This is a genomic window from Herbaspirillum sp. NPDC101396 (genome assembly GCF_044767365.1).
Lineage (GTDB): Bacteria > Pseudomonadota > Gammaproteobacteria > Burkholderiales > Burkholderiaceae_D > Herbaspirillum.
The window spans coordinates 451,887-509,557 of sequence record NZ_JBIWNT010000004.1; the positions used below are offsets into that span (position 1 = coordinate 451,887).

Here is a 57,671-nt window from a genome sequence, read left to right on the forward strand (position 1 = left end):
CAGGCGCAGCAGCCAGGGACCGTATTCGTAGCGCATCATCGCGTTGAACAGCGAGTAGCCGCCTTGCACCGAAGTATTAGCCTCGTCGTTCTGGCGCGGGCCGACGTAGTTCACGCCGCCGCCGAAACCGAAACCGCCGCCGGCGTCATAGTCCAGCCACAGCGAAGCGGTACGGTCGGCCATGGTGGCCGGGACTTTGCCGACTTCGGTGGCGTCTGCGCTTTCCAGCACCTTCATGTTGAGCTTGGTGTACGACGCGATCAGGTTGAGCCGGCGGCCGATCTCGGTCTTGGCTTCCAATTCAAGGCCCCGGGTGCGCTGCTTGCCGATTTGCCGCGCGTCGCCGGTCAGGTTGTCGTAGGTCACGACATTGGTCTTGGTCAGGTCGAAGATGGCGGCAGCGAACATGGTGCGCGAATTCTCCGGCAGGAACTTGACGCCGAGTTCACTCTGTTTGCCGCGGCTGGGTTTGAACGGATTGTTGTTGATGTCGACGCCGCTCGACGGCAGGAAGGATTCACTGTAACTGGCATACGGCGCCCAGCCGTTGCCGAGCAGGTAGCTGAGGCCGACGCGACCGCTGAACACGCTGTCGTTCTGCACTTTGTGCGTGGAGTTGAGCGCGTCGTCGGTCACGCTGCGGACCTGGTCCTGGCGACCTCCCAGCGTCAGCACCCAGCGGTCCAGCAGCTTGATCTGGTCTTGCGCATAGACGCCGAGCTGGCTGACGGTCTGCGCATAATTGGCCAGCGGCGTCTGCGGTGTGGGGATGCTCAAGCCGTACACCGGATTGAGCAGGTCGAGGTCGGGCGCGGCGCCGCGGAAGCGGTTGGCATCGCCGCGATTTTCATTCCAGTCGACGCCGAACAACAGCGTCTGCGTGACGATGTCGCCTTGCAATTTTCCATGCAGTTGCGTATCCAGCGAGGTCTGGCGCAAGCGGTCATCCCACGTCCGGGCGATGCGCGAATAGGTGTGTCGGTCCGGCTGTAGTTCGTCGACCCACACCACGTTGCGCTTGAGCGTGGTGTCGCTGTAGCGGAAGTTCTGGCGCAACTTCCATTGATCGTTGAAGGCATGTTCGAGCTGGTAGCCCAGCGCGGTCTGTTCGTGGCGGAACTTGCTGAAAGAGTAGTCGCCCATCTTGACGTTGGTGAGTTTGCCGTCGCCGCCGATGGCGTAGTAGGGATCTTCGCCGGAATCGTTCTTGAGGAATTCCGTCAGCACGGTCAGCGACGTCGCCGCGCTCGGCTGCCAACGCAGCGATGGCGACAGCGCGTAGCGCGTGCGGTTGATGCGCCTGCCGTCGGAATAGCGGTCCTGGTCATTGCTGTCGAGGGCGACGCCGACCAGGCGGTAACTCAGGTCGCTGTTCTCGCCGAACCGGTCGCGCAGATCGACGCCCAACTGCTTGCGGTCGAAGCTGCCGTACTGGACTTCCACTTCGCGGATGCGCTCGCCGGTCGGCGTCTTGCTGATGCGATTGACCACGCCGCCGACGTCGCCCTGGCCGAACATCACGGAGGCCGGACCGCGCAGCACTTCCACGCGCTCCAGGCCGTAGGTTTCGGTCATCGCATAGACCGGAATGAAGGGCGTCTGCGGCAAGCCGTCGCGGAAGTTGCCGGAGTAGGCATTGAAGCCGCGCAGGTTGATGTATTCCCAGCCGCGGTTGTCCGCACCGTACACATTGACGCTGACGCCGGGCGTCTGCGCGACGACATCCATCATGTCCTGCACGCCGCGTGCTTCCATTTCCGTGCGGCCGATGACGGAGATCGATTGCGGGATTTCGGAGAGCGGCGTATCGGTCTTGGTGGCCGTCGCGCTGCGGCGCGCGACATAACCGGGGACGGGGCCGTCGGCGCTTTCCAGCCCGGCGTTGACGGTCAGCGTCGGCAGCACGCTGCTGGTTTTCCCGGCCACGCCGATGGCGATGGCGGAGCCGCCGGCAGTGGTGCTGGCCGCAAGACCGCTGCCGGCCAGCGCCTTGTCCAGCGCTTCACCCAGGGTCATGGCGCCTTGCACCGCAGGCGCGGTCTTGCCTGCGACCAGCGAGGCGTCGACCGAAATGGCTACGCCGGCCTGGCGCGCCAGCGCGTTGATGCTTTGTCCCAGCGGCTGCGCCGGCACCGAGAATTGCTTCTCGACCGACAAGGCGGCCGATGAACTCAGGCTTTGCGCCTGCGCCGGCTGCATGCCGCCCATGACGGCGAGGGCGCCGGCGCAGGCCAGTATGATGGCGCTGATGCGGATGGAATGGATTCCCTTGGAATTCGTCTTGCGCATTTCTGTGTCCCTTTTGTGAAGTTGTCACAGTGAAGACGAACGGCGGCGCAAAGACCGGACAATTATTTTTTGACGTGCAATCGGCGAAGGAATCAGCGTGGCACGATCATCGCCGCGCCGTCGGTATTGCGGCTGATGCGCACCGGGAGAATCCGCGGCAGCACGCTCAGGAAGGCGTTTGGATCGCGCAGCTGGAAGCTGCCGGTGAGCCGCAGCTCGCGCAGGCGCGCATCGTCGGCCAGCGTCAGCGGCTGGTAGAGGTAGTCGTTCCAGCGGCTGACGGCATCGCTCAGGCTGGCGCCGTCGAACACCAGCCAGCCGTCTTTCCAAGCGCCGACGCTGGCGACCGGGATGCTGCGGCGTGCGCCGATGCCGTTCCGGTCGGCGAGCACGGCGTCGCCGGCGCGCAATTCCATGTCCGGCGGTCGGCGTTCGGATTCCGGCGCGAGCGTGTTGCCGCGGCTGGCCCAGACGGCGACGTGGCCTTCCGCCACTTCGACCGACATGCCGTTGTCGCGCACCGCCACGGTGAACACGGTGCCGCGTACCTGTACCTGACCCCAGCTGGTGCTGACCGTGAAGGGACGCGAGGCGTCGGGGCTGACCTGCAGGCGAATTTCGCCTTGCGTCAGACTGACTTCGCGACGGTTGCGGAAGTACGTCACCTGCGCCCTTGTGCGTGCGCCGAGATCGAGCTGGCTGCCGTCGCCCATGCGACGGGCCAGCGTTTGCGCGCGGTCGGTGCTCAGGGCCGCCTGTTCGGTCGGTTGCAGCCACCACCAGCGTCCGCCGGCGCCGGTCAGTGCGGCGACGCCGACCGCGCCCAGCGCCGACAGCAGCGCACGCCGCCCGGCGTTCGGACGTCCGGCCTGCGGTTGCGGCACGCGGTCTTTCAGGCCGTGCAGATCGGAGGCGGCCCAGGCGTCCAGCGCCAACTGATAAGTGGCTTCATGTTCCTCGCTTTGTTCGCGCCACAGCGCCAATTCTTCCCGCGCCGATTGCGCGGTGGCCGCACTGCCGCCGTATTGACGGGCGATCAGCAGCAGGGCGTGTTCGAAGGATTTGCGTGGCGACATGGCGGCGAAGGGAATGATGAGGGATCAGGTGGAAGCTTCGGCGTGCATCCGGGCCAGATCCATGCAGTCGATCACGCCGCGCACGATGTGCTTTTCGACGGCGGCTTCGGAGCAAGCCAATTGCGTGGCCGCCTCGGCATGCGTGAAACCATACAACCGCACCAGCACGAAGGCGTCGCGCCGTTTGCGCGGCATCACGTCCAGACGCGCCAGCAGGCGGTCGAGCTGGCGGCGCGAGCTGAGATGACGTTCCGGCGACGGCGCTTCATCGGGGACGATCAGCGCCAGTGTTTCCAGCATCTGCGTTTCGGCGATCTTGCGGCGGGCGGCGTCGGTGACGATGTTCTTGCCGACGCGGTAGAGCAGGGCGCGCGGTTCGTGGATGGTGGATGCCGCTTCCATGGCCAGCACGCGCGCATAGCATTCATGGACGATGTCGGCCGCCGCGTCGCGATCACGCAGCGAGCGGGAGAAAAAACCGACCAGTTCATTGTAGTAGCGCAAGACCACCATAGCCGATATACGACTCCGACAAAGTGCATCACCGGTATCACCCGGACGAAAAGCATGAATTAGTAATGAAAACCATTCTCATTAAATTATACGCGATATCTTTACCCGGAAGCCATCCTGGAATCGTGAGGAATGTCGTGCGACGAGCAGAGCGCGGGGCGTTGCGGAGGAAGCGATACGGCCGGACGGGCGTCCGGCCGTGGAGAGAAATTACCAGCCGTATTTCACGGTCAGATAAACACTGCGGCCGTCGCCGTAGTAGCAGCCGGTGGCCGAGAGGCAAGCCGCGACATAGGTCTTGTTGAGGAGGTTGGCGGCATTGATCGATGCACGCAAGCCCTTGAGTTGCGGGTTGTTCTTGCCGAAGTCGAAGCGGATCGCCGCATCGAACAGCGTCACGCCGGGCATGTGGTACACGTTGGCGTTATCGCCGTAGTTCTCGCCGATGTGGCGCGCGCCGACACCCATGCCGAGACCGGCCAGTGCTTCGCTTTGCACCGAGTAGTCGAGCCAGGCGCTGGCCTGGTTGCGCGGCACGAACGCCAGGCGATTGCCGGTGGTGTTGACGGTGCCGCTGGCGTTGGCCTTGGTGATCTTGCTGTCGGTGTAGCCGTAGGAGGCGATCAGATCGAGACCCTTCTGCAGCTTGACCTTGCCTTCCAGTTCGATGCCGCGCATGCGCACTTCGCCGGTCTGGACGCTGAAGTTGGTGTTGACCGGATCGGGCGTGCTGACGTTTTGCTGGGTCAGTTGATAGGCCGACAGCGTGATCATGGTGTTGGAACCGTCAGGCTGGTATTTGACGCCGGCTTCGTACTGCTTGCCCTTGGTCGGCTGGAACGGTTGCAGCGTGCGGCTGGTGCCGACCGCCGGCTGGAACGATGTCGAGTAGCTGGCATAAGGCGTGATGCCGTTGTCGAAGCTGTACAGCAAACCGAGGCGGCCGGTGAAGGCGCCGTCGCTTTGCTTGACGCGCGTGTTGGCCGCACTCGTTACCGTACGCGTGGTGGTGTCGGCCCAGTCGTAGCGGCCGCCGGTCACCAGCGTCCAGCGATCGAGCTTGATCTGGTCTTGCAGATAGGCGCCGAGTTGATCGCGATTTTGTTCGATGTGCGTCGCCACCGGCGGAATCGCGCCGCTATACGGGACGTACACCGGCGCATAGAGGTTGAGTGCTGTCGGCAACGGGCTCAGCGAGGATTCGTCGTAGACCGAACGCTCGGAAGAATAGTCCACGCCGGCCAGCACGGTCTGCTTGACCGCGCCAGTAGTGAAGATGCCCTGGACCTGGTTGTCGACGGTGAACAGTTTCGATTTTTCCGGGAAGGCCCATGCATAGCGGCCCATGCTGGCCGGGTTGCACGCGGTCGTCAGGCAGAACAGCTGCACGCGCTTGGTGTCGGACATGGTTTCGCCGTAGCGCAGGTTCTGTCGCACGGTCCAGGTGTCGTTCAGGCGATGCTCGAACTCATAGCCGAGAAAATATTGCTCGTTGCTGTAGTGGTCGAAGTTCGGGTCGCCGGCAAACGTCTCCAGCGGCAGCGCCTTGAAGACGCTGGTGTAGAGCGTGCCGTTGGCCGGCAGCACCGGCGCGCCGCCGCCGCCTTGGGAACTGATCTTCTGGTACTGCGCCATCAGCGTCAGGTGCGTGTCGCTATTCGGACGCCAGGTCAGGGACGGCGCAATGTAGGTCTTCTCTTCGTTGACGTAGTTGTAGGCGGTGTCGCTACGGCGCGTCAGGCCGACCAGCCGATAGCTGAGTTCGCCGGTTTCATCGAGCTTGCCGCCTAGGTCCAGCGCCAGTTGCTTGCGGTTGTGGCTGCCGTATTGCAGTTCGATTTCATGCACGGCGTCGGTGGTCGGACGCTTGCTCACCATGTTGACCAGTCCACCCGGCGTGCCCTGGCCGTACAGCAGCGAGCTCGGCCCCTTGAGGACTTCAATGCGTTCCAGGCCGAACGGTTCGATGCGCGGTTGCGAATAGCCGCGCGAGCCGAAGGGCAGGCGCAGGCCGTCGAGGTAACGTCCCGGCACGAAGCCGCGCACGGTCAGCCAGTCGTAGCGCAGGTCGGTGTTGCCGTACTGCGTGACCACGCCGGGCGTATAGCGCAGGCTTTCGGCGATGCTCTCGACGCCTTGCGCATCGAGTTGCTCGCGCGTGATGACGGAAATGGTTTGCGGGGTTTCCTTCAGCGAGGTGTCGGTCTTGGTGCCGGTGCGGCTGCGCGTGGCAACGTAGCCGGCGACGGGACCCAGCGGATTCTCGCGTTCCGCGGCGGCGTTGACGCTGACGGCAGGCAAGCTCTGCGGCGCGGCGTTGGCGCCCGGCGTTGCGGTGGCTCCCGGTTGCAACACGTAAGTGTTGGCGGAGCTTTCGACGGCGCGTAGACCGGCGTTGCCGAGTAGTGCGGCAAAGCCTTCCGCCACGGTGTAGTTGCCGTTGAGTGCATTGCTGCGGCGGCCTTCGACCAGGCGCGCATCCATTTGCATGGTGACGCCGGCGCTGCTGGCAAAACGGCTCAGGGCGTCGCCCAGCGGGCCGGCGGAGATGTCGAAATGACGACGTGTGGTGTTGGCGCTGGCGGCCGTGGCGTTGGTCTCGGCGGCAATCGCGTGCTGCAACGGCGCGGCCAGCGCCAGGCTCAGCACGGCGCCGCGCACGGCGTAATGCATCGCCTTGGGCGCACTGCGCAGAATGGAAGCAGCCGCGGGTGCGGCCGAAGAAGGTTGCTGACGTGCTTGCTGCATGGTGAATGTCCCTGGTCGGATGATCGGATGGCGCTTCTTATCTCGATGACACGCGGAGGACGTAAAAGGGGACAAAGAAAATGAAAATATTTTTGAAAACTTCGGCGCTACGGTGAACGCCGCCTCAGGATGCCGTCGGCGAGGGAATCACCGTGACCCAATAACGTGAGCGATACAACACTGCGACCGGCAACGTGTCGGGCAGCGCGTTGAGGATGCCGTCGATGTTGTCCAGCTGGAAGGCGCCCGAAATGCGCAGGTCGGCAGTCTGCGGATCACAGCGCAGCAGGCCGCGGCGATAGCGGCCGAGTTGCGCGACGAAATCGTCCAGCCGCATGGCGTTGACGATCAGTTTGCCATCGACCCAGGCTGCAGCGTAGCGGTCGGCAGGTTGGGGTGCGCCGATCTCGCTGCCGTTGAAGCTGACCTGCTGGCCGGCTTCGACCACGCGCGTACGGCCTGCGTCGATGGCGGGACGGATTTCGACGGCATGTTCGAGCACCGTGACGCGTGTAGCCGGCGCCATGGTCGGATGGGTGTCGGCGGCCGACACGATAAAGCGCGTGCCGAGGGCGCGGATGTTGCCTTGCGCAGTGCGGACTACGAAGGGCCGGCTGCTTCCCTGTGCCGTGGCAGGATCTCGCGCGGTGCGGATCATGATTTCGCCGGCATGCAGCACCAGCAGCCGCTGCTGAGCATCGAAGCGCACGTCGACCGCGGTGGCGGTATTGAGAATCAGCTCACTGCCATCGGCCAGCGCCACAGTGCGGCGTTCGCCCGCGCCGGTGCGCAGGTCGGCGCTCCATTGCTCCCACGGCAGGGTGCGGTAAGTGGCGTAGCCGACCGGGGCCGACATCAGCAGCAACAGCGTCTTGAGCACCGCGCGGCGCTCCACACGGCTGCCGCGGTTGAGGCTTTGCAGCGCGATGCCGCCGGGCAGTCCGCCGAGCTTGCTGCTGACTTGTTCGGCGCGCTGCCAGGCGCGTTCGTGTTCGGGATGGGCGGCGCGCCAGCGTGCGCAGGCGTCGAGGTCGGCGGCGCTGACGGGGGTGTCATGCAGCTTGACCAGCCATTGTGCGGCTTGCCTGGCGATGGCACGTTCGAAGGATGGAGTCTCCGGCGACGACGTGCGTCCGGTCATGCGTTTGGCCAACGTCAGTTCCCCAGCATGATGCATTCTTCGAAGGCCAGCGCCATGTAGCGTTTGACGGTACGTACGCTGACGTCGAGCTGATCGGCGATCTCCTGGTAGGACAAGCCTTCCAGCTGGGACAGGAGGAAGGCGCTGCGGGCCTTGGCGGGCAACGCGTCCAACATGGCATCGACTTCGTTGAGGGTTTCCAGCAGCAGCAGGCGTTCTTCGGGCGACGGCGCCAGTGCTTGCGGCATTTGTTCCAGCGCCTGCAGATAGGCTTGCTCCAGAGACAGCCGGCGGTAGTGATTGAACAGCACGCGCGTGGCGACCGTCACCAGATAGGCGCGCGGTTCGCGCAACCTCAGTTCCGGCGTTTGCTCGCGCTGATGGGAGACCAGGATGCGCACGAAGGTATCCTGCGCCAGATCGGCCGCTTCCGCGTTGCCGGACACGTGGCCCAGCTTGCGTCGCAGCCAGCCCAGCAGCCAGCCGTGATGGCTGTACAGCGTCTGCACCTGCAGCAGTGACGAGTCGGTAGCCGCCATCTGTTTTCCCCTTGCCCTGTGTTGCTTTAATTAAATAAGAATTATTCTCATTATATATTAGACGCAGACACGAGGGCAATGCGGGTAGGAGGGAGTGGAGTTTGGGCTACAATGCCCGAGTCCCGCAGCCCGTTCAGGCCGCGACTCTTCCCCCGATGACATGTCCGCTTTGCGCCGTACTTTCTCCGCACTCCTTATTTCCGTTTTGTCCGCCTGCAGCCTGATGCCGACCAGGCCCGCCGAAGCGCCGTCTCCGGTGGCGGTGGTTGCCCCGGTCGCCAAGCCGCCGCAAAAACCGAAGATCGCTCTCGCCCTGGGCGGTGGCGCCGCGCGCGGTTTTGCGCACGTGGGTGTGATCAAGGCGCTGGAGTCGCAAGGCATCGTGCCCGACATCGTGGTCGGCACCAGCGCCGGCAGCCTGGTCGGCGCGCTTTACGCTGCCGGCAACAACGGTTTTGCCTTGCAGAAGCTGGCGCTGGACATGGACGAGGCGACCATTTCAGACTGGTCGGTGCCATTCTTCGCCAAGGTCAGCGGCGTGCTCAAGGGCGAGGGCGTGCAGTCCTACGTCAACCGCTCGGTAAACAACCTGCCGATCGAAAAATTCAAGATTCCGTTCGGCGCCGTGGCGACCGATCTCAAGACCGGGCAGGCGATCCTGTTCCGGCGCGGCAATGCCGGCATCGCGGTGCGCGCCTCGTCGGCGGTGCCGGGGGTGTTCCAGTCGGTTAAGATCGGCGACCACTACTACGTGGACGGCGGCCTGGTGGCGCCGGTGCCGGTCCATTTCGCGCGCGAGATGGGGGCAGACTTTGTCATTGCGGTGAATATCTCGGCCCAGCCTGAAGCGCAGGCCTCGGCCAGCTCGGTCGACGTCATGCTGCAAACGTTCGCGATCATGGGGCAGAGCATCAACAACTACGAGCTCAAGGATGCCGACGTCGTGATTCAGCCGGGGTTGGGCGCGATGAAGGGCAGCGACTTCGCCGGACGCAATCTGGCGATCCTGGCCGGTGAGCAGGCGACCATGAAGGCGATGGCGGATCTGAAGGCGAAGCTGAAACTCAAGGGCGGGAACTGATCTGGGTTGCCAGGCGAAAAATCGCGAGGGGGCCGGAAGCGATCCGTGCGCCGGCTCATTAATATAAGAAGGTGATGAAGGGATTGCGGGACTGATGTTCCGCAGGAAACTTATTGCGTGTCTTCAGCAGTCGCCGAAATGCGGCGCGCACCATTAAAGCGCTTTTTCCAGTAAGCCACATCCATGTCTTCGATGCGCACCTGGCCGCCGGCGGAAGGCGAGTGGATGAATTTGCCGTCGCCAAGGTAGATGCCGACATGCGAGAAGCCGCGACGCAGCGTATTGTAGAACACCAGGTCGCCCGGACGCAGGTCGACGACTTTTTCACCGACGCGGCTGATCTCCGCCGACGTACGCGGCAAATCGGTGCCGAGCGCTTCCTTGAATACGTAACGCACCAGGCCGCTGCAATCCAGGCCGGTCTCCGGCGATGTGCCGCCGTAACGATAGTTGATGCCGAGCATGCTCAATGCCTGGACAGCGAGTTCGGAAGCGCGGTTGGTGATGTCGTGCAGTTTGGCGAGAGCGATGTTTGCTTTGCCGGGAGGAAGAGAGTCTTGCTGAAGAGGTGTTTCGATACTCCACGCGGTGCTGCAGAACCAGAATCCGGCCGCCAGCACGCATGATTTTGCGAGGTGTCGTCGGAGTCGGCTGGTTTTTGCGGCGTTGCGTGTTGTCATCAGGACATTTCCCTATCGGTATGACTGCTGGAATGTAAACAATTTAGCCAGTAATGTCAAAAGCTTATTTCACGTTTTCCTACAAAAATTGCAATAAAGTCAATGCCTTACGCTGTAGGAGGATGTCCCTCAATGAGGAGGACATCGCTGGGCTTTTGCATATTTTGTGCCAGCGCGCCAATCTCGAATTACAATCAGCATTCTTTTTTACTTGAGCCATTTGGGAGCATCATGCAAACGAAACCGTATCTGACCCTCGACGATCTGAAGAAAATTGCCGCCGGCGCCGAAGCCGAAGCAAAAGCCAATAACTGGGCGGTCGTCATTGCCATCGTCGACGATGGCGGTCACTTGCTGTGGTTGCAACGCCTGGACGGCGCGGCGCCTGCTTCGTCGCACATCGCTCCGGCCAAGGCCAAGACCGCCGCGCTGGGTCGCCGCGAAACCAAGATTTACGAAGACATGATCAACAATGGCCGTTTCTCCTTCCTGTGTGCGCCTGAACTGGACGGCCTGCTGGAAGGCGGCGTGCCTATCGTGGTCGACGGTCAATGTGTCGGCGCGGTCGGCGTGTCGGGCGTGAAGTCATCGGAAGACGTGCAGATCGGCAAGGCAGGCATCGCTGCACTGGGTCTGTAATCTTCCTGATTGGCGTGTGATCGATTCGCTAATTAGTTGATTTTTAGCCGGTTTTTGACTCCCGGCAAGCTCTTGAAATGCGCTTTCCGGCAATCTTAGGATTTGCTGGGGGGCGCATTTTGCGCTATAATCGAGCGGTTTAGCTAATTTAAATTCCGCCGTAGCGCATACCGAATCCTCCATCTCGTCCCAGCACGCCAACCAAGCTCCTCCTTGCATCAAAACGGGGAATTTGCGCCGGTCGTCGGTTGGGTAACTGAGTGCAGAATCTCTGCAGCACGATCTGGTCAGGCCAGCGGCGGTAACAATCTCAGGAGTTACCCTTGCTGCCTCTTCTTTCTGGCCCTACCGTTCCGGCCATCCTCGCGCTAGCAGACGGGTCCGTTTTTCTTGGTGTTTCCATCGGCGCTGCCGGCAACACGACAGGTGAGGTGGTTTTCAACACTGCCATGACCGGCTACCAGGAAATTCTGACCGATCCCAGCTACAGCCAACAGATCGTCACACTGACTTACCCGCATATCGGCAATACCGGCGTTAATCCCGAAGACATTGAAGCCTCCCAGATTCACGCTGCCGGCCTGATCATCAAGGATCTGCCGCGCCTGACTTCCAATTTTCGCACCAAGCAGACACTGACCGAATACCTGCAAGCCAGCAACATTGTGGCCATTGCCGATATCGACACGCGCAAGCTGACCCGCATCCTGCGTGAAAAGGGCGCGCAAGGCGGCGCCATCGTCGCCGGCGACACGAACATTGAAGCGGCAACCGCCAAGGCGCTGGAACTGGCGCGCGGTTTCCCGGGACTGGCCGGCATGGACCTGGCCAAGGTCGTGTCGACCAAACAAGCCTACAACTGGACCGAGACCGAGTGGAAACTGGGGCGCGGCTACGGTCAGCAGATCACGCCGAAATTCCACGTGGTCGCGTTCGACTACGGCGTCAAGTACAACATCCTGCGCATGCTCGCCGAGCGCGGCTGCAAGGTGACCGTGCTGCCGGCGCAGGCGTCCGCCGCCGAAGCGCTGGCCCTGAATCCGGACGGCATCTTCCTGTCCAACGGCCCCGGCGATCCGGAGCCATGCGACTACGCGATTGCTGCGTCCAAGGAACTGATCGAGCGCGGCATCCCGACCTTCGGCATCTGCCTCGGCCACCAGATCATGGCGCTGGCTTCCGGCGCCAAGACGCTGAAGATGAAGTTCGGCCACCACGGCGCCAACCATCCGGTCCAGGACCTGGACACCAAGCAAGTGCTGATCACTTCGCAAAACCACGGTTTTGCCGTGGATGCCGCGACCTTGCCGGCCAACTGCCGCGTCACGCACGTGTCGCTGTTCGACGGCTCGCTGCAAGGTTTTGCCCGTACCGATAAGCCTGCGTTCTGCTTCCAGGGCCACCCCGAAGCATCGCCCGGGCCGCATGACATCGCCCCCCTGTTCGATAAATTTGTGGCGATGATGGAGAAAAAGAAACATGCCTAAGCGTAACGACATTAAAAGCATCCTGATCATCGGCGCTGGTCCGATCATCATCGGTCAGGCCTGCGAATTCGACTATTCCGGTGCGCAAGCCTGTAAGGCGCTGCGTGAAGAGGGCTACAAAGTCATCCTGGTCAACAGCAATCCTGCGACCATCATGACCGACCCTGAAATGGCCGACGTCACCTACATCGAGCCGATTACCTGGCAAGTGGTGGAGCGCATCATCGCCAAGGAAAAGCCGGACGCGATCCTGCCAACCATGGGCGGCCAGACTGCGCTGAACTGCGCACTCGACCTGCACCGCAACGGTGTGCTCGAAAAATACGGTTGCGAACTGATCGGCGCTTCTCCGGAAGCCATCGACAAGGCCGAAGACCGCTCCAAGTTCAAGGACGCCATGACCAAGATCGGTCTGGGTTCCGCGCGTTCGGGCGTCTCGCACACCCTGGAAGAGTCCTGGGCGGTGCAGAAGGAACTGGGCTTCCCGGTCATCATCCGTCCCTCGTTCACCATGGGCGGCACCGGCGGCGGCATCGCCTACAACGCCGAAGAATTCGAAACCATCTGCAAGCGCGGCCTGGAAGCCTCGCCGACCACCGAGCTGCTGATTGAAGAATCGCTGATCGGCTGGAAAGAGTACGAGATGGAAGTCGTGCGCGACAAGGCCGACAACTGCATCATCGTCTGCTCGATCGAAAACCTGGATCCGATGGGCGTGCATACCGGCGACTCCATCACCGTCGCGCCGGCGCAAACGCTGACCGACAAGGAATACCAGATCATGCGTAACGCCTCGCTGGCGGTGCTGCGTGAAATCGGCGTCGACACCGGCGGCTCCAACGTGCAGTTCTCGGTCAATCCGGCCGACGGCCGCATGATCGTCATCGAAATGAATCCGCGCGTTTCGCGTTCCTCGGCGCTGGCTTCGAAAGCGACCGGTTTCCCGATCGCCAAGATCGCCGCCAAGCTGGCGGTCGGTTTCACGCTGGACGAGCTGCGCAACGAAATCACCGGTGGTGCGACCCCGGCGTCGTTCGAACCGTCGATCGACTACGTCGTCACCAAGATCCCGCGTTTTGCATTCGAGAAATTCCCGCAAGCCGACAACCACCTGACCACGCAAATGAAGTCGGTCGGTGAAGTCATGGCGATCGGCCGCACCTTCCAGGAATCGTTCCAGAAAGCCCTGCGCGGCCTGGAAGTCGGCGTCGACGGCATGAACGAAAAGACCACCGACCACGAAACCATCAAGGAAGAACTGGGCGAGCCCGGTCCCGACCGTATCTGGTACGTGGGCGATGCGTTCGCACAAGGTTTCACGCTGGAAGAAGTGCATGGCCTGACGCACATCGATCCGTGGTTCCTGTCGCAAATCAAGGAAATCGTCGACATCGAGCTGTGGCTGGAAAACGGCCAGACGCTGGAAGGTCTGGACAAGGCCACGCTGTACAAGCTCAAGCAAAAGGGCTTCGCCGACCGTCGCCTGGCCAAGTTGCTGAAGGTTACCGACACCGCCGTGCGCGAGAAGCGTCATGCGCTGAACATCCGTCCGGTCTACAAGCGTGTCGATACCTGCGCAGGCGAATTCTCGACCAATACGGCGTACATGTACTCGACCTATGAAGAAGAGTGCGAATCGAAGCCGACCGACAAGAAGAAGATCATGGTACTGGGCGGCGGTCCGAACCGCATCGGCCAAGGTATCGAATTCGACTATTGCTGCGTGCACGCTGCGCTGGCAATGCGCGAAGACGGTTACGAAACCATCATGGTCAACTGCAATCCGGAAACCGTCTCGACCGACTATGACACGTCCGATCGTTTGTACTTCGAATCGCTGACCCTGGAAGACGTGCTGGAAATCGTCGCGCTGGAAAAACCATACGGCGTGATCGTCCAGTACGGGGGCCAGACGCCGCTGAAGCTGGCGCTGGATCTGGAAGCCAATGGCGTGCCTATCGTCGGTACTTCGCCGGATATGATCGATGCTGCAGAAGATCGCGAACGTTTCCAAAAACTGCTGCAAGACCTCGGCCTGCGTCAACCGCCGAACCGCACTGCACGTACTGAAGCCGACGCACTGCGCCTGGCGCAGGAAATCGGTTATCCGCTGGTGGTGCGTCCGTCGTACGTGCTGGGCGGCCGCGCAATGGAAATCGTCCACGAGCAACGCGACCTCGAGCGCTACATGCGTGAAGCGGTCAAGGTCTCGCACGATTCGCCGGTATTGCTGGACCGCTTCCTGAACGACGCGATCGAAGTCGACGTCGACTGCCTGTCGGATGGCGAGCGCACCTTCATCGGCGGCGTGATGGAACACATTGAACAAGCCGGCGTGCACTCGGGCGACTCGGCGTGCTCGCTGCCGCCTTACTCGCTGGCGAAAGACACCATCGAAGAACTGAAGCGCCAGACCGCATTGATGGCCAAGGGTCTGAACGTGGTCGGCCTGATGAACGTGCAGTTCGCGATCCAGCAAACCGAAGTCGACGGCAAACTGCAAGACGTCGTCTTCGTGCTGGAAGTGAACCCGCGCGCGTCGCGTACCGTGCCGTTCGTGTCCAAGGCGACCGGCTTGCAACTGGCAAAGATTGCAGCACGCTGCATGGTCGGCCAGTCGCTGGACAGCCAGGGCATCAAGAACGAAGTGATCCCGCCTTACTTCAGCGTCAAGGAAGCCGTGTTCCCGTTCGTGAAGTTCCCGGGCGTCGACACCATTCTCGGACCTGAGATGAAGTCGACCGGCGAAGTCATGGGCGTGGGCAAGACCTTCGGCGAAGCCTTCGTGAAGTCGCAACTGGGCGCAGGCGTCAAGTTGCCGACATCGGGCAAGGTGTTCCTGAGCGTCAAAGGCAGCGACAAGCCGCGTGCGGTGCAAGTGGCGAAGGATCTGGTCGGTCTCGGCTTCTCCATCGTTGCAACCAAGGGTACGGCTGCGGCCGTCAGCGCTGCGGGTATTCCTGTCGCGACCGTGAACAAGGTGGTGGAAGGTCGTCCGCATATCGTCGACATGATCAAGAACAACGAGATCACACTCGTGGTCAACACGGTCGAAGAGAAGCGCACGGCGATTGCCGACTCCGGTGCGATCCGTACTTCGGCACTGGCAGCGCGCGTGACGACGTTCACGACCATCGCCGGTGCAGAGGCTGCGGTCGAGGGCATGCGTCATCTGAATGCGCTGGATGTGTATGATTTACAAGGGCTGCATAAAGCTATACACTAAACCCACATACACGTTTTATTGCTAGCCACAGAGGGCATCTGAGTATTCGATGCCCTCTGTGTCTTTTTTAACGGCAAACTCTGTATTTGCCCGCAAGGGCTGTTGGGACATTGCGCTGGGCGGGCCGCCGTTTCCAGGGCAATGTCCCAACAGCCTTATGGGGCAAGTCATACAAAAGTGCCTCATTTTTTTGTTGAGAGTTTTATGAGTACAGTTCCCATCACCAAGTATGGTGCAGAGCTTCTGAAGGAAGAGTTGCAGCGTCTGAAAACCAAAGAACGTCCAGCAGTCATCAACGCGATTGCCGAAGCGCGCGCGCAAGGCGATCTGTCGGAAAACGCCGAATACGATGCCGCCAAGGAACGCCAGGCCTTCATCGAAGGCCGCATTGCCGACCTCGAAGGCAAGCTGGGTTCGTCGCTGGTCGTCGATCCTGCGACCTTGAGCTCGGGCGCCGATGGACGCGTGGTGTTTGCCGCGACGGTCGATCTGGAAAACCTGGACAGCGGTGAAAAGGTCACCTATCAGATCGTCGGCATCGACGAAGCCGATATCAAGGTCTCGAAGGTGTCGGTGACGTCGCCGATCGCGCGTGCATTGATCGGCAAGAGCGCCGGCGATGTGGTTGCCGTCGAAGCGCCGTCGGGCGTGCGCGAGTATGAAATCCTGGAAGTGCGCTACGTTTAAGTCGTAGCACAAAGGCCGACGCAGGTGCTGTGGATAAGCTGAAAATAATTTACGGCACTGCGATGGTTAAAAAAATGCCCGCTGAAGCGGGCATTTTTTCTTGCTAAATCCGATGGTGGGATGATCAGCCCATGGATTTCTTGGCGCTTTTCTGACGCGGTTTGGCGCGCTTGATCGAGCCGCCCGCAGTGACGCGTTCGTTGCCCTTGATCATGACCTTGGTCACCGATGGGCGCTTGGTGCCGCTGGCGCTGGGTTTGACGATGGTGACTTCGCGCATGCCCTTGCCGCGTGTCTCGCTGCGTTCCTTGACGGCGTCCTTCTTGGGACGGAAGATCACCAGCAGTTTGCCGATGTGTTGCACCGGCGCTGCCTTGAGTTGTTCGCAGATGGTGTCGTAGATGGCGACGCGCGCCTCGCGGTCATCGCCGAATACGCGGACCTTGATGAGACCGTGGGCGTTCAGACTGGCATCGATTTCCTTGGTGACGCCGGCGGTCAGGCCGCCTTCGCCGATGATCACGACAGGGCTCAGGCCATGCGCTTCGGCGCGCAATTCACTGCGCTCTGCAGGAGTAAGTTTCAACATAGTTTGTTTCCGGTGGGAGAGCGGCTTGTCGCCTGGGGCCGGCAAGAACCGGACCGAACTCTGTCCCTCAATATTTAAAACCAGTATTCTACGCGAATGGCAAAGAAGAAATTAAACAAAAACTGGCTGCACGATCACATTAACGACCCGTATGTGAAGCTTGCGCAAAAGGAAGGCTACCGCGCGCGCGCGGCTTACAAGCTCAAGGAAATCGACGAGGAAGAAAAGCTGATCAAGCCCGGCCAGGTGATCGTCGACCTTGGTTCGACGCCCGGCAGCTGGTCGCAATATGCCCGCAACAAGCTGGCCGGCCTCGAAGGCGGCGGCATCCGCGGCACCATCATCGGACTGGACATGCTGCCGATGGATCCGATCGCCGACGTCCACTTCATCCAGGGCGACTTCCGCGAGGAGGATTCCCTGCGCCAGCTGGAAGCGATCCTGGACGGCCGCCAGGTCGACCTGGTGCTGTCCGACATGGCGCCGAACCTGTCCGGCGTGGCAATTTCCGATGCGGCGCGGGTCGAACATCTTATCGATCTGGCAATTGAATTCGCCCAGGCGCACATGAAGCCGACCGGCTCGGTACTCGTGAAATGCTTCAACGGCACCGGTTACAACGAACTGGTGCACAAATTTCGCGCCGAATTCAAGACGGTAATGTCGAAGAAGCCGAAGGCCAGCCGCGACAAGTCATCTGAAATTTTTCTCCTGGGCAAGATTCTAAAGAATCCGCGATAAGCTGCCTCCGGCGTTTTACGGTAAAACTTCCGTAATAAAGCCGCATTTGGCCCATTTTCCTTCTTGATTTCACGCTATCCGGCCACACATCAACTGCAGGAAGCCTTCCTTTGCATGTCCGAAAGGCATCGGTTGCGCCGGTTTTGGAGTTGTTTCCGACGTGACGCTGCCGTCTTCCCCGCATTCAAGTTTGCCCGCCTGTTTGCCGTAGTTCAGAGCAGGACTGCCGGTATGGACGGTTTCCTAGTAAGCGCAGATGAATCCGAGTAAAATCGGATATATATAGGTAATGAGGCGCGCTCGCGTCGGAGGAGTTCTAGTGAACAACATGTTTTCCAAAGCCGCCATCTGGGTGGTCATCGCGCTGGTGCTGTTTATGGTCTTTAAACAGTTCGACAGCCGCAGCCTGGCGTCGGGCGCTACACCGATCGCTTACTCCGACTTCATCAGCGAAGTAAAAGCCGGTCACATCAAAGACGCCACCATCGAAGACCGCAGTATCGTCGCGACCACGCAAGACGGTAAAAAAGTCAAAACCGCCGCGACCTATCTGGACCGCGGCCTGGTCGGCGATCTGTTGAACAACGGCGTGAAGTTCGACGTCAAGCAGCCTGAAGAGCAATCCTTCCTGTCGCAAGTCTTCATCTCCTGGTTCCCGATGCTGTTGCTGATCGGCGTCTGGGTGTTCTTCATGCGCCAGATGCAGGGCGGCGGCAAGGGCGGCGCGTTCTCCTTCGGCAAATCGAAGGCGCGCATGCTCGATGAAAACAGCAATTCGGTCACCTTCGCCGACGTTGCAGGTTGCGATGAAGCCAAGGAAGAAGTGCAGGAGTTGGTCGAATTCCTGCGCGATCCAACCAAATTCCAGAAACTCGGTGGCCGCATTCCTCACGGCGTGCTGATGGTCGGTCCTCCGGGTACCGGTAAGACATTGCTGGCGCGCGCAATTGCCGGCGAAGCCAAGGTGCCGTTCTTCACCATCTCCGGCTCCGACTTCGTTGAAATGTTCGTCGGCGTGGGCGCATCGCGCGTCCGCGACATGTTCGAAAACGCCAAGAAGCATGCACCGTGCATCATCTTCATCGATGAAATCGACGCGGTCGGTCGCCATCGTGGCGCCGGCATGGGCGGCGGCAACGACGAACGTGAACAGACACTGAACCAGATGCTGGTCGAGATGGACGGCTTTGAAGCCAACTCGGGCGTCATCGTGATCGCCGCAACCAACCGCGCCGACGTGCTCGACAAGGCGCTGCTGCGTCCGGGCCGTTTCGACCGCCAGGTGATGGTCGGTCTGCCGGACATCCGCGGCCGCGAACAAATCCTCTACGTCCACATGCGCAAGGTGCCTATTGCTCCTGACGTCAAGGCAGATATCCTGGCCCGCGGCACACCTGGTTTCTCGGGTGCCGATCTGGCCAACCTGGTCAACGAAGCGGCATTGTTCGCTGCGCGCCGCAGTAAGCGCCTGGTGGAGATGCAGGACTTCGAAGACGCCAAGGACAAGATCGTCATGGGTCCTGAACGCAAGTCCGCCGTGATGCGCGAAGAAGAACGCCGCAATACCGCGTTCCATGAATCCGGTCACGCCGTCGTTGCCAAGCTGTTGCCTAAGGCCGATCCGGTCCACAAGGTCACCATCATGCCGCGCGGTTATGCCCTGGGCCTGACCTGGCAGTTGCCTGAACATGACCGCGTCAACATGTACAAGGACAAGATGCTGGAAGAGATCGCCATCCTGTTCGGTGGTCGTATCGCGGAAGAAATCTTCATGCATCAGATGTCGACCGGTGCTTCCAACGACTTTGAGCGTGCAACCAAGCTGGCGCGCGCCATGGTGACGCGCTATGGCATGTCTGAAGCCCTTGGCACGATGGTCTACGAAGACACAGAGCAAGACGCCTACTTCGGCCGCATGTCGTCGAAGACCGTTTCCGAAGCGACGCAGCAAAAGGTCGATGCAGAAATTCGCAGCATCCTCGACACGCAATATGCGCTGTCGCGTCGTTTGCTGGAAGAGAATCGCGACAAGGTCGAAGTCATGGCGCAGAAGCTGCTCGACTGGGAAACCATCGATGCCGACCAAATCAGCGACATCATGGCAGGCAACGAGCCGCGTCCGCCGAAGTCCGGTATCCCGGCCAAGAAGTCTTCCGACAATACACCAGGCGATATTTCGCCGACCGCCACCGCTCCCGCCTGATCGCGGGGCAGGGCGCATAGCTGGTCTCAGGGTGAGGAGCAATCCTCGCCCTTTTTCTTTGTTTAGCGCCGAAGTGAAGGAGTGGATAGTCGTAAATAGTCGTGAATAGTCGATAGTCAGTCGTATGTGGTCTGGAGACGGCGAATCAATAAAGACAATATCGCCTGCGGGCACCTCGGACACCTTGGGCGCCAGGTTTGAAAACGATGCAGCTTCAATGAGCCAACACTTTTTACAATGCGGGCGCTACCGCCTTCCCGTTGCACCGGGGCGCAGGCCTCTGGTCATGGGTATCCTGAACGTCACCCCCGATTCCTTTTCTGACGGTGGCAGCTATTCCGCGCTGGAGTTCGCGCTGTCGCATGCCGAGCAGATGATCGCCGACGGCGTCGACATCATCGACATCGGCGGCGAATCCACGCGTCCCGGCATTCCGCCGGTGCCGTTGGATGAAGAGCTGCGGCGCGTGATGCCGGTGATTTACGCCTTGCGCGATTGCGGCAAACCGCTGTCGATCGATACCTACAAGCCCGAAGTCATGCGCGAGGCGTTGATCGCCGAAGTGGACATGATCAACGACATCAATGGTTTCCGCGCTCCCGGCGCCATTGACGCCGTCAAGGACAGCGCGGCCGGGCTGTGCATCATGCATATGCAAGGTGATCCGCAGACCATGCAGCAGCAGCCGAGCTATGGCGACGTGGTGCAGGAGGTTGTGGCTTTCTTGCAGGAGCGTGTCGTTGCCTTGCGCGCCGCGGGCGTGCAACATGACCGCATCTGCATCGATCCCGGCTTCGGCTTCGGCAAGAGCGTCGAGCACAATTACGACCTGCTGCGGAACACGCGCCGGATGATCGAGACGCTTGACCTGCCGCTGCTGGCCGGTATGTCACGCAAATCCATGATCGGCGCGATCACCGGCAAGCCGCTCGACCAGCGTCTGGCCGGCAGTCTTGGCGCGGCCTTGGCAGCGGCGGCGCAAGGTGCGATGATCATCCGTGTGCATGACGTCGCGGAGACCGTCGACGCGCTCAATGTGTGGCAGGCCGGCATGGCCGCCACGGCATGAAAACAATTTATAAAAATACCTGACAAGAGAGAGCTCAGAATCATGGCTGCAAAATATTTTGGTACCGATGGCGTGCGCGGACGTGTGGGAACGGCGCCGATCACGCCCGATTTCGTGATGCGTCTCGGCTATGCCGCCGGCAAGGTGTTGACCAAGAAGTGGTCATCCTCGGCCAAACCGACGGTGCTGATCGGCAAGGACACGCGGATTTCCGGCTACATGCTGGAAGCTGCCCTGGAAGCCGGCTTTGCCGCCGCCGGAGTGGACGTGATGCTGGCCGGTCCGGTGCCGACCCCGGCGGTGGCGTATCTGACGCGCGCCTTGAGGCTGTCGGCCGGCGTGGTGATTTCGGCTTCGCACAATCCGTATCACGACAACGGCATCAAGTTTTTCTCGGCCTCGGGCAACAAGCTGGCCGATGCAGTGGAAGCCGAGATTGAAGCGGAACTCGAGCAACCCATGGGCTGCGCGTCTTCCGAAAAGCTCGGCAAGGCCAAGCGTCTGGATGACGCCCAGGGCCGTTACATTGAATTCTGCAAGGGCACTTTCCCAAACGACCTCGATCTGCATGGCATGCGTATCGTGGTCGATTGCGCGCACGGCGCCGCTTACCATATCGCACCGCACGTGTTTCATGAACTCGGCGCTGAAGTCATCACCATCGGCAACCAGCCCAATGGCCTCAACATCAATGAAGGTTTTGGCGCGACAGCGCCGGAGGCTTTGTCCCGATCCGTGCTGGCCAACAAGGCACACGTCGGCATCGCTCTCGACGGCGACGCGGACCGGCTGGTGATGGTCGACGCGACGGGCCGCATCTACAACGGCGACGAGCTGCTGTACGTGATGGTCAAGGATCGTCTTGCTACCGGCCCGGTGCCGGGCGCAGTCGGCACGCTGATGACCAATATGGCGCTGGAAGTCGCTTTCAAGAACATGGGCATCGGCTTCGCCCGTGCCAAAGTGGGTGACCGCTACGTGCTGGAAACCTTGCAGGAACGCGGCTGGCTGCTGGGCGGCGAAGGCTCGGGCCATTTGCTGTGCCTGGACAAGCACACCACCGGCGACGGCATCGTCTCGGCGCTGCAGGTGTTGTCCGCGCTCAAGCGCGCCAGTATGAGCCTGGCGGACATGACTGCCGACATCCGCCTGTATCCGCAAGTACTCATCAATGTGAAGATCCCGGCTGGTTTCGACTGGAAAACCAATTCCGGCATGCAAGCCGAGAAGGACGCCGTCGAAAAGGCGTTGGGCGACAGCGGCCGCGTACTGATCCGGCCTTCCGGCACCGAGCCGCTGATCCGGGTCATGGTCGAAGCGCAGCAGGCGGAAGTCGCGCAGACGATGGCAAGACGGATTGCTGATAAAGTAACGGCCTGACGCGACACATCAGTGCAGAGCAGGAGCCGGGAAGGGCTGCTGCTCGCGAATGCGCTGCACCGGCGTCGCCCATGACAAGTCAAACATATCCGCGAATGTCAAAAGACCAGTTACACATCCTGTTAGTCGAAGACGAGCCCAGCATCGCCGAGCTGCTGCGGTTCACCATGCAAGGAGCAGGATTCATCACGTCCATCGCCAGCGACGCGGCGCAGGCGCGCAAGTTGATCGCCGACGCTCTACCGCATCTGGTGTTGCTGGACTGGATGCTGCCCGACACCTCCGGCCTGGGATTGCTCAGTGAATGGCGTCGCGATGCCCGCACGGCAGCTTTGCCGGTGATCATGCTGACCGCCAAGGGCATGGAAGAAGACAAGGTCAAGGGACTCAATGAGGGCGCCGACGACTACGTCACCAAACCGTTTTCACCGAAGGAACTGGTGGCGCGTGTACAGGCGCTGCTGCGCCGCAAGGCGCCGGAAGTCGGACAGCAGAGCCTGGCTTACGGATTGGTCGGCATCGATACCGAACGCCATCGCGTGACGATCGGTCAGCAGGAGGTCGAGTTGGACCAGGCCGAATTCAAACTGCTGCGTTACCTGGTGGCGCATCCCGAGCGCATCTTTTCGCGGGCACAGTTACTGGACAAAGTCTGGGGCGATCACACCTTCATCGAAGAGCGCACCGTCGACGTCCATATCATGCGTCTGCGCAAATCGCTGGGCGCCGCCGCCGATTACGTCAAGACCGTCCGTGGCATGGGCTACAAGCTCAGCATGGAAGACAAATAGCCGAACCACTTCCGCGACGGCGCACACTGCCGTCGCTGCACCGTCAATCCAATGGGATTGAACGGTTGCGATTCACTTCTTGCGGCGACACAAAGCCCGCGCGATTTTCCCAGCTGTTCCGGACGTACGACACTACCGCCGCCACTTCCTGGTCATTGAGCATTTGCCCGAATGGCGGCATCCCGTACGGGCGCGGGTTGCCTTCGGTTGACGGCGGGAAGCCGCCGTTGAGCACCATCCGGATCGGATTCACGGCCGAGCCCATGGTCAATGCACGGTTGCCGCTCATCGGCGGATAAGCCGGCGTGATGCCCTTACCGTCGGCCTTGTGGCATTCGGCACAATGCTGTTCATAGATCTTCGCACCCGCCTGCATCACGCGATCTGCCGCGCCCTTGTCCGGTTGCGGCGTGTCGAGCGCGGGCGGTGGATCGTTTTGCGGTAACGACTTCAGATAGACCGCCATGGCCTGGATGTCGCTGTCGTCGAGATGCTGCAAGCTGCGGCTGACGACTTCCGCCATCGGGCCGAATACGGTGCTGCGCGGCGATACGCCGGTTTTCAGCAGCGCCGTGATGTGTTGCAGCTCCCAGTTACCGAGGCCTGCTTCGGCGTCCGAGGTCAGCGAGGGTGCGTACCAGTTCATGATCGGGATCAAGCCGCCGCCCAGGTCGGACTTGGCGACTGTCGCGCCGAAGGCGTTGCGCGTGGTGTGGCAGGCGCTGCAATGGCCCAGTCCCTGCACCAGGTAGGCGCCGCGGTTCCATTCCACCGATTGCCCGCTGTCGGCGCGATAGGCGCCCGGGGTGAAGTACAGCGCGCGCCAGCCGGCCAGCAGGATGCGATTGTTGTATGGAAAGCGCAGCGCATGTTCCTGGCTGGCCTGGCGCACCGGCGTCACGGTCTGCATGTAGGCGAACAAGGCATTGGAATCCTCGCGCGTGATCTTGGTGTAGTTGGTGTACGGGAAGGCCGGGTAGAGGAAACTGCCGTCCTTCGACTTGCCGTGATGCAGTGCGCGCCAGAAATCGTTCGCGCTCCAGGAGCCCAGACCGGTTTCCTTGTCGGCGGTGATGTTGGGTGCGTACATGGTGCCGAATGGCGTCGGGATGGCCCGCCCGCCCGCATAAGGCTGGCCGCCGCGCGCGGTGTGGCAGGCCATGCAATCGCCGGCACGCGCGAGGTAAGCACCGCGCGCGATCTGTTGTTCGGTGGCCGGCGAAGATGGCGGTGCGGTCGCCGCGCTTTCGGCGTCCTCGCGATCGATGAATTCGGCGCCGATGATGACGGCCGGCACCGCGATGACCAGCAACAGCAGCGCCAGCAGGATACGTTTGATGGATCTCATGGCGTGTTCCTTATTCCGCCACGCTGCCGCAGGGCAGCGGCAACCTGACTGTTGTTGCGGGGGCCGGACGCGCGCCTTCCGGAACCGTCTGCGCGGCCAGCCAGCTGCTGGCGGCGTTGATGTCTTCCAGCGACAAGCGTTGCGTGATCTGCGCCATGCAATCCGGTGCTTTGGCTTTGCGTACACCGTTTTTCCAAGCGCCGAATTGCGAGTTGATGTAATCGCGCGGCAGACCGATCAGGCCGGGCACCGCCGGCGCCACGCCGGTCAGGGCCTGTCCGTGGCAGGCGATGCAGGCCGGCACTTTCTTGCTGCTGTCGCCGTTCATGACCAGCGCGCGCCCGCGTTCCAGCACGGCCGGTGTCGCTTCCACCTGTTGCGGCGCCGGATAGGGCGGATGCTGGGCGGAAAAGTAGGCGGCGATTTCGTGCAGGTAAGCGTCCGATAAATGATCAAGCAGATACGTCATCAGCGGATACTGGCGGTGGCCGTCTCGAAAGTTGGTCAGCTGATTGTAGAGATAGCCTTCCGGCTTACCGGCGATACGGGGGTAGTAGCCGTCGCTGGAAGCGCGGCCTTCCTTGCCGTGGCAGGCGGTACAGGCGGCCACCCGCTGGGCAATGGTGTCGGGTAATTGCTGCGCTTGGACAGGGGCAGTCGCGGCAATCCAGAGCGTCGACAGCGTCAATAGTGCGACGCGTGCAACGCGCCAAGCGGATGAAAGCGTAAGGCTGGCCATATAGTCTCGTTGTAAGTTATATGAGGCGAGCTGATCGGGCGACGGAGTCGAATGATCGCGCGGTGATTGCATTGTAACGGAGCGGCCCTTTATCATGCCTGCACACCCGTTATACGAAAATCGAAGTACAGTACGGGCTGTTGCAGTACAGATCAATGAGCAAGCAATGAGCAAAGGCAAAACCCAACCATGAGCGACAAGTCTTTCGAACAGGCCGTCGTTGCCGAGCGCAGCATGCTGGTGCGGTTCGCTCGCCTGCATTTGCAGGAGGACGCTGCCGAGGATGCGGCCCAGGAAACCCTGTTGGCTGCGTTGCAGAACCCGGCCGGCTATTCGGGCAAATCCGCGCTGCGCACCTGGCTGGTGGGCATCCTCAAGCACAAGATCGTCGACGTATTGCGCAAGGAAAAGAAATACGTCCAGGCCGGCCCGGCGGAAATCGGCGATCCCGGCGACTTTGACGTCCTGTTCGACGATACCGGCCATTGGGCCGAAGCGCCGGCCGACTGGGGCAATCCTGCCGAAACGCTGCAGCAGGCGCAGTTCTTCGACATCATGGATTTTTGCCTGAACAAGCTGACGCCGGTGATGGCGCGCGTGTTTTCGATGCGCGAGCTGTTCGAATTCGAGATTAGCGAAATCTGCAAGGAACTGAAGATCACCGCCGGCAACTGCAGCGTCCTGTTGTACCGCGCGCGCATGCAATTGCGTTTGTGCCTGGATCAGAACTGGTTTGAAGGCCGCAAGGCCTGATCCTGATCTGCCCCGCCGAACTTTCCTTCCACCTCCGCAGCCGTTACAATAGCGACCACGCCCCCGTAGCTCAGTGGATAGAGCGATCCCCTCCTAAATACAATTGGGCACCGGCATCCGAAAGGCGCCGCGTGAATGGAGTCAAATTCGGTGAACCCTGACAGCGCTTGTTTTCCTGCAAGCGGCTGCTGGCAATACCGAGCCAAGCCGCATCGGACCTCATGATGCGGAAGGTGTAGAGACTAGACGGCTCCGGCCTGCAGGCTGCAAGTTGCAAGTCCATGGCCAAGGTATAGTCCAGACCACAAACAAGGCTCTTGGTGGCGAAAGCCATAGTGGTACGAAGGGATAGGTCACACGTTCGATCCGTGTCGGGGGCGCCAGACAAAAAAAGCGCAGAAGATTTTTCTTCTGCGCTTTTTTCTTTGGGCGATCGGATCAGTGCGGATCAGTTGCGGCTCAATGCCCCTGATACAGGTTGTCCCTGGCCTTCTCTTGCGGAGACGGTGCGGGGCCGGACGAAGGCGCCTGGGTTTCCGAATTCGGATTCTTCGACCAGCCGAAGAAGTTCGACAGTGCATCGACCACGCCGCCGCCTTCAACGCCCAGCGAGGCGACGAAACCGTTGCCCGGCGTGAAGTTCTCATAGTACGGCTCGCCGTCGATGAAGCGAATCCCGGCCGGTGCCGGCGTGTCGGACTGCGGCGTTCCGCGCAGCGCCACGCCCATGTAGTCGACCCAGATCGGCAACGCCAGCTGCGCACCGAATTCCTTGCTGCCCAGGCTCTTGGGCTGGTCGTAACCCATCCACACCACCGTCGTCAATGTGCGCTGATAACCGGCGAACCAGCCGTCGAAGGCGTCATTGGTGGTACCGGTCTTGCCGGCCAGGTCGGTGCGCTTGAGCGAGTTGCTGCGGGCGCCGGTACCGCGCTGGGCCACCGATTGCAGCAGGCTGGTCATGATGTAGCTGTTGCGCTCATCGATCGCGCGCGGGGCATTGCTGCCGACGATCAGCGGCTCAGCCTTGGACAGCACCTTGCCGCGTGCGTCGGTGATCTGCGTGATCAGATAAGGATTGATCTTGTAGCCGCCGTTGGCGAAGATCGCATACGCCGAAGCCAGTTGCAGCGGCGTGGTCTGGCCCGCGCCCAGCGCCATCGGCAGATACGGCGGCACCTTGTCGGTATCGAAGCCGAAGTGCTGCGTGATGAAGTCCTGCGCATACTTCACGCCGATCGCGTCAAGCGTGCGGATGGCGACCAGGTTGACCGATTTCTGCAACGCGGTGCGCATCGCCATCGGGCCGGCCGGCGGATCGTCGTCCTTCGGCTCCCAGTTCGGCTGGCCGTTGCCGGCCGGGTAAGACACCGGAGAGTCATTGATGATGGAAGCCGGCGCAAAACCTTTTTCCAGCGCCGCGGAATAAATAAATGGCTTGAACGTCGAGCCGGGCTGGCGCCAGGCTTGCGTGACGTGGTTGAAATTGTTCTGCGTGAAATCGAAGCCGCCCACCAGCGCGCGGATGGCGCCGTTCTGCGGCGTCACCGATACCAGCGTGGCTTCCACTTCAGGCAGCTGCACGATCTGCCAGTTCTTCTTGCCGTCCTGCATGACGCGGATCACCGCGCCGGGAGCGATGCGGATTTCCTTCTTGGCCTTGGGGCCGAGCGCGGCGGCCACGAACTTGAGCGTGTCGCCCGATAGTGTGATTTTGTCGCCGCTGCGGATTACCGCCTGGATCTGTTTCGGATCGGCCGACACCACGACGGCGGCGAGGATGTCGTCGTTATCGGGATAGTCGTCCATGGCGTCGTCGATGGCCTGGGCGCGCTCGTCCTCCTTCGACGGCAGCTCGATGGTTTCTTCCGGACCGCGATAGCCGTGACGGCGGTCGTAATCCATCACACCCTTGCGCACTGCATCGTAGGCGGCCTTCTGGTCGGCGGCGTTGATGGTGGTGGTGACGGTGATGCCGTGGGTGTAGGTGTCTTCCTTGTACTGGGCGTACACCATCTGGCGTACCATTTCATTCACGTATTCGGCGTGGACGTTGTACTGGTTGCCGGGAGCGCGCACCTGGATGTCTTCCTTGACGGCCGCGTCGTATTCCTTCTGCGTGATGTATTCGAGGTCGAGCATGCGTTGCAGGATGTACTGCTGGCGAATATGCGCACGCTTGGGGTTGACGATCGGATTGTAGGCCGACGGCGCCTTCGGCAGGCCGGCCAGCATCGCGGCCTGGGCCAGCGTGATGTCCTTGATGTCCTTGCCGAAATAGGTGCGCGCCGCCGCCGCGAAACCGAAGGCGCGCTGACCCAGGTAGATCTGGTTCATGTACACCTCAAGGATCTGGTCCTTGCTCAGCGCCGCTTCGATCTTGTTGGCCAGCAGCACTTCATACAGTTTGCGCGAGACGGTTTTTTCCTTGGTCAGGAACACGTTGCGGGCCACCTGCATGGTGATTGTGCTGGCGCCCTGGCTGGCGTGGCCGCGCACCACGTCGGTGGCGATGGCGCGCGCGATGCCGATGTAGTCGATGCCGCCGTGCTGATAGAAACGGTTGTCCTCGATCGCCAGCACAGCATTCTTCATGTTGGCCGGGATGTCGTCGAGCTTGACCAGACTGCGCTTCTCCTCGCCGAATTCACCGAGCAGCACGTTGTCTGCGGAGTAGATGCGCAGCGGGATCTTCGGACGGTAGTCAGTGATCACGTCCAGCGACGGCAGGCGCGGATTGATGAAGATCAGTGCATAAGCGATGATCAGCGCGCCAATGATGACGAGGCCGAGCACCGAGAAGGCAAGGAACTTGGCGATGTTGGGATTGAGGAAGCCGCGTTGACGCGAAAGGTGGTGCAAACGAGAGTTGAAGCGCATGGTTATTGTAGGAAACCGTCGCAAAGTCAGGCGGTGTGGTGTGCGCCAGCTTGATCTTGAAACGGCTTCGTAGTGAAGGGCGTGCCGTATCTTACAACATGGGCCGGGCGCGACAGCCGATCTGCGGCCGATCGACGCGACGATTGTGTTTCCAAATGTATGCAGGGGCCCTTTTCGGTGCGTGGTCGTAATAAAAAAACATCAAATCAACCCATAATCCGCATCGTTTGTTGTTCAAAGGTAATGGATTGCGTTGACCGCAACAGCCGATCATGTGCAGATGGCGTCCATACGCAGCATAGATACACCATCATCGCGCGCAATCGGTACAATGCGGTCTTTCTTCTTTAATTGAGTCGCGGCAAAGGCATTCCCGCCCCGACCTTCGATCTCATCCCTCGGCATACTTATGGCAGTCATCTCCCTCTCCAATGCGCAGCTCGCATTCGGACACGTCCCGCTCCTCGACCATGCGGAATTTTCTCTCGAAACCGGGGAGCGCATCGGCCTGATCGGCCGCAACGGCACAGGCAAGTCGTCCTTGCTGAAAATCATCGCCGCCGTTTCCAAGCTCGACGATGGTCTGCTGGTCATGCAGCAGGGCCTGAAAATCGCCTACGTTGATCAGGAGCCGCATTTCCCTGCCGAGATGACGATCTTTAACGCGGTCGCTTCCGGCCTCGGTGAGTTGCCGGCGTTGCTGGCCGAATACGAATCGCTGACCGGCCAGTTCGGCGGCGACAACGACGAAGCGCTCATGGAGCGCATGCACGACATCCAGCTGGTCCTCGATGCGGCCGACGCCTGGAGCCTGAACAACAAGGTCGAGACCACGCTCGACAAGCTCAACCTCAAGGGCGAAGCCCTCATCGGTGAACTGTCGGGCGGCATGCAAAAGCGCGTGGCGTTGGCCTGCGGTTTGGTCGGCGCTCCTGACGTGCTGCTGCTGGACGAGCCGACCAACCATCTGGATTTCGGCTCCATCCTGTGGCTCGAAGGCCTGCTGCGCGACTACAAGGGCAGCGTGCTGTTCGTCACCCATGATCGCAGCTTCCTCGACAACGTCGCCACCCGCATCATCGAACTCGACCGCGGCAAGCTGTTGTCCTTCCCGGGCAACTTCAGCACCTACCAGGGCCGCAAGGAAGAGTTGCTGGATAACGAAGAAGTCGAGAACGCCAAGTTCGACAAATTCCTGGCGCAGGAAGAAGTCTGGATCCGCAAAGGCGTCAAGGCGCGCCGCACGCGTGACGAAGGCCGCGTACGCCGGCTCGAATCCTTGCGTCTCGAACGTAGCGCGCGCCGTGACCGGCAGGGGCAGGTCAAGCTGGAAGTGTCGTCCGGCGAGCGTTCCGGCAAGATCGTGGCGGAACTCGAAAACGTCAGCAAGTCCTACGGCGCCAAGACCATCGTGCGCGATTTCAGCGGCATCCTCATGCGCGGCGACAAGGTCGGCCTGATCGGCCAGAACGGCGCCGGCAAGACCACGCTGCTCAAGCTGATCCTCGGCGAAGAAACCGCCGACACCGGCACCGTCCGCCAAGGCACCAAATTGCAGGTGGCGTACTTCGACCAGATGCGCACCCAGCTCAATGAAGAAGCCACCCTGGCCGACACCATCGCCCCGGGCAGCGACTGGGTGGAAGTCAACGGCCAGCGCCGCCACGTGATGACGTATCTGGGCGACTTCCTGTTCGCGCCGGAACGCGCCCGTTCGCCGGTGCGCACCCTGTCCGGTGGCGAGCGCAACCGCCTGTTGCTGGCGCGCCTGTTCGCCAAGCCGGCCAACGTACTGGTGCTCGATGAACCGACCAATGATCTGGACATCGACACGCTCGAACTGCTGGAAGAGTTGCTGGAGGATTACGAAGGCACGGTCTTCCTGGTGAGCCATGACCGGACCTTCCTCGACAACGTCGTCACGCAAGTGATTGCGTCCGAAGGCGATGGCGTCTGGAAGGAATATGTCGGCGGTTACAGCGACTGGGAGCGCGTGCGCGCCAGCTCCCAGGCGAGCGCGAAGAAGGCGGACGCCAAGGCTGAATCCAAACCGGCGGAATTGCCGGTGGCGGCGCCTGCCGTCGCCAAGCCGAAGAAGCTCAGCTACAAGGAGCAGCGCGAACTCGAAGAGCTGCCGAAGCTGATCGCGCAACTGGAAGAAGAGCAGACGGCGATTTCCGCCAAGCTGGCTGATCCGGATCTGTACAAGGCGGGCGGGGACGAAGCGGGACGCCTGAATGCGCGTTTCGCTGAAATCGACGGTTTGTTGCTGGAAAATCTCGAACGCTGGGAAGTGATTGAAGCGCGTTCGAAGGGGTAAGCAGTAGTCAGTAGTCAGTAGTCAGTAGTCAGTAGTCAGTAGTCAGTAGTCAGTAGTCAGTAGTCAGTAGTCAGTAGTCAGTAGTCAGTGACGCGAGGCTGGCGTCTCCAACTTCAGTTGGGGCGCCTGCTGGCGTGACGCAGTTCCGGCAGCCTTTCACGCATGCTGTCGGCGTCTTCCGCATCGGGACGCAAGGCCAGGTAAGCCTCCAGATCGTCCAGCGCCGCCTGCGGTTCAGCCAGGTTGGCGTAGGCCAGGCCGCGATCACGACGTTCGGTAATTTCATCCGGCAACAAGATCACCAGGCGTTCCTGTACTTCAAGCACACCCTGCCAGCGTTGGGAGTCGGTGTAGATGGCTTTCAGGTTGCGCAGCATGCGAGTCAGGATTTCGCGCGGATGGGCGGCGCGCAGATATGCCGCCAGCGGCAACTCGTCGCCATATTCCTGTTGCTCGAGATAAGGCTCGAGGCGTTCTTCCAATTCTTCACGCGACAGGCTGGCGCCGTTCATCGGGTCGAGCACGATGTCACCCGATTGCACCGACAGCTTCATCAGGAAATGGCCGGGGAAGGAAATGCCCTTCATGTTCAGGCCGATCTGCTGTCCCAACTCCATGTACACCACCGCCAGCGAAATCGGAATGCCGCGGCGCGACGTCAGCACGCGATGGATGTAGCTGTTGTCGGGATCGTAATAATTGTTGATGTTGCCGGCGAACGCCAGCTCCTGGAAAAAGAAGTGGTTGAGCATCCGCAATTTTTGGATATGCGATGCATCCGAGGACAGACGCTGCTTCAACTTGAGCGCCAGGGTATCCATCTCGATCTGGCACGCGGACAAATCCAGATCGGGGTGCGCATCTTGCCCCAGCGCCAGAGCCGATTCAAAAAGCGGAATCGAATCGTCTTGACGAACCAGCGAAGAAAAATATTCGAGCGGTGTAAGCGTCATATGTTGAACATGCTATCAAAATATGCGCGCTTGTGAAATGTTTGGCTGGCAATGGAGCATCAACGCAACATTGCAGCGGCCAGGTACGCTCTCAGCGACCGATGCGCTTGAAGTCGCGGAATCGGAATCCCATCGCCATCAAGGCGCCGAAATACGCCACGCCGCATGCCGCAAACACCAGCAGCAAGGCGCCGATGCGCTCTGCCGGATGGGCGCGCATGGCGATCCAGTCGAAATGCCGCGCCACCGCCAGCGCCACGCCGCCGAGCAGGAACAGCGCGCCGGTCAGCTTGATCAGGAACATGCGCCAGCCCGGTTGCGGCGTGTAGATGTTGCGGCGGCGCAGGCCCCAGAACAGGAACGCTGCGTTCAGGCAGGCGCCCAGGCCGATCGACAAGGCCAGGCCGGCATGCGCGATCCATGGTACGAAAATGTAGTTCATCAGCTGGGTCGCGATCAGCACGCCGATGGCGATCTTGACCGGGGTGCGGATGTCCTGTTTGGCATAGAAGCCGGGCGCCAGGATTTTCACCAGGATCAGGCCGATCAAGCCGACGCCGTAAGCGATCAATGCGCGGCCGGTCATGTCGACCGAGACCGTGTCGAATTTGCCGTAATGGAACAGCGTGGCGGTCAGCGGCTCCGACAGCGTCGCCAGCCCCACCGCGCAAGGCAGCGCCAGCAGAAAGGTCAGGCGCAAGCCCCAGTCCAGCAATGCCGAATATTCGGCCATGTCGTTTTCGGCATGCGCGTTCGACAGACTGGGCAACAGGATGGTCCCGAGCGCCACGCCTAGCAGGGCGGTCGGGAATTCCATCAGGCGGTCGGCGTACGACAGCCACGACACGCTGCCGTGCGCCAGGCGCGAAGCGATATTGGTGTTGATCATCAGGCTGATCTGCGCGGCCGAGACGGCGAACACCGCCGGGCCCATTTTCTTGAGCACGCGCCGGACGCCTTCGTCGGAGAGGCCTATCATCGGATTGAGGTACAGGCGCGGCAGCATGCCGATCTTGATCAGCGCGGGAATCTGCAGCGCGACTTGCAGCACGCCGCCGACGAACACCGCAAACGCCATCGCGTAGATCGGCTGGTCCATGTAAGGGGCGACGAACAGGGACGCAACGATAAAGGACACATTCAGCAGCACCGAGGTGAATGCCGGGATCTTGAATTCGCGCCAGGTGTTGAGGATGCCGCCGGCCAGCGCCACGAAGGACATGAACCCAATGTAGGGGAACATGATGCGGGTCATGACCACCGAGGCCTCGAACGCGCCCTGGTTGTACTTGAGCCCGGTGGCGATGAAGTACACGATCAGCGGCGTGGCCACGATGCCGGCAATGCTGGTGGCGACCATCACCCAGATCAGCACGGTCGCGACGTGGTCAACCAGGTGTTTGGTGGCGATGTCGCCTTTCTGGTTCTTGTATTCGGCGAGGATGGGTACGAAGGCCTGCGAAAAGGCGCCTTCGGCAAACAGCCGGCGCAACAGGTTGGGAATGCGGAAGGCGACGTTGAAGGCGTCGGTATAGGCCGAGGCGCCAAATGCGCGAGCGAACAGGATTTCTCTTGCGAGACCGGTAATGCGGGAGAGCATCGTCATGCCAGAAACGGTGGCAAGCGTTTTATGCAAGTTCATGGGACGGCATTATAGCTTTCGTTTTCGCGGGAGCCACGGGTTTGCAAGGGATTCCCGCAGGGCTGACGCGGTTGGAGGCGAACGCGCAAAGAACGTTCGCCTTGAATCTTGCATATAGGTAATTAAGCCTCTTTTGCAACAGGCGGCTGGCGATAGTCAGGCTGTATTTGCCAGTTTGATGAAAAATGGTTATAATCCGTGGCTTTACAGAATTCCGCCTCGCAAGTTATCAAGATTGCGATGCTCTCGATCTCGATTTAGGATAATTATTCATGGCAAATACCGCACAAGCACGCAAACGTGCTCGTCAAGCTGTTAAGCAAAACGCGCACAACTCCAGCCAGCGTTCGACGCTGCGTACAGCAATCAAGGCTGTCCGCAAGGCGATCGAAGCAGGCGACAAGGCTGCTGCGACTTCCGTGTTCCAGGCTTCGGTCTCGACTATCGACAGCATCGCTGACAAGAAAATCATCCACAAGAACAAGGCTGCTCGCCACAAGAGCCGTCTGGCTGCTGCCCTGAAGGCACTGGCTGCTTAATTCTTGTTGCTGACCGGATCTTTGCTCAGGCAAGGATCCGCGCAATGTCGAATCGATAGCAATGTCGATTCACAAGCATCACGAAAACATCAACCCGCCCAAGCGATTTGGCGGGTTTTTGCATTTCCAGGTGTTGTTCAGTGAGAAATTGCTGATTCGGGTGCGACGTCTATGTGAAAGCCTGCCATGGGGCTGTAGCGACACCTTGATGCCGGCTTCCGGCGTCACAGGCTTGTTGTCAGGCGTTTAACGCGGCAGGCCTTCGATGACCGTGCCGGGTTTGATGTTCTTTTGCTTGAACCAGCCCTTGTTCATTTCCAAGGCGTAGGTGGCCGGCTTGGTCGCGCAATGCGAATCCAGCGTCTGTTCCTTCATTTCCTCGATATTGATGATCTTGCCGGTTTCGTCCATGAAGGCGACCGACAGGGGGATCAGCGTATTCTTCATCCACATGCACACGCCGGCCGGCGCGCCGAATGCGAACACCATGCCCTCATTGGCGCCCATCTTGTCGCGGAACATCAGGCCTTGCTCGCGCTGCGCTTCGGTCGAGGCGACTTCGGCCTTGATCAGGTACAGGCCGGCATTGAGCGTGGTGGTCGGGAATTTCTGAAGCTGCTGGGCCTGGCCGGGCAGAGCGACCGCAATAGCGGCGAGGGTGGCGAGCAGGGTGGCGAAAGGGAGGAGACGACGCATGATGGGATGTACGTGGCTGTATGGGAATCGACTGCAGATCCGAAATCTGCCGGAATGCGGCGATTATAAAGGAAGCCGACAAATGCAGCGGACATGAAAAAAGGCAGGACTAGCCTGCCTTTTAGCAATGCGAAAGCAAGATTACTTGGCAGCGTCAGCAGCTGGAGCAGCCTTCTTTGCCTTGTGGCTCTTCTTGGCTTTCTTGGCCTTCTTAGCCTTCGGTGCAGCAGCTTCAGCCTTAGGAGCATCAGCAGGTGCGGCAGCAGGAGCTGCAGCTTGTGCGAACACGGAAGTGGCGAACAGACCAGCGATCAGAGCGGCGATCAATTTTTTCATTTTGCAGTCCTTCAATTTAACATGTTAAGAAGACGGTGATTCTCGTGAATCATTGCCAATAACGACGCGCCGAAGGCTTGGTTGACAAAAAATTCCAAAAAACAAAATTTCTTTGCGGACTGTCTTTGAAAAGCCGGTTTTGTCAGTAGTTTGTCAGCTATTGCGGCGGAATTCCTGAGGATCGACGGTTTTCCACTCTCCCGGCAGCAGCGGATCGGTCGCCAGTGCAAACGGTCCGATGGCAATCCGGATCAGCCTCAACGTCGGTAGTCCGACCGCCGCCGTCATGCGGCGGACCTGACGATTCTTTCCCTCCGATATCTGTATCGTCAGCCAGCTGGTCGGGTGATTCTTGCGTTCGCGGATGGGCGGATTGCGCGGCCACAGCCAGGCCGGTTCCTGCACATGGCGGACTTCACTTTTCTGGGTGACGAAATCGCCGAGATCGAGCGGGTTGCGCAGGCGCTCGAGGCTGTTTGCATCGGGCGTGCCTTCCACCTGCACCAGGTAGACCTTGGGTTGCTTGCGTTTGGGATGGCTGATGGCGTGCTGCAATTCACCGTCATCGGTCAACAGCATCAATCCTTCGCTGTCGGCGTCGAGACGTCCGGCAGGGTAGATGTCGGGAATGTCCAGGTAGTCGGCCAGCGTTTCTCGGTCATCCTGCGCCGAAAACTGGCACATTACCTGATAGGGTTTGTTGAATAAAATGAGGGGCATGCGTCAGTGTCGCAAAAACATGACGTCCAGTAAAATACTCGTGCATAATATAAATCAATGTCTTATGTCTTATATGAGACTTGACTCTGAATTTAATCGCCCCGAGGCTGCGATGTTGCGCGCGACAAGTCCGCGTTCGCCCATGTCCGCAGCGAGGCCGAATTCCCCTCTTTTCCGCACTATTCTCGGAGACCGTAATGTATCAACACATTCAGGTGCCGGCCGAAGGTAAGAAGATTACCGTCAACGCCGACTTTTCCCTCAACGTCCCGGACAATCCGATCATTCCGTTCATCCAGGGCGACGGCACCGGTCGCGATGTCACGCCTGTCATGCTCAAGGTTGTGGATGCCGCAGTCGCCAAGGCCTACGGCGACCAACGCAAGATCAACTGGATGGAAATCTACGCCGGCGAAAAATCGACGCAGCTGTACGGCGCCGACGTCTGGTTGCCGGAAGAGACCGTCGCTGCGGTCAAGGAATTCGTGGTGTCCATCAAGGGCCCGCTGACGACGCCGGTCGGCGGCGGCATCCGCTCCCTGAACGTGTCGCTGCGCCAACAGCTGGACCTGTACGTCTGCCTGCGTCCGGTGCGCTATTTCAAGGGCGTGCCGTCGCCGCTGCGCGAACCTGAAAAAACCAACATGGTCATCTTCCGCGAAAACTCGGAAGACATTTACGCCGGCATCGAATGGCAGGCCGGCTCCGACGGCGCCAAGAAGCTGATCGACTTCCTCGTCAAGGAAATGGGTGTCAAGACGCTGCGCTTTCCTGAGACCTCCAGCCTGGGCATCAAACCAGTGTCGCAGGAAGGCACCGAGCGTCTGGTGCGCAAGGCGATCCAGTACGCCATCGACCATGACAAGCCGTCGGTGACGATTGTCCACAAGGGCAATATCATGAAGTTCACCGAAGGCAGCTTCCGCGACTGGGCCTATGCCCTGGCGCAGAAGGAATTCGGCGGCGTGGTGATCGATGACGGTCCATGGATCAGGATCAAGAATCCGAAGACCGGGCGCGACATCATCGTCAAGGACGTGATCGCCGACGCCTTCATGCAGCAGATTCTCTTGCGTCCCGCCGAGTACAGCGTGATTGCAACGATGAACCTGAACGGCGACTACATCTCGGACGCGCTGGCGGCCCAGGTGGGCGGCATCGGGATTGCTCCCGGCGCCAATATGTCGGATTCCGTGGCAATGTTCGAAGCCACCCACGGCACCTCGCCGCGCTATGCCGGCAAGGATTACGTCAATCCGGGTTCACTGATCCTGTCGGCGGAAATGATGCTGCGCCACATCGGCTGGACCGAAGCGGCGGCCTTGATCATCGAGGCCATGCAAACCACGATTTCGTCGAAGAAGGTGACTTACGACTTTGCGCGCCTGATGGAAGGCGCGACGCAGGTGTCATGCTCCGGCTTCGGTGACGCGGTAATCGAAAATATGTAATTCAGCGGGTGATTCTTGCTGAAGAAAGGCCGGGCTGTGTTGCCGGCCTTTTTTATTGCCTGCTGCAGATGCAGTCCGCAAATGGTGCAGGCATAAAAAAAGCTCCTGCCGAAACAGGAGCTTTTTACAAAAGCGACTTAATACGAATTAAGGAGCCTGGATGTTGGAAGCTTGCTTGCCTTTAGGGCCTTGCGTGACTTCGAACTGTACTTTTTGACCTTCTTTGAGGGTCTTGAAGCCGTTCATTTGAATTGCCGAGAAGTGTGCGAACAAATCTTCACCGCCGTCATCCGGAGTGATAAAGCCGAAGCCTTTAGAATCGTTGAACCACTTGACTGTACCTGTTGCCATAAAAAGCATCTTTCAATTAAAAAAAATCACACGAGCCGTAAAAGCAAGAAGCCTCGCGAGATTGAATCTTCCGCAGCCCCCCTTAAACTTGCCCCCTTCGTATTAACAAGCAGTAACTACTTATCAATGAATTCCATTGTTCTCGTTAAAAATACAAAAGTCAAGTCGTTTTCAATGGAATTATTAAGCTTTTGTTCCGCGAATTGAATAGTACGCTCTTGATTTAGGATAAATGAGCGTTATCTGCGCACTATCAGGAAAACGCGTAATATCTAATCTAATTAGGTATTTTCTTCATGTTGTGCGGTGCACAGTGGATTGATGGTTTTAGAATAAATGCATGGCTACCAAGCACGATAATGATAACGGTACGGTCCTGGCGCGGCAGGAGCAGAAGCTCAAGCCGCCCCCTATGTACCAGGTATTGTTGTTGAATGATGACTATACGCCGATGGAATTCGTCGTCGCAGTCATTCAGGAGTACTTCAACAAAGACCGTGAAACTGCGACGCAGATTATGCTCAACGTTCACCGCGATGGGAAAGGTATGTGTGGTGTGTATCCCAAAGATATCGCATCCACAAAAGTTGAACTCGTTTTAACCCACGCTCGAAAAGCAGGGCACCCCCTGCAATGCGTGATGGAGGAAGCATGATTGCGCAGGAATTGGAAGTCAGTTTGCACATGGCCTTTGTCGAAGCCAGACAATCGCGTCATGAATTTATCACCGTGGAACATTTGCTCCTCGCGCTGCTGGATAATCCATCGGCTGCGGAAGTGCTGCGCGCGTGCTCGGTCAATATCGACGATCTGCGCAAGACACTGACCAATTTCATCACGGACAACACCCCGACCGTGCCCGGCACCAACGAGGTCGACACGCAGCCGACGCTGGGATTCCAGCGTGTGATCCAGCGCGCGATCATGCACGTGCAGTCGGCGTCCAACGGCAAGAAGGAAGTGACCGGCGCCAACGTGCTGGTGGCCATCTTCGGCGAGAAGGATTCGCACGCTGTCTACTATCTGCATCAACAAGGCGTGACCCGCCTGGACGTAGTCAATTTCATTTCTCATGGTGTGCGCAAGGATCAGCAGATCGATTCGCAAAAAGCGCCTGAAGGAGCGGAAGACGTGCAGACCGAAGGCCAGCAAAAGGAAAGTCCTCTCGATCAGTTCACCCAGAATCTGAACAAGGCCGCCGCAGAAGGCAAGATCGACCCGCTGATCGGCCGCGACGCCGAAGTCGAGCGCGTGATCCAGACCCTGTGCCGCCGCCGCAAGAATAACCCGCTGCTGGTCGGCGAGGCCGGCGTGGGCAAGACTGCCATCGCCGAAGGCCTGGCATGGCGCATCACGCAAAACGACGTACCGGAAATCCTCAAGAACGCCGTCGTGTATTCGCTCGACATGGGCGCGCTGCTGGCCGGCACCAAGTATCGCGGTGACTTCGAGCAGCGTCTGAAGGCCGTCCTCAAGCAATTGAAGGATGCGCCCAACGGCATTCTGTTCATTGACGAAATCCACACCATCATCGGCGCCGGTTCGGCCTCGGGCGGTACGCTGGATGCATCGAATCTGCTCAAGCCGGCATTGTCCAGCGGCCAGCTGAAGTGCATCGGCGCGACCACCTATACCGAATTCCGCGGCGTCTTTGAAAAAGACCACGCGCTGTCGCGTCGCTTCCAGAAGATCGACGTCAACGAACCGACCGTCGAACAGACCATCCAGATTTTGCGTGGCCTGAAATCGAAGTTTGAAGAACATCATGGCGTCAAGTATTCTGCTTCGGCGTTGACCTCGGCAGCCGAACTGGCCGCGCGCTTCATCAACGACCGTCATCTGCCCGACAAGGCGATCGACGTGATCGATGAAGCAGGCGCAGCACAGCGCATCCTGCCGAAGTCGAAGCAGAAGAAGACCATCGGCAAGTCCGAGATCGAAGAAATCATCTCCAAGATCGCGCGCATTCCGCCGCAATCGGTCAATCAGGACGACCGCACCAAGCTGCAAACGATCGATCGTGACCTCAAGAACGTCGTGTTCGGTCAGGATCCTGCCATCGAAGCGCTGGCGTCAGCCATCAAGATGGCGCGCGCCGGTCTGGGCAAGACCGACAAGCCGATCGGCTCCTTCCTGTTCTCCGGTCCGACCGGCGTGGGCAAGACCGAAGTGGCGAAGCAACTGGCGTTCATCCTCGGCATCGAGCTGATCCGTTTCGACATGTCCGAATACATGGAGCGCCACGCGGTCAGCCGTCTGATCGGCGCACCTCCGGGTTACGTCGGTTTCGACCAGGGCGGTTTGTTGACCGAAGCGATCACCAAGAAGCCGCACGCCGTGCTGCTGCTCGATGAAATCGAAAAGGCGCATCCGGATATTTTCAATATCCTGCTGCAGGTGATGGATCACGGTACGCTGACCGACAACAACGGCCGCAAGACCGACTTCCGCAACGTCATCATCGTGATGACCACGAATGCCGGTGCAGAAAGCCTGCAAAAGCGTTCGATCGGTTTCACCGACAAGAAGGAAGCCGGCGACGAGATGGCGGACATCAAGCGCATGTTTACGCCGGAGTTCCGCAACCGTCTGGATGCCATCATCAGCTTCCGTGCGCTGGACGAAGAAATCATCCTGCGCGTGGTCGACAAGTTCCTGATGCAACTGGAAGAGCAACTGCACGAGAAGAAGGTGGAAGCCGTATTCTCCGACGCACTGCGCAAGTTCCTGAGCAAGAAGGGCTTCGATCCGCTGATGGGCGCACGTCCGATGTCGCGTCTGATCCAGGACATGATCCGCAAGGCGCTGGCCGACGAGCTGTTGTTCGGTCGTCTGGTGACAGGCGGTCGCGTGACGGTCGAGCTGGACGACAAGGATCAGGTCAAGCTGGAATTCCCCGAAGGCGACGACCCGACGCCGCCGCCGGAAGAGCCGCAAGAGAAGCTGGAAGTCGAGTAAGCAGAAGCCAATCCGGGCGCCTCGCAAGAGGCGTCAGGAGTGGCCAAGCAAAAAAGGCCGGAACGTTTGATCGTTCCGGCCTTTTTGTTTTTGCGGTGTGTTGGCGACGCTGCCTGGCGCTGAGGCGGCAATGCGCCAGTGTTGCAGTTGCAGGCATCTGTGCGCCTCGCAGGCGTCCTGTGGTGTGCACAGGACGCCGGAGACCCACGGCGTCACATCACGGCGTCAGGGGCTTGCCTGCGGCCTGCTTGGCCTTGAGTGCCTGCACGGACTTGTCTATCGCCGTCATGCGATAGGCCGTGCCCGGATGGAGCGCTGTGTAGCCGCTCGGCACGCTGGCCGGATATTGCGTCGCCAGCCGTTGCCAGAATGCGGCGTAGCCGTCGATGCCGTAACCGGCGCGCACCAGCATGTACAGGGCCAGATTGTCGGCTGCCGCGTCCAGGTCCTGCGGATACGGGCGAATGCCACCGGTGCCCGCCGCCGCAGTCGGATCGGGACGTGCGCGCATCAAGTTGTCGATGACGCTGCCGGTGGTCGCCACCATACGCTGGCGAATCGCATGGCCCAGCGAGTTGTGGGCCATGTCCTTGGCGATCAGGTAGGCCAGTTCTTCATCCGTCCTGGCGAAATTCATCATGCCGCGCGTAATCAGCACACGACGGCCGTCGGCGTAAGTGTTGACGTTGTCGGCGTTGCCCAACTCGATGCTGAAGGCGCAGGCCAGCGTCAGCGGTACGATGACGTTTTGCTGCGCCTTGTTGCGCATCACGGTCAGTTTGATCGGTGCGCGGCCGTTGGTGACCAATGGCCCCAGCAGATTGGCCGCCTGGCGCTCGGCATCGGGGCCTTGCTGCAGGGGTTTGTCTGCAACCGCCACCAGCACATCGCCGCGTTGCACGCCGCTCTTGGCAGCGCCGCTGCCTGGCAGCACGCCGGTGACTTGCAGGCGATCGTCGAAGCCCAGCGACTGGGCCGCATCGGCGAACTCACTCGGATAGGAATACTTGTTCTTGGCGGTGAAGCCAAGCAAGTTGCGGGCATTGCCGCGGCACAGCTGCGCATTGGCGGTCAGCAGGGGCGCGGCCACGTTGTACAGCCGGTCCTGCTGCGCCGTCAGCGCGCGCAATGCAGTCTGGTCGGGCGTCAGCACCGGCGTCTTGACGGCGGTCGGCGCCGTCGCTGTTTGCGCCGGCCTGTTGAGTGTGTTGCTGTCTTGCGGTGTGACGCATGCTGCGAGCAATGCCGCTGGCATGACCGCCAGCGCGATTTTTATTCTTCCCCAATAAGCCAGGTGTCGAGCGTGCATCCAGTGATCTCCTTAATGTTTTCCGGTACTGCCGAAACCGCCTGCGCCGCGCTCGCTGCTGTCGAATTCTTCAACCACGTTAAAGCCCACTTGCATGACCGGAACGATCACAAGTTGCGCCAGGCGCTCCATGGGGTTTAGGACAAACTCGGTCTGTCCGCGGTTCCACGTCGAGACCATCAGCTGGCCCTGATAATCGGAGTCGATCAGTCCGACCAGGTTGCCCAGCACGATGCCGTGCTTGTGGCCAAGGCCGCTGCGCGGCAGGATGATCGCCGCATAGCCGGGATCGGCCACGTGGATCGCCAGGCCGGTCGGGATCAGGTGCGTGGTTCCCGGCGCAATCGTCAGCGGCGCGTCCAGGCAGGCGCGCAGGTCCAGTCCGGCGCTGCCGGCGGTAGCGTAGCTTGGCAGTTGATCTTTCATGCGCGGGTCGAGGATTTTGACGTCGATAGTTTTCATGGAAACAAAATAATTAAGTTAAAAATCAATGCGAGACGGCTGCAGACAAGCGATACGCAATTTCGCGCACCAGTTGTCGCGCCAGCGTCTGCTTGTCGGCGCGCGGCAAGCTGGTATGGCCCTTGTCGTCGAACAGCGTCAGTGCGTTTTCATCCTTGCCGAAGGTCTGATGGCCGATGTTGCCGACCAGCAGGGGAATGTTTTTCTTCACGCGTTTGGCGGCGCCGTACTGTTCGAGATTTTCCGACTCGGCTGCAAAGCCCACGCAATAGGGGCGCTTCGGTAAAGCAGCCACATCCGCCAGGATGTCCGCGTTCTGTTCGAAGGCCAGCTTGAGGCTGTCATCGTCGGCGCTCTTCTTGAGCTTCTGCTCACTGACGTTGGCGACGCGCCAGTCGGCCACCGCAGCGACGGCGACAAAAATGTCCTGGCCGGCGATGTTGGCGAACACCGCGTCATGCATCTGCTGCGCCGTCTGCACGTCAATGCGACGTACACCGTAAGGTGCGTCCAGTGCGGTCGGTCCCGACACCAGCACCACCTCGGCGCCGGCTTCGCGTGCAGCGCGGGCCACGGCATAGCCCATTTTTCCCGATGACAGATTGGTGATGCCGCGCACCGGATCGATCGGCTCGAAGGTCGGACCGGCTGTCAGCAATACGCGGCGTCCGGACAACAGCTTGGGCTGGAACGCGGCGATGATTTCTTCCAGCAGTTGTTCAGGCTCAAGCATCCGGCCATAGCCGACTTCGCCGCAGGCCTGGTCGCCCGAATCAGGGCCGAGCAATTTGATGCCGTCCTGCTGCACCTGCGCGATGTTGCGCTGGGTCGCCGGGTTCTGCCACATCTCGACGTTCATGGCCGGGGCGATCATCAGCGGCACGCCATGCGGACGCGCCACGCAGAGCGTGGACAGCAGATCGTCGCAGGCGCCGTGCGCGAGTTTGAAAATGAAATCGGTGGAGCAGGGCACGATCACGATCGCGTCGATCCCGCGCGTGAGGTCGATGTGCGGCATGTTGTTCCCGATGCGCGCATCCCATTGATCGGTGTAGACCGTGTTGCCGGTCAGCGCCTGCATGGTGACGGTCGTGATGAATTGTGTTGCCGCCTGCGTCATGACGACTTGCACCGAGGCACCCGCCTTGCCGAGGCTGCGCGCCAGTTCGGCGGCCTTGTAGCAGGCCACGCCGCCGGTCAGGCCGAGAAGGATTTTTTTGCCAGCGAGATCCATTGCCCTACTCCTTATAGAACTCAATCGTGACGACCGCAGCAATCAAGAAAATTGCTGCAGCCTTGCCGCCCGCCACTATTTGCCGACGCGGCGCAATTCATCCAGCACGAACAATACCGCACCGACGCAGATCGCACTATCGGCGATGTTGAAAGCCGGCCAGTGCCAGTTGCCGATGAAGACATCGAGGAAGTCGATCACATGACCGTACAGGATGCGATCGATCACGTTGCCCACCGCGCCGCCCAGGATCAGCGCCAGCGCCCAGCAAAACATGCGTTGGCCGGCGTGCTTGCGCAGCAGATAGATGATGTAGATCGCGGCGGCGATGCCGATCGCGGTGAAGAGGTGGCGCTGCCAGCCCGATTCGGCGGCCAGGAAGCTGAACGCCGCGCCCTTGTTGTAGACCAGCACCAGATTGAAGAAGCCGGTGATCGGACGCGATTCGCCGTAGTGGAACAGCTTGAGAATCGTGATCTTGGACAGTTGATCCAGCAGCAGGACGATCAGCGAAATACCCAGCCATGGCAGCAGGCTGTTGTTGTTGCTGGAGCTGGGCATGAGGCGTTTTTTATTGGAAGCCATGGAGGATGAATATGGATACGGACGTTGATGATATCGGGAGAAAAGCTCGGAAAAAGCGCCGGCACGTGTCATATGTCACGCGCCGGCTTGCCTGATGCTTAAGCGAAGTGGCGGTCTTCACCGCTGCCGAACAGATTGGCGACGCAGCGGCCGCACAGGCCTTCGTGTTCGGCATGTGAGCCGACATCCGCGCGATAGTGCCAGCAGCGTTCGCATTTCTGATTGGCCGATGGCGTGACGACGATGGCTTCGTCGGCTTCTGCCGCCACCGCAGTGACCTTGGCGGCCGAGGTGATCAGCACGAACTTCAGATCGTCGCCCAGGCTTTGCAGCAAGGCCACCTTGTCGCCGCTGACCTTGAGTTCAACTTCAGCCTGCAGCGACGAACCGATGTTGCCGGCGATGCGGACTTCTTCCAGTTGCTTGGTCACGGTCGCGCGCACTTCATGCAGCACGTTGAACTTGGCGACCAGCGCCTCGGCCTGCGCCACTTCCGGCAGCGTGTAATAGGTCTGCGAGAAGATGGTTTCGCTGCTGTCGGCAAAGGCTTCCTTGCTGGCGAAGAAGCTCCATGCTTCTTCCGCCGTGAACGACAGCGTCGGCGCCATCAGGCGCAGCAGCGCCTGGGTGATGTGCCAGATCGCGGTCTGCGCCGAACGGCGCGCGTGCGAATCGACGCCGCTGGTGTACAGGCGATCCTTGAGGATGTCGAGGTAGAAACCGCCCAGGTCTTCCGAGCAATACATCTGCAGCTTGGAGACCACCGGATGGAACTCATAGGTCTCGTAATGCGCCAGGATTTCCTTCTGCAGGTTGGCCATGTTGGCGATCGCATAGCGGTCGATTTCCAGCATCTCGGCGACCGGCACGGCGTTCTTGGCCATGTCGAAATCGGCCGTGTTGGCCAGCAGGAAGCGCAGCGTATTGCGGATGCGGCGATAGGCTTCCGTCACGCGCTTGAGGATTTCGTCCGAGATCGAGATCTCGCCCGAGTAGTCGCTCGACGCCACCCACAGGCGCAGGATTTCAGCGCCCAGCGAGTCGGCCACCTTTTGCGGTTCGACGCCGTTCTTGAGCGACTTTGACATCTTGCGACCTTCCCCGTCCACCACGAAGCCGTGCGTCAGCAGGGCCTTGTACGGTGCGCAGCCATTCAGCATCGACGAGGTCAGCAAGGAGGAGTGGAACCAGCCGCGATGCTGGTCCGAACCTTCCAGGTACAGGTCGGCCGGGAACTGGAGCTCATCCTTATGCGAACCGCGCAGCACGGTCTGATGGGTCGAGCCGGAGTCGAACCAGACGTCCAGCGTGTCCTTGTTCTTCAGGTATTGATCGGCTTCGTCGCCCAGCAATTCCTTCGGATCCAGCGCCTGCCATGCCTCGATGCCGCCGTGCTCGATGCGCTGGGCGATCTGTTCCAGCAGCTCGGGCGTGCGTGGATGCAGCAGGCCGGTTTCCTTATGCACGAAGAAGGCCATCGGCACGCCCCATTGGCGTTGGCGCGACAGCGTCCAGTCGGGACGGTTGGCGATCATGCCGTGCAGGCGCGCCTTGCCCCAGGCCGGAAAGAAGGCGGTGTCCTCGATGCCTTGCAGCGCGGTGTCGCGCAGGCTCTTGCCACCATCCTTGGGGGTGTTGTCCATGCTCGCGAACCATTGCGAGGTGGCGCGATAGATGATCGGCGTCTTGTGGCGCCAGCAGTGCATGTAGCTGTGGTCGAACATCACCAGCTTGAACAGCGCGCCGGTTTCTTCCAGCTTGGCGCAGATCGGCTTGGAGGCCTCCCAGATCGTCAGGCCGGCGAACAGCGGCAGCGACGACGCGTAGCGGCCGTCGCCCATGACCGGGCTGATGATGTCGTCGTCCTTCATGCCGTGCGCCTTGCACGAGATAAAGTCTTCGATACCGTAAGCCGGCGCCGAGTGGACGATGCCGGTGCCGCTGTCGGCGGTCACATAGTCGCCCAGGTAGATCGGCGACAGGCGGTCGTAGCCCTTGTCGGCTTTCGCCAGCGGATGATGGAAGGCGATCAGCGACAGCGCTTCGCCCTTGGCGGTGGCGATGACCTTGCCTTCCAGGCCGTAACGCTGCAGGCAGGCTTCGACCAGGTCGTTGGCCAGGATCAGCAAGGTCGGTTCGCCGTTGCGCTCGGTCTGCACCAGCGCATAGTCGAATTCCGGATGTACGTTCAGCGCCTGGTTGGACGGGATGGTCCATGGCGTGGTGGTCCAGATGACCACGTAGCCTTTATCTGTTGGCAGCTTGGCCAGGCCGAAGGCCTTGGCGATCTTGTCGTGTTCCGCAAACGGGAAGCCGACGTCAATGGCCGGGTCGCGCTTGTCCTGGTATTCCACTTCCGCTTCCGCCAATGCGGAGCCGCAGTCGAAACACCAGTTGACCGGCTTCAGGCCGCGATAGACATAACCCTTCTCCAGGATCGTGCCGAGCGCGCGCAGCTCATCGGCTTCGTTGGAGAAGTTCATGGTCTTGTATGGATTGTCCCATTCGCCCAATACGCCGAGGCGGATGAAGTCCTTCTTCTGCAGCTCAATCTGTTCGTTGGCGTAAGCGCGCGCCTTGGCTTGCACTTCGGCCACCGGCAGGTTCTTGCCGTATTTCTTTTCGATCTGGATTTCGATCGGCATGCCGTGGCAATCCCAGCCCGGTACGTATTGCGCATCGAAGCCGGCCATGTTGCGGGCCTTGACGATCATGTCCTTGAGGATCTTGTTGACGGCGTGGCCCAGGTGGATTTCACCGTTGGCGTACGGCGGACCGTCGTGCAGGATGAACTTCGGACGACCGGCCGAGGCCTTGCGGATGCGTTGATACAGCTTCTTGCTCTGCCATTCCTTGACCCATTGCGGCTCGCGCTTGGCCAGGTCGCCGCGCATCGGGAACGCGGTTTCGGTCATGTTGACCGGATACTTGCCGGCCGGTTTGCCTTCGTTCTTGCCGGGCTTGTTCGGCTTGGAGGATTCGTTGTTCGACATAAGTTGTTTTCAGTTAAATTCGGGAAATCGGTGACGGCTGATGCCGGAAGAAGCGGTGCCGCGAATGACTGCCGGCGAGCGAGCGGGGCGGGCCAGCGTCAAATTCGGTCGGTGGCGGACACGGCGAAACTCGCCTGTTCCTTGAACCAGGCACGCGCCTGTTGCGCATCGCGCTCAATGGCTGCCGTCAATGTCGGCAGGTCGACGTATTTCTCTTCGTCGCGAATCTTCTTCAGGAACTCCACGCGCAGCAATTTGCCGTAGCAATCGCCGCTGTAGTCGAAGATATGCGTTTCCAGCAGCACGCGGCCGCTGTCGTCCACGGTCGGGCGTACGCCCAGGCTGGCAACGGCCGGCAACGGTTGGTCGCCCAGTCCGTGCACCTGCACGATGAAGATGCCTGACAGCGCCGGATGCTTGTGGCTCACGCGCATGTTGAGCGTCGGGAATCCGATGGTGCGGCCGAGCTTCTTGCCGTGCACCACGTGGCCGGAGATCGCGTACGAATGGCCCAGCAACTGGCGTGCATGCGGGAAGTCCGCCTTTGCCAGCGCCGCACGGATGGCCGACGACGAAATCCGCACGCCGTCGTTGTTCACATTCGGCATGGTGTGCACTTCGAAACCGTATTGCTTGCCGGCGTCGATCAGCGTCTGGATATTGCCGGCGCGGCGCGAGCCGAAGCAGAAGTCTTCGCCGACCAGCAGCCAGCGCACGTGCAGGCCCTGGATCAGGATCTTCTCGATGAAGTCTTGCGGCGACAGGGCGGCGAAGTTGGCGTTGAAATGTTCGACGATGACGCGGTCGACACCGGCATTGGACAGCGATTGCAGCTTGTCGCGCAGGTTGGCGATGCGTTGCGGGGCTTTTTCCGGGGTGCCGGCCAGCTGTGCGAAGAACTCGCGCGGATGCGGTTCGAACGTCATCACGGCGGCATCCAGGTTCAGGCGGGTGGCCGCTTCGCGCACCTGCGCCAGCAGCGCCTGGTGGCCACGGTGCACGCCGTCGAAGTTGCCGATCGTCAGCGCGCAGGGCGCACGCGATTCAGCATTGGGAAGTCCGCGAAATACCTTCATGGAAGAGGTTAAAAGTGATGCCGTTGCAAAAGCCTTCCATTATAAATGTTTTCGGAGGCCCACCCCTGATTTGGCGGCGAAACGGCGGGAAACAAGCCGCGGCTGAAGCCGTTCCAAGGCATCGGGCTGACCGGCGAGGCGGTTTTTCAAGGGGAATTGATCAAATTGCAATTATTTCAAATTGGAAATATTGTTCGGCGCCAATGCCAGCGTCCCCGACCCTTGGCATAATGGCCGAATCCGGCAGAACTTCACTCTACAGACTCCCGCCCCCAAGGAAGCAGCGATGCACATAGAAGTCGACGATCTTTCGCGCCCCGCCATTCACGCCTTGCTCGAAGAGCATTTGCGCAATATGCGCGAGATATCGCCGCCGGAAAGCGTCCACGCGCTCGATCTCGACAAGCTGCGCAGCCCGGACATCACGTTCTGGACGGCGTGGGAGGATGCGCAACTGATTGGCTGCGGTGCGCTCAAGGAGCTCGATCGCCTGCACGGCGAGATCAAGTCCATGCGCACCCCGCAAGCGCTGCGCCGCAAAGGCGCCGGCCGGGCAATGCTGGCGCACATCATCGGGCAAGCCAGGGCGCGCGGCTATGAACGTCTCAGCCTCGAGACCGGATCGTTCGATGCATTCAAACCGGCCCGGCAACTGTATGAGAGTGTGGGTTTCGTCTACTGCGGCCCGTTCGGGACTTACGAAGAAGATCCGAACAGCCTGTTCATGACCTTGCGTCTGTAAACTTGGGCGAGGCGGCGTAGAGAGTTGTTCTGGCCGCTAAGGCAGTGTTTTCAATTGTTCCTGGCGCGCCTCGGCCAGCATCCAGATCGTGATCTTGCGCACTTCCAGCTTGCTTTGCGTGATGTGGGCGCGCAGCAGGATCTGCGCCTCGGTGGCCTTGCGCTTGGCGATCAGCTTGAGGATCTTGCCGTGTTCTTCATAGGTCGCCAGCACACGGTTCTTCTTGAGAAAGTCGAGACGGCGCACGATGCGGATCTTTTCCGTGACCTCGGTGTGGATGCGCGTCATTTCCTCGTTGCCGGCGGCGGCGACCAGGTTGGTGTGGAAGCTTTCATCGAGCTCGGCAACCTTGACGGCTTCGCTTTCGCGTTCGTCTTCCGGCACCAGCCAGATCGAGTTCAGCGCCAGCAGGCCCGGCGAAGGATCGGGATTCTGGCACAGACGCTCGAGCGCCGCCATTTCCAGCACGATGCGCAAGTCATACAGATTGTCGAGCCGGTCGAAGTCGATGGGCCGCACCTTCCAGCCGCGCCTGAAGCCGACGTCCAGGTAGCCTTCGCGCTGCATCCGGAAAAGGGCGTCGCGCAGCGGCGTACGCGAGACGCCGTAGGACAGCGCCATCTCGGTTTCGGTAAAGTTGTCGCCCGGCAGCAGGCGGAAATTGAAGATGTCTTCCTTGAGCCGGTTGTAAACCTGTTCAGCAAGCGGATTTGCAGCAGTTACGGTCATGGCGGGACGTCGTCAATACAAAGAAGAAATCGGAACAACTATCTTGGAACCTGTTCACAGCATCAGGCTGACATGGGCCGCGACGATACGCCATTCATTGTCCATGCGCACCCAGGTTTGCATCTGGCGGCCGATTTTATCGGAGTCCTCGCCGGTAAATTCGGTGCTGACAGTAGCATAGTCGCTGCCGAAGGTCGTGACCACCGTGCGATGCAATTTACGCGAAGGATGCACCGGCGCGCAGGTCTGGCGATATTGGCGGATCGCTTCGCCGCCCAGCAGGATTTCACCCACGCCGTAGCGCACCGTCTGCGGGTCGTACCAGAACCAGCGGTCCAGCGCGGGCACGTCGTGGATCAGCAGGGCGTGTTCGTAGTCGGCGAAGGCTTGTTCGACTTCTTCCACGATGTGCGGCAGATTGACTTGCGGATTCATGATGCGGTTTCTCCGGCGGTTTCTTTGAATGCGGTTTGCAAAGTGGATAGCGGCGCTTGCCAGCCGACGATGCCGCCCTGTGCGGTTAACATGGCCAGCGTGGCCTGATGAAAGACGGGGAAGTAACTGGCGCAGGCATCTTCGACGATCAGGCATTCGTAACCGCGGTCGTTGGCTTCGCGCATCGAGGTCTGCACGCAGACTTCGGTCGTGACGCCGGCAAACAGCAGGTGCGTGATGCTGCGCGCCTGCAATTGGGCATGCAGGTCGGTGGCGTAGAACGCACCCTTGCCGGGTTTGTCGATCACCAGCTCGCCGTCTTGCGGCGCCAGCAGCGGCAGGATCTGGTTGCCCGGTTCGCCGCGCACCAGGATGCGGCCCATCGGGCCTTCATCGCCGATGCCCAGCGTCGGATTGCCGCGCTTGAGTTTGGCCGGCGGGCAATCGGACAGATCCGGCAAATGTGATTCGCGCGTATGCACCACCAGCATGTTCTGTTCGCGCGCCAGCGCCAGCAGTTTCGCCACGGTCGGCACGATGATCGTCAGCGGCCGCACGTCATTGCCGAGCACGCTGCCGAAGCCGCCTTCCTCGACGAAATCGCGCTGCATGTCGATCACCACCAGCGCCGTGCGGCGGCTGTCGAATTGGTAAGGATAGGGAATGGCGTCGACGGTGATCATGCGGTCTCCAGTTGAATATGATGTGCCGATGGTTCCGCATGTTGACCGTGCCCGGCCATCCAGCGTCCCAATTCGGCGCGGTCGGCGCTGGCCGCATCAGTCGCATGCACGATGGCGCCGTCGGTCATCACAAGGATGCGGTCGGACAACTCCAGCAATTCATCGAGATCCTCGCTGACCAGCAGGATCGCGGTGCCCAATGCGCGGGCCTGCAACAGCCGCGCATGGATGTCGGCCACCGAGGCGAAGTCCAGGCCGAAGACTGGATTGGCGACGATCAGCACGTTCACCGCGTCTTCCTGACGGGTGGAATCACCCAGTTCGCGCGCCAGCACGGCGCGTTGCACGTTGCCTCCCGAGAGCGTGCCGATGGCGCGTTCCGGCAGCGGCGGCTTGACGTTGAAGGCGGCGATCAGGGCCTGCGCCTGCTTGCGCATGGCGGCGCGATTGACGCTCCAGCCCAGCCAGCCGCTGCGACGGAACGGCGCGACGTCGAAATTGCGCAAGGCCATGTTTTCGGCGACGTTCATCCCCGCGATGCAGGCGTTGCGCAGCGGTTCTTCCGGCAGCGCAAAGACCTTGCGCTCGCGCATTTCAGTACGGCTTGCCTGGTAATCGGCGCCGTTGATCTGTACTTCGCCGGACAAGCGGCGGCGCTGGCCGAGCAGGGCTTCCACCAGTTCTTTCTGCCCGTTGCCGGAGATGCCGGCCAGGCCGACGATCTCGCCGCGCTTTACCTGCAGCGACAGCGTGTTGACGGCGGTGACGCCACGGTCATTGAGCACCAGCAGGGAATCCACGTTCAGTCCGACCGGCGCGCCGGCGGGCACGGATGGTCGCGCCACGGCTTCTTTTTCGACGCGCGCCTGTCCCATCATCCAGTGTGCGAGTTCGGCCGGACTGGTGTCGGCTACCGCCGCGCTGCCGACCAGCCGTCCCTTGCGCAGCACCGTGACATCGTCGGCGTAGGCGGTGACTTCGTGGAATTTGTGCGTGATCATCAGCACGGTCAGTTCTTCGCGACGCGTGAGGTCGCGCATCAGGCCGAGCACTTCGTCGGCTTCCTGCGGCGTGAGCACCGAGGTCGGTTCGTCGAGGATCAGCAGGCGGCGGCGCAGATAAAGCTGTTTGAGGATTTCGAGCTTCTGCTTTTCGCCGGCGGACAGGCTGCTGATGAGGCGATCGAGGCCGAGCCGGAACGGCATGGCCTCCATGAATTCTTCCAGCGCCTGGCGTTCCAGGTTCCAGTGGATGCGCCAGCGCACCAGTCCGCGCGCCAGCAGCAGGTTTTCGGCCACGGAAAGGCTCGGCGCCAGCGTGAAGTGCTGGTACACCATGCCGATGCCCAGCGTATTCGGCACACGCGGGCCACGGATTTCCACCTCGCGGCGATCGGCCTGGATGATGCCCTGGTCGAGCGGGCTGTAGCCGACCAGGCCTTTGACGAGCGTACTTTTTCCCGCGCCGTTTTCGCCCAGCAGCGCATGGATGGTGCCGGCCTTGATCTTGATCGAGACCTCGTCCAGCGCGCGGAATTCGCCGAAGGATTTGCCGGCGCCGATGACTTCCAGCTCGAGCGCGTGCATGATTATTTGCCTATCGCTTGCAACAGCGATGACGAGTCCGACACCGCGCCGAACACGCCGCCTTGCATCTTGATCATCGACAGCGCCGCCAGATGATTGTTGTGATCGGTGGCGCCGCAGCAGTCGGCCAGCATCACGCATTCGAAGCCGCGATCATTGGCTTCGCGCATGGTGGTGTGGACGCAGACGTCGGTGGTGATGCCGGTCAGGATCAGGTTGCGGATGCCGCGCGTGTGCAGCACCAGTTCCAGGTCGGTGGCGCAGAACGAGCCCTTGCCCGGTTTGTCGATGATGATTTCGCCGGCGATGGGCGCCAGTTCGGGAATGATTTCCCAGCCCGGCTCGCCCCGCACGAGGATTTTTCCACAGGGGCCGTCATCACCGATGCCGACGCCGTTGGTGCCGATCCGGCGCGAACGCCAGCGCTTGTTGGCGGGCAGGTCGGACAAGTCGGGGCGATGGCCTTCACGGGTATGGATGATGGTGTAGCCGCCGGTGCGCATGGCGGCCAGCACGCTCTTGATCGGCGCGATCGGTGCGCGCGTCAGCGACAGGTCGTAACCCATCTTGTCGACGTAGCCGCCGATGCCGCAGAAGTCGGTCTGCATGTCGATCACGATCAGCGCGGTGTTGCCCGGCGTCAGCGCACCGTCGTAGGGCCACGGGTAGGGTTCGGACTGGATGAACAATTCGGACATATCGGTTTCTCCTGATTTATCTGGTAAGGCTGAGCTCGCCCGGCGCGCTCGACAGCGTGCGGTCGGGACGGCAGGTAATGATCATGATCAGCAAGGTCAGCGCATAAGGGGCGGCGTTGAACAGGTAATAGCCGGACGTCACGCCGACCGCCTGCAAGGCCGGACCGAGTGCGCCCGCAGCGCCGAACAGCAGCGCCGCCAGCAGGCAGCGCAGCGGCTGCCAGCGCGCAAAAATCACCAGTGCCACCGCCATCAAGCCTTGTCCGCTGGACAGGCCTTCGTTCCAGCTGCCGGGGTAGTAGAGCGAAAGATAAGCGCCGCCCACCGCCGCCAGGAAGCCGCCGCAAGCCGTCGCGATGATGCGCGTCAGATTGATGCGATAGCCGAGTGCACGCGCGGTCTCGGCATGGTCGCCGACCAGGCGCAGCGCCAGGCCCCAGCTGGTGCTCGACAGGCCCCATTGCAAGGCGGCGGCCAACAGCACGCCGATCAGGAACAGGGCATTGATTTCGAGCGCGTGATGCAGATGCGGATTGCTGCTCCAGCGACCGAGATCGATCGACGGCAGCATCGTCGCCTGCGGCTGGATGAACGGCTTGCCGAGGAAGAAGGCGAGGCCGGTGCCGAGCAGCATCAGCGCGATGCCGAAGGCGATATCGTTGACGCGCGGCAGCGAACACACCAAACCGTGCAAGGTGCCGAGCAGCATGCCGGAGGCGCCCGCCGCCAGCACACCCAGCCAGGCCGAGCCGGAGAAGAAGGAGACGGCGTAGCCGGTCATCGCGCCGCAAACCAGGATGCCTTCGAGGCCGAGATTCACGCGGCCGCCTTTTTCCGTCAGGCATTCGCCCAGACTGACGAACAGGAAGGGCGTGCCGACCCGGATCGCGCCCGCGAACAAGGCCAGCAGCAGCGTGGTGAAATCGAAATCAACCATGGATGGTCTCCGCGACAGTGGTCGGCAAAGGTTGCGCCTGCTGCTGCCAGCGCGTCTTCAACGCGCCGAGACGACCGGTGATGGCTTCCCATGCCAACAGGTTGCAGAACAGCAGTCCCTGCAACACCAGCGTGGTGGCGTCGGGCAGGTCGAGGCGGCGTTGCAGCAGGCTGCCGCTGGCTTCGACGCCGCCGATGACGACCGCGCAGACGATGATGGCGAGCGGATTCTGGCGCGCGGCAAAGGCAACCAGAATGCCGCTGAATCCGTAGCCTGCCAGCAGCGCGCTGTTGGCGCTGCCATGCACGGCGGTGACTTCGAACATGCCGGCCAGACCTGCTGCAGCGCCACCCATGGCGCAGGCGATCACGACCAGGCGGTTGACCGGCAACCCGACCAGGCGTGCGGTGCGGCCATTGCCGCCGGCAATCGCCATGGCGAAACCAATGACGCTATGGCGCAGGAAAATCCATGCCGCCACGCAGGCCAGCGCACCCCACACCAATCCCCAATGGACATCGAGGCCGGGCAGCGGATTGATCAGATAGGCGTCCGGCAGCGGCACGGTCGACGGCTTGTTGAGACTGGCCGGATCGCGCAGCGGACCTTCGACCAGATGTTTGAACAGTGCAACCGCGATGTAGGAAAGCAGCAGGCTGGAGATGGTTTCGTTGACACCGCGCCATTGACGCAGGGCGCCGCACAGCGCGATCCAGAGACCGCCGGCGATCATCGCAACGATGGCCATGGCCGGCAACATGATCCACGGCGACAGCATGGGTAAGAAAGAAGGAAGCACGGCGGCAAACAAACCGCCCATCGCCAGCGCGCCTTCTCCGCCGATGACGATCAGGCCCACGCGCGCAGGCAGCGCCACGCACAGCGCCGTCAGCAGCAAAGGCGCTGCGCGCTGCAAGGTATTTTGCCAGGCGAACATCGAGCCGAACGCACCCTGGAAAATCAGCAGGCAGGCTTCGGTCGCGGGCTTGCCCTGCACCAGAAGGAACAGCACGAACAGCAACAGTGTACCGGCCAGCGCGCACAGCGTCGGCAATACCGGCGCCAGCGCGATACCGATACGGGCCTTCAGCTGCAAAATGAAAGCACTGCTTTCCGCGCGGTCGTGTGTGGTCATGGCGATCAATGAACAATGAATGGCGAAAAAATCCGTAAGCGGCGCGTTGCGGTGACGACTATTTGTCGCTGCAACGCGCTGCCGTATCACATTGCGTTAAGCAGTTTTCATACCTGGCCGACGACGCCCGCCACCAGATAATTCATCTTCTCGAGCGCGACGTCGGTCTGAATTTGCGTGGTGCCGGCCGGGATCACGACTGCACCCTTGTTGTCCTTGATCGGTCCCTTGAAAATCTGGAATTTACCGGCGAGCATCTGCGCCTTGACGTCGTCGGCCTTCTTCTTCGCGGCGGCGCTGACGTTGGCGCCGTAAGGCGACATCTTGACGAAATTGTCCTTGAGGCCGCCGCGCAGGAAGTTGATCATCGGCTTGCCTTCCAGCGTGGCCTTGACGATCTCGGTATAAGGCGTGGCCCAGTTCCACTCGGCGCCGGTGAGGTAGCCCTTGGGCGCGAGCGCGGCCTGGCTGGCGTGGTAGCCGCAGGTCATGACACCGCGCTTCTCGGCGGTTTCGACGATGACCTTGGGGCCGTCGACGTGACAGGTGATGACGTCGCAGCCCTGGTCGATCAGGCTGTTGGCGGCTTCGGCTTCCTTGACCGGCAGCGACCAGTCGCCGGTGAAGATCACGCGTGTGGTGATAGCCGGATCGACCGACTGCGCGCCCAGCGTGAAGGCGTTGATGTTGCGCAGCACCTGCGGGATCGGCTTGGCGGCGATGAAGGCCAGCTTCTTGGATTTGCTCATGTGTCCGGCGACCACGCCGGACAGGTATTCGCACTCTTCGATGTAGCCGAAGAAGCTGCCGACGTTGAGCGGATGCTTGCCTTGCGTCCACAGGCCGCCGCAATGGGCGATGCGCACCTTGGGATATTTCTCCGCGACTTTCAGCACGTGCGGATCGAAGTAGCCGAACGAGGTCGGGAAGATCAGCGATGCGCCGTCCTGCTGGATCATGGCTTCCATGGTCTTTTGCACGGCCACGGTTTCCGGGACTTTCTCTTCTTCGATGACCTTGATGCCGGGCATTTTCTTGATGATGGCGGCAGCCTGCGCATGCGACTGGTTGTAGCCGAAATCGTCGCGTGCGCCGACATAGATGAAGCCGACCGTCAGCGGTGCGGCAGCCAGCAGGTCCAGTGGAAATGCCGAGCCCAGCGCGGCGGCGCCGGTCAGTTTGAGAAAGTCACGACGGTTGTTCATCTTTGGCTCCGGTAAAGGGAAACGTTGGTGGTGTTGTTGGCAAAGTGATGCTGAAAAAAATCTTATTTCGGCGGCTGAGCAGTAGCCTCGCGCCGCACTTCAGTCTGGAAAATTTCCAGGCTCATCTTCTTGGCGTCGATGAAGCGCGGTTGCGTCAGCGTCTCCACCGTGCGCGGACGGGCATCGTCGTAATGCAGGATGTGTGCCACCTTGGTCGGGCGCTTGGTCAGCAGCAGGATCTCGTCGGCGAGGTAGACCGCTTCTTCCAGATCGTGCGAGACCAGCATCATGGTGGTGCCGGTCTGCATGAAGACTTCCTGCAGCTTTTCGCGGATGAACAGCGTCATCTCGAAGTCGAGCGCGGAGAACGGTTCGTCGAGAAACAGCACCTCCGGCCCCGGCGCCAGTGCGCGCATGATGGAAGCGGTCTGCTGCTGGCCGCCCGACATTTCATACGGATAGCGGTTGAGGTCGAACTTGACGTCGAAGGAAGCCACCAGTTCTTCCACGCGGCGGTTGATCTCGACCTTGGATTTGCCTTCCAGCTTGAGCGGGTAGGCGATGTTGTCGATGGTGCGCAACCACGGGAACATCGCTTCGCGGTAGTTCTGGAAGACGTAGCCGATCTTGGTGTCTGCCAGCGATTTGCCGTCGAACAGGATCTGGCCGGCGTCGATCGGGATCAGGCCGGCGATCATGTTGATCAGCGTCGACTTGCCGCAGCCGTTGGGGCCGAACACCGAGACGATCTTTCCCTTGGGGATGTCAAGGTTGAAATCCTCGTACAGGGGCCAGCCGGCGAAATATTTGGTCAGCCCTCGGATCGTGATGTGGGTGCCGGGAGGACCGGGAACGAAAGGGACGATCGGCTCTTCGTGCTTCAATTTCGGGGAAATGACGACGCTCATCTTCCGCTCCAGTGGACGATACGTTTTTCAATCACGATGAACACCACGTTCAACGCATAGCCGAGCGCGCCGGCGGCCAGGATCGCGGCATACATTTCGCGCACGTTCAACACTTGCTGGGCGTCGATGATCTTGTGGCCGAGGCCGTTTTCGGAGCCGATGAACATTTCGGCCACGATCACGATCACCAGCGCCATCGACACCGCACTGCGCAGGCCGACGAAGGTCGGTTGCAGGCTTTCCCACAGCAGCACGTCCTTGAAGATCTGCCAGCGCGACGCACCCATGACCTTGGCCGCCATCACGCGCTGCTTGCGGGCGTTGAGCACACCGTAAGCGCTGTTGAACAGCACGATCAGCAGCGCGCCGAAGGCGGCGATGGCGACCTT

General features: G+C 60.7%; 50 protein-coding genes (2 of these 50 cut by a window edge). 17 read left to right on the plus strand and 33 right to left on the minus strand.

Annotation, left to right across the window (positions count from 1 at the left end; all coding sequences use genetic code 11):
• The 6 genes from ACIROY_RS15890 to ACIROY_RS15915 all read right to left on the minus strand — a co-directional run.
• Positions 1-2,289, minus strand: partial view of a TonB-dependent siderophore receptor gene (locus tag ACIROY_RS15890; RefSeq protein WP_402342375.1) — the 5' portion only. It extends 108 nt beyond the left edge of the window; the window shows 2,289 of its 2,397 coding nt (coding positions 1-2,289); the start codon lies at positions 2,287-2,289; its stop codon lies off the left edge, out of view.
• A 92-nt stretch (positions 2,290-2,381) separates the two neighbouring features.
• A complete protein-coding gene (locus ACIROY_RS15895; RefSeq protein WP_402342376.1) occupies positions 2,382-3,365 on the minus strand; it encodes a FecR family protein in 984 nt (327 codons plus the stop codon).
• A 24-nt stretch (positions 3,366-3,389) separates the two neighbouring features.
• Positions 3,390-3,878, minus strand: a complete 489-nt coding sequence (locus ACIROY_RS15900) for a sigma-70 family RNA polymerase sigma factor (protein ID WP_402276124.1) — start codon at positions 3,876-3,878, stop codon at positions 3,390-3,392.
• A gap of 210 nt (positions 3,879-4,088) precedes the next feature.
• Positions 4,089-6,626: a TonB-dependent siderophore receptor gene (locus tag ACIROY_RS15905; RefSeq protein WP_402342378.1), complete on the minus strand. Its 2,538-nt coding sequence runs from the start codon at positions 6,624-6,626 to the stop codon at positions 4,089-4,091.
• A 124-nt stretch (positions 6,627-6,750) separates the two neighbouring features.
• Positions 6,751-7,779: a FecR domain-containing protein gene (locus ACIROY_RS15910; protein WP_402342380.1), complete on the minus strand. Its 1,029-nt coding sequence runs from the start codon at positions 7,777-7,779 to the stop codon at positions 6,751-6,753.
• 2 nt (positions 7,780-7,781) lie between these two features.
• Complete coding sequence (locus ACIROY_RS15915; protein ID WP_402276131.1) at positions 7,782-8,306, minus strand: sigma-70 family RNA polymerase sigma factor; 525 nt, start codon at positions 8,304-8,306, stop codon at positions 7,782-7,784.
• Positions 8,307-8,466: 160 nt separating this feature from the next.
• Here ACIROY_RS15915 and ACIROY_RS15920 point away from each other — a divergent pair, with 160 nt between their 5' ends.
• Positions 8,467-9,387 (plus strand): patatin-like phospholipase family protein, encoded by a 921-nt coding sequence (locus tag ACIROY_RS15920; RefSeq protein WP_402276134.1) that lies wholly within the window; start codon positions 8,467-8,469, stop codon positions 9,385-9,387.
• 110 nt (positions 9,388-9,497) lie between these two features.
• Here the strand turns inward: ACIROY_RS15920 and ACIROY_RS15925 are convergent, their stop codons facing one another.
• Positions 9,498-10,067 carry a C40 family peptidase gene (locus ACIROY_RS15925; protein WP_402276136.1) on the minus strand — a complete coding sequence of 190 codons (570 nt, stop codon included), beginning with the start codon at positions 10,065-10,067 and terminating at the stop codon, positions 9,498-9,500.
• Positions 10,068-10,298: 231 nt separating this feature from the next.
• On the opposite strand from ACIROY_RS15925, the gene ACIROY_RS15930 reads away from it, so the two are divergent.
• The 4 genes from ACIROY_RS15930 to greA all read left to right on the plus strand — a co-directional run bounded on the left by ACIROY_RS15930 (position 10,299) and on the right by greA (position 16,106).
• A complete protein-coding gene (locus tag ACIROY_RS15930; RefSeq protein ID WP_116435047.1) occupies positions 10,299-10,706 on the plus strand; it encodes a heme-binding protein in 408 nt (135 codons plus the stop codon).
• Positions 10,707-11,029: 323 nt separating this feature from the next.
• Positions 11,030-12,193 carry a glutamine-hydrolyzing carbamoyl-phosphate synthase small subunit gene (gene carA, locus ACIROY_RS15935; RefSeq protein ID WP_402276138.1) on the plus strand — a complete coding sequence of 388 codons (1,164 nt, stop codon included), beginning with the start codon at positions 11,030-11,032 and terminating at the stop codon, positions 12,191-12,193.
• Positions 12,186-15,419, plus strand: coding sequence for a carbamoyl-phosphate synthase large subunit (gene carB / locus ACIROY_RS15940; RefSeq protein ID WP_402276140.1), 3,234 nt, complete (start codon positions 12,186-12,188; stop codon positions 15,417-15,419). The genes carA and carB overlap by 8 nt, the downstream gene beginning before the upstream one ends.
• Before the next feature lie 204 nt (positions 15,420-15,623).
• The gene (gene greA / locus ACIROY_RS15945; RefSeq protein ID WP_053199973.1) at positions 15,624-16,106 is read left to right on the plus strand and encodes a transcription elongation factor GreA; all 483 of its coding nucleotides are present in this window, start codon (positions 15,624-15,626) and stop codon (positions 16,104-16,106) included.
• A gap of 124 nt (positions 16,107-16,230) precedes the next feature.
• On the opposite strand, the gene ACIROY_RS15950 is transcribed toward greA, so the two are convergent.
• Positions 16,231-16,695 carry a YhbY family RNA-binding protein gene (locus ACIROY_RS15950; RefSeq protein ID WP_402276143.1) on the minus strand — a complete coding sequence of 155 codons (465 nt, stop codon included), beginning with the start codon at positions 16,693-16,695 and terminating at the stop codon, positions 16,231-16,233.
• 96 nt (positions 16,696-16,791) lie between these two features.
• On the opposite strand from ACIROY_RS15950, the gene ACIROY_RS15955 reads away from it, so the two are divergent.
• From ACIROY_RS15955 to phoB, 5 genes are all read left to right on the plus strand, one after another.
• The gene (locus ACIROY_RS15955) at positions 16,792-17,436 is read left to right on the plus strand and encodes an RlmE family RNA methyltransferase (RefSeq protein ID WP_402342382.1); all 645 of its coding nucleotides are present in this window, start codon (positions 16,792-16,794) and stop codon (positions 17,434-17,436) included.
• Positions 17,437-17,755: 319 nt separating this feature from the next.
• Complete coding sequence (gene ftsH / locus ACIROY_RS15960) at positions 17,756-19,639, plus strand: ATP-dependent zinc metalloprotease FtsH (protein WP_402342384.1); 1,884 nt, start codon at positions 17,756-17,758, stop codon at positions 19,637-19,639.
• Positions 19,640-19,856: 217 nt separating this feature from the next.
• Positions 19,857-20,708, plus strand: coding sequence for a dihydropteroate synthase (folP, locus tag ACIROY_RS15965; protein ID WP_402342386.1), 852 nt, complete (start codon positions 19,857-19,859; stop codon positions 20,706-20,708).
• A 42-nt stretch (positions 20,709-20,750) separates the two neighbouring features.
• Positions 20,751-22,088 (plus strand): phosphoglucosamine mutase, encoded by a 1,338-nt coding sequence (gene glmM / locus ACIROY_RS15970; RefSeq protein WP_402342388.1) that lies wholly within the window; start codon positions 20,751-20,753, stop codon positions 22,086-22,088.
• A gap of 95 nt (positions 22,089-22,183) precedes the next feature.
• Entirely contained in the window at positions 22,184-22,879 is a 696-nt protein-coding gene (gene phoB / locus ACIROY_RS15975; RefSeq protein ID WP_402276984.1) for a phosphate regulon transcriptional regulator PhoB, read from the plus strand.
• A gap of 43 nt (positions 22,880-22,922) precedes the next feature.
• On the opposite strand, the gene ACIROY_RS15980 is transcribed toward phoB, so the two are convergent.
• Entirely contained in the window at positions 22,923-24,218 is a 1,296-nt protein-coding gene (locus tag ACIROY_RS15980; protein WP_402276986.1) for a c-type cytochrome, read from the minus strand.
• 19 nt (positions 24,219-24,237) lie between these two features.
• Positions 24,238-24,966: a c-type cytochrome gene (locus ACIROY_RS15985; RefSeq protein WP_402276156.1), complete on the minus strand. Its 729-nt coding sequence runs from the start codon at positions 24,964-24,966 to the stop codon at positions 24,238-24,240.
• 189 nt (positions 24,967-25,155) lie between these two features.
• Between ACIROY_RS15985 and ACIROY_RS15990 the strand changes: the two genes are divergently transcribed.
• Positions 25,156-25,719 (plus strand): sigma-70 family RNA polymerase sigma factor, encoded by a 564-nt coding sequence (locus ACIROY_RS15990; protein ID WP_402276158.1) that lies wholly within the window; start codon positions 25,156-25,158, stop codon positions 25,717-25,719.
• Positions 25,720-26,178: 459 nt separating this feature from the next.
• Here the strand turns inward: ACIROY_RS15990 and ACIROY_RS15995 are convergent, their stop codons facing one another.
• Positions 26,179-28,599, minus strand: coding sequence for a penicillin-binding protein 1A (locus ACIROY_RS15995; protein WP_402276160.1), 2,421 nt, complete (start codon positions 28,597-28,599; stop codon positions 26,179-26,181).
• 409 nt (positions 28,600-29,008) lie between these two features.
• Between ACIROY_RS15995 and ACIROY_RS16000 the strand changes: the two genes are divergently transcribed.
• The gene (locus ACIROY_RS16000; RefSeq protein ID WP_402342390.1) at positions 29,009-30,919 is read left to right on the plus strand and encodes an ATP-binding cassette domain-containing protein; all 1,911 of its coding nucleotides are present in this window, start codon (positions 29,009-29,011) and stop codon (positions 30,917-30,919) included.
• A 113-nt stretch (positions 30,920-31,032) separates the two neighbouring features.
• On the opposite strand, the gene ACIROY_RS16005 is transcribed toward ACIROY_RS16000, so the two are convergent.
• On the minus strand, positions 31,033-31,872 hold the full coding sequence (locus ACIROY_RS16005) for a SirB1 family protein (protein ID WP_402342392.1): 840 nt from the start codon (positions 31,870-31,872) through the stop codon (positions 31,033-31,035).
• Positions 31,873-31,963: 91 nt separating this feature from the next.
• Entirely contained in the window at positions 31,964-33,514 is a 1,551-nt protein-coding gene (murJ, locus tag ACIROY_RS16010; protein WP_402276167.1) for a murein biosynthesis integral membrane protein MurJ, read from the minus strand.
• 272 nt (positions 33,515-33,786) lie between these two features.
• Here murJ and rpsT point away from each other — a divergent pair, with 272 nt between their 5' ends.
• The gene (gene rpsT, locus ACIROY_RS16015; protein ID WP_034294187.1) at positions 33,787-34,053 is read left to right on the plus strand and encodes a 30S ribosomal protein S20; all 267 of its coding nucleotides are present in this window, start codon (positions 33,787-33,789) and stop codon (positions 34,051-34,053) included.
• Between the two features lie 246 nt (positions 34,054-34,299).
• On the opposite strand, the gene ACIROY_RS16020 is transcribed toward rpsT, so the two are convergent.
• From ACIROY_RS16020 to ACIROY_RS16030, 3 genes are all read right to left on the minus strand, one after another.
• The gene (locus ACIROY_RS16020) at positions 34,300-34,749 is read right to left on the minus strand and encodes a DUF192 domain-containing protein (protein ID WP_402342393.1); all 450 of its coding nucleotides are present in this window, start codon (positions 34,747-34,749) and stop codon (positions 34,300-34,302) included.
• 141 nt (positions 34,750-34,890) lie between these two features.
• The gene (locus ACIROY_RS16025; RefSeq protein ID WP_116435334.1) at positions 34,891-35,085 is read right to left on the minus strand and encodes a hypothetical protein; all 195 of its coding nucleotides are present in this window, start codon (positions 35,083-35,085) and stop codon (positions 34,891-34,893) included.
• Between the two features lie 153 nt (positions 35,086-35,238).
• Complete coding sequence (locus tag ACIROY_RS16030) at positions 35,239-35,805, minus strand: pseudouridine synthase (protein WP_402342395.1); 567 nt, start codon at positions 35,803-35,805, stop codon at positions 35,239-35,241.
• Between the two features lie 197 nt (positions 35,806-36,002).
• On the opposite strand from ACIROY_RS16030, the gene icd reads away from it, so the two are divergent.
• Positions 36,003-37,256 carry an NADP-dependent isocitrate dehydrogenase gene (gene icd, locus ACIROY_RS16035; protein ID WP_402342397.1) on the plus strand — a complete coding sequence of 418 codons (1,254 nt, stop codon included), beginning with the start codon at positions 36,003-36,005 and terminating at the stop codon, positions 37,254-37,256.
• Positions 37,257-37,403: 147 nt separating this feature from the next.
• Here icd and ACIROY_RS16040 read toward each other — a convergent pair whose 3' ends face one another.
• Positions 37,404-37,607, minus strand: a complete 204-nt coding sequence (locus ACIROY_RS16040) for a cold-shock protein (protein ID WP_009665919.1) — start codon at positions 37,605-37,607, stop codon at positions 37,404-37,406.
• Between the two features lie 340 nt (positions 37,608-37,947).
• Between ACIROY_RS16040 and clpS the strand changes: the two genes are divergently transcribed.
• A complete protein-coding gene (gene clpS, locus ACIROY_RS16045; protein ID WP_053199942.1) occupies positions 37,948-38,262 on the plus strand; it encodes an ATP-dependent Clp protease adapter ClpS in 315 nt (104 codons plus the stop codon).
• Positions 38,259-40,565 carry an ATP-dependent Clp protease ATP-binding subunit ClpA gene (gene clpA / locus ACIROY_RS16050; protein ID WP_402276177.1) on the plus strand — a complete coding sequence of 769 codons (2,307 nt, stop codon included), beginning with the start codon at positions 38,259-38,261 and terminating at the stop codon, positions 40,563-40,565. The genes clpS and clpA overlap by 4 nt, the downstream gene beginning before the upstream one ends.
• 217 nt (positions 40,566-40,782) lie before the next feature.
• On the opposite strand, the gene ACIROY_RS16055 is transcribed toward clpA, so the two are convergent.
• The 6 genes from ACIROY_RS16055 to ACIROY_RS16080 form a co-directional block, all read right to left on the minus strand.
• Positions 40,783-41,874, minus strand: a complete 1,092-nt coding sequence (locus ACIROY_RS16055) for a M48 family metalloprotease (protein WP_402276178.1) — start codon at positions 41,872-41,874, stop codon at positions 40,783-40,785.
• A gap of 12 nt (positions 41,875-41,886) precedes the next feature.
• Positions 41,887-42,336, minus strand: coding sequence for a dUTP diphosphatase (gene dut, locus ACIROY_RS16060; RefSeq protein WP_402276180.1), 450 nt, complete (start codon positions 42,334-42,336; stop codon positions 41,887-41,889).
• A 25-nt stretch (positions 42,337-42,361) separates the two neighbouring features.
• Positions 42,362-43,570, minus strand: coding sequence for a bifunctional phosphopantothenoylcysteine decarboxylase/phosphopantothenate--cysteine ligase CoaBC (gene coaBC / locus ACIROY_RS16065; protein WP_402342399.1), 1,209 nt, complete (start codon positions 43,568-43,570; stop codon positions 42,362-42,364).
• A 75-nt stretch (positions 43,571-43,645) separates the two neighbouring features.
• On the minus strand, positions 43,646-44,155 hold the full coding sequence (gene lspA / locus ACIROY_RS16070; RefSeq protein WP_402276185.1) for a signal peptidase II: 510 nt from the start codon (positions 44,153-44,155) through the stop codon (positions 43,646-43,648).
• 98 nt (positions 44,156-44,253) lie between these two features.
• On the minus strand, positions 44,254-47,148 hold the full coding sequence (gene ileS, locus ACIROY_RS16075) for an isoleucine--tRNA ligase (RefSeq protein WP_402342401.1): 2,895 nt from the start codon (positions 47,146-47,148) through the stop codon (positions 44,254-44,256).
• A 98-nt stretch (positions 47,149-47,246) separates the two neighbouring features.
• Positions 47,247-48,224, minus strand: a complete 978-nt coding sequence (locus ACIROY_RS16080) for a bifunctional riboflavin kinase/FAD synthetase (RefSeq protein ID WP_402276189.1) — start codon at positions 48,222-48,224, stop codon at positions 47,247-47,249.
• A gap of 286 nt (positions 48,225-48,510) precedes the next feature.
• Between ACIROY_RS16080 and ACIROY_RS16085 the strand changes: the two genes are divergently transcribed.
• Positions 48,511-48,966, plus strand: a complete 456-nt coding sequence (locus tag ACIROY_RS16085) for a GNAT family N-acetyltransferase (RefSeq protein ID WP_402342403.1) — start codon at positions 48,511-48,513, stop codon at positions 48,964-48,966.
• Between the two features lie 36 nt (positions 48,967-49,002).
• Here ACIROY_RS16085 and ACIROY_RS16090 read toward each other — a convergent pair whose 3' ends face one another.
• The 10 genes from ACIROY_RS16090 to ACIROY_RS16135 form a co-directional block, all read right to left on the minus strand.
• Positions 49,003-49,695, minus strand: coding sequence for a GntR family transcriptional regulator (locus ACIROY_RS16090; RefSeq protein ID WP_402276194.1), 693 nt, complete (start codon positions 49,693-49,695; stop codon positions 49,003-49,005).
• A 54-nt stretch (positions 49,696-49,749) separates the two neighbouring features.
• On the minus strand, positions 49,750-50,130 hold the full coding sequence (gene hpxZ, locus ACIROY_RS16095) for an oxalurate catabolism protein HpxZ (RefSeq protein WP_402342405.1): 381 nt from the start codon (positions 50,128-50,130) through the stop codon (positions 49,750-49,752).
• Positions 50,127-50,813, minus strand: a complete 687-nt coding sequence (locus ACIROY_RS16100; protein WP_402342407.1) for a cysteine hydrolase family protein — start codon at positions 50,811-50,813, stop codon at positions 50,127-50,129. The genes hpxZ and ACIROY_RS16100 overlap by 4 nt, the downstream gene beginning before the upstream one ends.
• On the minus strand, positions 50,810-52,399 hold the full coding sequence (locus tag ACIROY_RS16105; protein WP_402342409.1) for an ABC transporter ATP-binding protein: 1,590 nt from the start codon (positions 52,397-52,399) through the stop codon (positions 50,810-50,812). The genes ACIROY_RS16100 and ACIROY_RS16105 overlap by 4 nt, the downstream gene beginning before the upstream one ends.
• 2 nt (positions 52,400-52,401) lie before the next feature.
• Positions 52,402-53,097: a cysteine hydrolase family protein gene (locus tag ACIROY_RS16110; RefSeq protein WP_402342410.1), complete on the minus strand. Its 696-nt coding sequence runs from the start codon at positions 53,095-53,097 to the stop codon at positions 52,402-52,404.
• A 16-nt stretch (positions 53,098-53,113) separates the two neighbouring features.
• A complete protein-coding gene (locus tag ACIROY_RS16115; protein ID WP_402276205.1) occupies positions 53,114-54,034 on the minus strand; it encodes an ABC transporter permease in 921 nt (306 codons plus the stop codon).
• Positions 54,027-55,169: an ABC transporter permease gene (locus ACIROY_RS16120; protein ID WP_402342412.1), complete on the minus strand. Its 1,143-nt coding sequence runs from the start codon at positions 55,167-55,169 to the stop codon at positions 54,027-54,029. Before ACIROY_RS16120 ends, ACIROY_RS16115 begins: the two co-directional genes overlap by 8 nt.
• Positions 55,170-55,276: 107 nt before the next feature.
• On the minus strand, positions 55,277-56,374 hold the full coding sequence (locus tag ACIROY_RS16125) for a BMP family ABC transporter substrate-binding protein (RefSeq protein WP_402276211.1): 1,098 nt from the start codon (positions 56,372-56,374) through the stop codon (positions 55,277-55,279).
• A gap of 62 nt (positions 56,375-56,436) precedes the next feature.
• On the minus strand, positions 56,437-57,282 hold the full coding sequence (locus tag ACIROY_RS16130) for an ABC transporter ATP-binding protein (RefSeq protein WP_402342414.1): 846 nt from the start codon (positions 57,280-57,282) through the stop codon (positions 56,437-56,439).
• On the minus strand, positions 57,279-57,671 hold the end of the coding sequence (locus tag ACIROY_RS16135; RefSeq protein WP_402342416.1) for an ABC transporter permease. Its footprint extends 474 nt past the window's final position; the window shows 393 of its 867 coding nt (coding positions 475-867); its start codon lies off the right edge, out of view; it ends in the stop codon at positions 57,279-57,281. The genes ACIROY_RS16130 and ACIROY_RS16135 overlap by 4 nt, the downstream gene beginning before the upstream one ends.

Bases quoted from the DNA above. Each gene is read 5' to 3' on its own strand.
- ACIROY_RS15895 (WP_402342376.1), bottom strand. From the start codon at position 3,365: ATGTCGCCACGCAAATCCTTCGAACACGCCCTGCTGCTGATCGCCCGT.
- ACIROY_RS15900 (WP_402276124.1), bottom strand. From the start codon at position 3,878: ATGGTGGTCTTGCGCTACTACAATGAACTGGTCGGTTTTTTCTCCCGC.
- ACIROY_RS15905 (WP_402342378.1), bottom strand. From the start codon at position 6,626: ATGCAGCAAGCACGTCAGCAACCTTCTTCGGCCGCACCCGCGGCTGCT.
- ACIROY_RS15915 (WP_402276131.1), bottom strand. From the start codon at position 8,306: ATGGCGGCTACCGACTCGTCACTGCTGCAGGTGCAGACGCTGTACAGC.
- ACIROY_RS15920 (WP_402276134.1), top strand. From the start codon at position 8,467: ATGTCCGCTTTGCGCCGTACTTTCTCCGCACTCCTTATTTCCGTTTTG.
- ACIROY_RS15925 (WP_402276136.1), bottom strand. From the start codon at position 10,067: ATGACAACACGCAACGCCGCAAAAACCAGCCGACTCCGACGACACCTC.
- ACIROY_RS15930 (WP_116435047.1), top strand. From the start codon at position 10,299: ATGCAAACGAAACCGTATCTGACCCTCGACGATCTGAAGAAAATTGCC.
- carB (WP_402276140.1), top strand. From the start codon at position 12,186: ATGCCTAAGCGTAACGACATTAAAAGCATCCTGATCATCGGCGCTGGT.
- greA (WP_053199973.1), top strand. From the start codon at position 15,624: ATGAGTACAGTTCCCATCACCAAGTATGGTGCAGAGCTTCTGAAGGAA.
- ACIROY_RS15950 (WP_402276143.1), bottom strand. From the start codon at position 16,695: ATGTTGAAACTTACTCCTGCAGAGCGCAGTGAATTGCGCGCCGAAGCG.
- ACIROY_RS15955 (WP_402342382.1), top strand. From the start codon at position 16,792: ATGGCAAAGAAGAAATTAAACAAAAACTGGCTGCACGATCACATTAAC.
- folP (WP_402342386.1), top strand. From the start codon at position 19,857: ATGAGCCAACACTTTTTACAATGCGGGCGCTACCGCCTTCCCGTTGCA.
- glmM (WP_402342388.1), top strand. From the start codon at position 20,751: ATGGCTGCAAAATATTTTGGTACCGATGGCGTGCGCGGACGTGTGGGA.
- phoB (WP_402276984.1), top strand. From the start codon at position 22,184: ATGTCAAAAGACCAGTTACACATCCTGTTAGTCGAAGACGAGCCCAGC.
- ACIROY_RS15985 (WP_402276156.1), bottom strand. From the start codon at position 24,966: ATGGCCAGCCTTACGCTTTCATCCGCTTGGCGCGTTGCACGCGTCGCA.
- ACIROY_RS15990 (WP_402276158.1), top strand. From the start codon at position 25,156: ATGAGCGACAAGTCTTTCGAACAGGCCGTCGTTGCCGAGCGCAGCATG.
- ACIROY_RS15995 (WP_402276160.1), bottom strand. From the start codon at position 28,599: ATGCGCTTCAACTCTCGTTTGCACCACCTTTCGCGTCAACGCGGCTTC.
- ACIROY_RS16000 (WP_402342390.1), top strand. From the start codon at position 29,009: ATGGCAGTCATCTCCCTCTCCAATGCGCAGCTCGCATTCGGACACGTC.
- ACIROY_RS16005 (WP_402342392.1), bottom strand. From the start codon at position 31,872: ATGACGCTTACACCGCTCGAATATTTTTCTTCGCTGGTTCGTCAAGAC.
- murJ (WP_402276167.1), bottom strand. From the start codon at position 33,514: ATGAACTTGCATAAAACGCTTGCCACCGTTTCTGGCATGACGATGCTC.
- rpsT (WP_034294187.1), top strand. From the start codon at position 33,787: ATGGCAAATACCGCACAAGCACGCAAACGTGCTCGTCAAGCTGTTAAG.
- ACIROY_RS16020 (WP_402342393.1), bottom strand. From the start codon at position 34,749: ATGCGTCGTCTCCTCCCTTTCGCCACCCTGCTCGCCACCCTCGCCGCT.
- ACIROY_RS16025 (WP_116435334.1), bottom strand. From the start codon at position 35,085: ATGAAAAAATTGATCGCCGCTCTGATCGCTGGTCTGTTCGCCACTTCC.
- ACIROY_RS16030 (WP_402342395.1), bottom strand. From the start codon at position 35,805: ATGCCCCTCATTTTATTCAACAAACCCTATCAGGTAATGTGCCAGTTT.
- icd (WP_402342397.1), top strand. From the start codon at position 36,003: ATGTATCAACACATTCAGGTGCCGGCCGAAGGTAAGAAGATTACCGTC.
- ACIROY_RS16040 (WP_009665919.1), bottom strand. From the start codon at position 37,607: ATGGCAACAGGTACAGTCAAGTGGTTCAACGATTCTAAAGGCTTCGGC.
- clpS (WP_053199942.1), top strand. From the start codon at position 37,948: ATGGCTACCAAGCACGATAATGATAACGGTACGGTCCTGGCGCGGCAG.
- clpA (WP_402276177.1), top strand. From the start codon at position 38,259: ATGATTGCGCAGGAATTGGAAGTCAGTTTGCACATGGCCTTTGTCGAA.
- ACIROY_RS16055 (WP_402276178.1), bottom strand. From the start codon at position 41,874: ATGCACGCTCGACACCTGGCTTATTGGGGAAGAATAAAAATCGCGCTG.
- dut (WP_402276180.1), bottom strand. From the start codon at position 42,336: ATGAAAACTATCGACGTCAAAATCCTCGACCCGCGCATGAAAGATCAA.
- coaBC (WP_402342399.1), bottom strand. From the start codon at position 43,570: ATGGATCTCGCTGGCAAAAAAATCCTTCTCGGCCTGACCGGCGGCGTG.
- lspA (WP_402276185.1), bottom strand. From the start codon at position 44,155: ATGGCTTCCAATAAAAAACGCCTCATGCCCAGCTCCAGCAACAACAAC.
- ileS (WP_402342401.1), bottom strand. From the start codon at position 47,148: ATGTCGAACAACGAATCCTCCAAGCCGAACAAGCCCGGCAAGAACGAA.
- ACIROY_RS16080 (WP_402276189.1), bottom strand. From the start codon at position 48,224: ATGAAGGTATTTCGCGGACTTCCCAATGCTGAATCGCGTGCGCCCTGC.
- ACIROY_RS16085 (WP_402342403.1), top strand. From the start codon at position 48,511: ATGCACATAGAAGTCGACGATCTTTCGCGCCCCGCCATTCACGCCTTG.
- ACIROY_RS16090 (WP_402276194.1), bottom strand. From the start codon at position 49,695: ATGACCGTAACTGCTGCAAATCCGCTTGCTGAACAGGTTTACAACCGG.
- hpxZ (WP_402342405.1), bottom strand. From the start codon at position 50,130: ATGAATCCGCAAGTCAATCTGCCGCACATCGTGGAAGAAGTCGAACAA.
- ACIROY_RS16100 (WP_402342407.1), bottom strand. From the start codon at position 50,813: ATGATCACCGTCGACGCCATTCCCTATCCTTACCAATTCGACAGCCGC.
- ACIROY_RS16105 (WP_402342409.1), bottom strand. From the start codon at position 52,399: ATGCACGCGCTCGAGCTGGAAGTCATCGGCGCCGGCAAATCCTTCGGC.
- ACIROY_RS16110 (WP_402342410.1), bottom strand. From the start codon at position 53,097: ATGTCCGAATTGTTCATCCAGTCCGAACCCTACCCGTGGCCCTACGAC.
- ACIROY_RS16115 (WP_402276205.1), bottom strand. From the start codon at position 54,034: ATGGTTGATTTCGATTTCACCACGCTGCTGCTGGCCTTGTTCGCGGGC.
- ACIROY_RS16120 (WP_402342412.1), bottom strand. From the start codon at position 55,169: ATGACCACACACGACCGCGCGGAAAGCAGTGCTTTCATTTTGCAGCTG.
- ACIROY_RS16125 (WP_402276211.1), bottom strand. From the start codon at position 56,374: ATGAACAACCGTCGTGACTTTCTCAAACTGACCGGCGCCGCCGCGCTG.
- ACIROY_RS16130 (WP_402342414.1), bottom strand. From the start codon at position 57,282: ATGAGCGTCGTCATTTCCCCGAAATTGAAGCACGAAGAGCCGATCGTC.